We start from the raw sequence: 55,571 nt of genomic DNA, 5'->3' as shown, positions 1-55,571 counted from the left end.
TACTGCGCCACGGAGTCCGCGTGCAGCCGGGCACCGAGCCCCGGCTCCCGCGGGGCCAGGTAGCGGCCGCGCTCGATCCGCACCGGGTCGACGAAGTGCTCGTGCAGGTGGTCGACGTACTCGATGACCCGGTCGGTCTGCGTGCCGCTCACCGCGACGAAGTCGAACATCGCCAGGTGCTGCACCATCTCGCACAGCCCGACCCCGCCGGCGTGCGGGCACACCGGGACGCCGAACTTCGCGGCCAGCAACAGGATCGCGATGTTCTCGGTGACGCCGGCCACCCGGCTCGCGTCGAGCTGGAGGACGTCGATCGCTTCGGCCTGCAGCAGCTGCTTGAACATCACGGCGTTGTGCGTGTGCTCGCCGGTGGCCACCTTGATGGGGGCGACCGCCCGGCGGATCGCCGCGTGGCCGAGCACGTCGTCGGGCGAGGTCGGCTCTTCGATCCAGTACGGGTCGAACTCGGCGAGGGGGCGCAGCCACTCGATGGCCTGGCCGACGCCCCAGGCCTGGTTGGCGTCGATGGCGATCCGGACGTCCGGCCCGACGACCTCGCGCGCGAGCCGCAGCCGGCGGATGTCTTCCTCGAGGTCGGCGCCCACCTTGAGCTTGATCTGGGTGAAGCCGTCGGCGACCGCCGCCGCCGAGAGCGCCGCCAGCTTCTCCGGCGAGTACCCGAGCCAGCCGGGAGTCGTGGTGTAGGCGGGAAAACCGGTCTCCAGCAGTTCGGCCTGGCGGGCCGCGCGGCCCGGTTCGGCGCCGCGGAGGATGTCGAGGGCTTCGTCCCGGGTCAGGGCGTCCTGCAGGTACCGGAAGTCGACGAGGTCGACCAGCTCCTCCGGCGCCAGCTCGGCCAGCAGCTGCCAGACGGGCTTGCCTTCGCGGCGGGCCCGCAGGTCCCACGCGGCGTTGACGATCGCGGCCGCGGCCATGTGGATCGCGCCCTTGTCCGGGCCCAGCCAGCGCAGCTGGCTGTCGCCGGTCAGCCGGCGGGAGAAGGCGCCGAGGTCGGCGAGCGCGTCGGCCACCGGCATGCCGACGACCAGGGGCACGAGCGCCCGGACGGCGGCGACCTCGACGTCGTTGCCGCGGCCCACGGTGAAGGCGAGGCCGTAGCCCTCCTCGCCGGCGCTCGTGCGGATGGTCACGTACGCCGCCGAGTAGTCGGGTTCCGGGTTCATCGCGTCCGACCCGTCCAGGCTCAGCGAAGTCGGGAAGCGGACGTCCACGGCGTCGACGGCGCTGATCACTTCGGCCAACGGGGCCACCTCTCCTTCGGGGCAGACAACATATGTATGGCTACGCGTAGGCTCGACGATTGTCCAGACTCGATGCGTAACGCGGCAATAACTTGGACGTATAGTCACTATCAACTACTCAAAGTGCTTTTACGTATGACGACTGCGTCGACCTTTGAGGGAGACATCATATGTCTGCTACGGTCCCGCCATGCGCTTCCAACGCCTCGGCGACCGCGGCCTCGAGATCCCCGTCGTCCTGGACGAAACCGGTGCGGCGCGTGACCTGCGGGCGCTGACCCCGGACGTCGACGGTGCGTTCTTCGCCGCCGACGGCGTCGCCCGGGCCCGGACGGCGCTGCGCGAAGGAACCCTGCCCGTGCTGGACACCGCGGGCCTGCGCGTCGGGGCGCCGGTGGCCCGGCCCGGTCTCCTGGTCTGCATCGGGCTGAACTACTCCGACCACGCCGCGGAAACCGGCGCCGAACCACCGGGGGAACCGGTGGTGTTCCTCAAGGCCACCAACACGATCGTCGGCCCGCACGACACCGTGCTCATCCCGCGCACCAGTACCAGGACCGACTACGAGGTCGAACTCGCCGTGGTGCTCGGCGGGCGCGCGCGGTACCTGGCGACGCCGGCGGACGCGGACGCGGTCATCGCCGGGTACGCCGTCTCGAACGACGTCAGCGAGCGCGAGTTCCAGCACGAGCGCGGCGGCCAGTGGACCAAGGGCAAGTCCTGCGAGACGTTCAACCCGCTGGGCCCGTGGCTGGTCACGCCGGACGAACTCGGCGACCCGCAGGCCCTCGGCCTGCGGGTGGCGGTCAACGGGCAGCCGCGCCAGGACGGCACCACGGAGAACATGCTCTTCGGCGTCCGGCACCTCGTCTGGTACCTCAGCCAGTTCATGGTGCTCGAGCCCGGCGACGTCGTGAACACCGGCACGCCGGCCGGGGTGGCGTTCGGTGCCAACGACTTCCCCTACCTGTCCGAAGGGGACGAAGTGACCGTGGAGATCGACGGCCTCGGCCGCCAGCGCCACCGGATCGGCCGGGCGTGACCGGCCGGCGCGTCGACGCGCACCACCACCTCTGGCAGACCTCCGTCCGCCGGCACGCGTGGCTGGACGGCGACGAGACCGCGGCCATCCGCCGCGACTTCACCCCGGCGGACCTGCGCGCGGCCGCCGAGGGGATCGACGCGACGGTGCTCGTCCAGGTCCTGCCCGACTTCGACGAATCGGCCGAGTTCCTCGCGATCGCCGCCGCCGAGCCGCTCATCGCCGGCGTCGTCGGCTGGATCGACCTGACCGGCTCACCCTCCCGGGACCTCGAACGGCTGCGGTCGGCGCCCGGCGGCGAGCTGCTGACCGGGATCCGGCACCTCGTCCAGGCCGAGCCCGACCCGCGCTGGCTGGCACGCGAAGACGTCCTGGCCGGGCTCGCGGCGGTGCGCGACGCCGGGCTGGTGTACGACCTGCTCGTGCTGCCGCACCAGCTCCCGGCGGCCACCGCGGCGGTCCGGGCGCTGCCGGAGCTCACCTTCGTCCTCGACCACCTCGCGAAACCGCCGGTCGCCACCGGGGAGCTCGAGCCGTGGGCGTCCGGGATCGCGACCCTGGCGCGGGAACCCAACGTCGTCGCGAAGCTGTCCGGGCTGGTGACCGAAGCAGGCCGGCCTTGGCGAGTGCAGGATCTACGGCCATACGTGGAAACCGCGCTCGCCGCCTTCGGCCCGGACCGGCTGATGCTCGGCTCCGACTGGCCGGTGTGCCTGCTCGCCGGGACGTACGCGGAAGTCATGGACGCGGCCGACAGCCTGCTGGCCGACTTGACGCCGGCCGAACGGGACGCCGTCCGCGGCGGGACCGCCTCCCGCGTCTACGGGCTGGCGTCATGACCGCCAACGTCCGGCTCGCGTATGGCGAGACCGGCCTGGATCTCACCATCGACCCGGAGGTCACCACCGTGGTGACGCCGGTCCACCACCCGGTCACCGGACCCGCGGACGTGCTGCTGCGCCGGGCGTTGCGCGAACCGGTCGCCGGGCCGCCGCTGCGCGAGCGGGTGCGGCCGGGGAAGACGGTCGCCATCTCGGCGTGCGACGGAACCCGGCCCCAGCCACGGGAACTGATGATCCCCGTGATCCTCGAGGAACTCGACGGCATCGTCCGCCTCGAGGACGTCGTCATCCTGGTGGCCACCGGCACCCACCGCGGCAACACCGACGCGGAACTGCGGGCCATGTTCGGCGACGAGGTTTTCGACGCCGTCCGGATCGTCAACCACGACGCCCGCGACCGCGCGAGCCTGACCTGGCTGGGCCGCCACGGCGACGACGTCCCCGTGTGGCTGAACAGCGAATGGGTGGCGGCCGACGTCCGGATCACCACGGGGTTCGTCGAACCGCACTTCTTCGCGGGCTTTTCGGGCGGCCCCAAGCTCGTCGCGCCCGGGCTGGCGGCCCTGGAGACCGTGCTCGTCCTGCACGACGCCCGCCGGATCGGGCACCCCAACGCGACCTGGGGGATCACCGAAGGCAATCCCGTGCACGACGACGTCCGCGCGATCGCCGCGGCCACCGGCGTCACCTTCGCCCTCGACGTCATCCTCAACCGCGACAAGGAAGTCATCGGTGCCTTCGGCGGCGACCTCCCGGACATGCACGCGGCCGCGACCCGCGCGGCCCGCGCCGTCGCCATGCGGCCGGTGCCGTCGCCCTTCGACGTCGTGGTGACGACCAACTCCGGGTATCCCCTCGACCAGAACCTTTACCAAGCTGTCAAAGGGATGTCGGCGGCGCACCGGATCACCCGGCCGGGCGGGACGATCGTCTGCGCCGCGGAGTGCCGGGACGGGTTCCCCGACCACGGCTCCTACCGCGCGGTCCTCGCGTCGGCGAGTTCCCCGGCGGCGCTGCTCGCGGAGATCGCCGCGCGCCCGGTGACCGTGCCCGACCAGTGGCAGGTCCAGATCCAGGCGAAGATCCAGGACGAGTGCCGGGTCGTCGTGCACACCGGATTCCTGAGCGAGGCCGATCTCGCGACGGCGCACCTGACCGGGACCACCGACATCGCGGCCACCGTGGCCGAGGCCCTCGACCGGGCCGGACCGGGCGCACGCGCCTGCGTGCTCCCGGAAGGCCCGCTGACGATCCCGTACGTGCCGGCATGAGCACCGCCGACCTCGGGTTCGCGCGCGTCGACCTGGACCGCGAAGACCGGCAAGGACTGCCGGAAGTCGTCTACGGGCCGGGGAAAACGGCGTCGCAGATCGCGGCCATCGTCCGGACGCTGCTCGCGCACAACACCGGCCCGGTGCTGGTCACCCGGGTCGAGGCCGAGCCGGCCCGGTCCGTGCTGGCGGAGGTGCCCGGCGGCCGCTACGCCCCCGGCGCGCGGCTGCTGGTCTGGCGCCCGGCCCCGCCGACGGCCTTCACGGTCGCGGTGGCCGCGGCCGGTACGTCCGACGGCCCGGTCGCCGAGGAGGCCGCGGAAGTCGCCGCGGCCACCGGTCTGACCGTGCGGACGGTCACGGACGTGGGCGTCGCCGGGATCCACCGCCTGCTGGCCGAGCGGGACAGCCTGCGCGAGGCTGACGCGGTGATCGTGGTCGCGGGCATGGAAGGCGCGCTGGCTTCGGCGGTCGGCGGTCTGGTCGCGGGCCCGGTGATCGCCGTCCCGACGTCGACCGGGTACGGCGCGGGCCTCGAAGGCGTGACGGCGCTGCTGGCGATGCACGCGTCCTGCGCGGCGGGCATCACGGTGGTCAACATCGACTCGGGCTTCGGCGCGGCGATGGCGGCGTTCCGGCTGGCCCAGGTCACCCGGCGGCCGCGATGACCCTCTGCGTCATCTCCCCCTTCACCGGCCTCGCCGGGGACATGCTGCTGGCCGCCCTCGTCGACGCCGGCGCGCCGCTCGACCGGGTCCGGGCCGCCGTCGCCGCCAGTGGGCTGACCGGGTGGGACCTGCACGTGGAGTCCCTGCTCACCCACGGCTTGACCGCGGCTCGCGCGCGGGTGGCCGTCACCGACCACGCCACCAGCCGGCCCGCGGCCGAGCTGATCGCGATGGCCGGGCGGGTCGAGCCCGCGCCGGTCGCCGCGCGGGCGGTCGCCGCGCTGCGGGCGATCGCCGAGGCGGAAGGCAAGCTGCACGGGGAAGCTCCCGGCCGCGTCCACCTGCACGAGCTCGGCGGGCACGACACGCTCGTCGACGTCATCGGCGTCTGCGCCGCGCTCGACGCCCTCGAAGTGTCCACTGTGTACTGTGGCGCGCTGCCCCTCGGCACCGGCACCGTCCGCACCGCGCACGGCCTGCTCCCCTGCCCCGCCCCCGCGACCGCGGAACTGCTCAAGGGCGCGCGGACGGCCGGGAGCGACCTGACCGGCGAGACCGTGACCCCCACCGCGGCCGCGCTGCTGAAGGCCGTCGGCGCCCGCTTCGAACCGCCGCCCGGGTTCCGCCTGCGGGCCACCGGCTACGGCGCGGGCACCCGGTCGCTGCCGGACCGGCCGAACGTCGCGGTCGTGCACCTCGGCGAGCCGGCCGACGCCGGGCCCCGCACCCTGGTGGTCCTGGAGACGAACCTCGACGACGTCACCGGCGAAGTGCTCGGGCACGTCGTCGCCGAACTGCTCTCGGCCGGCGCGCTCGACGCGTGGATCAGCCCGGTGACGATGAAGAAGGGCCGCCCGGCGCACGTCCTGCACGTTCTCGCGGCCCCCGAGCACGCCTCCCGGCTGGGCGAGCTGGTCCTCGCCGAAACCGGCAGCCTCGGGCTGCGCGAGTACGCGGTGCGCCGGACCGCGCTCGCGCGGGAGACCGAAACGGTCGACGTCCTGGGTTTCCCGGTGCGGCGCAAGCGCGGGCCGCACGGCGCGAAACCGGAGCACGACGACGTCGTCGCCGCGGCCCGCGGACTCGGGCTGCCGGCGCGGGTCGTCGCGGCGATCGCGGCGGGGCGCTGATGGACGGCACCCGGCTCGTCACGCACCTGGCCGGGTTCGGCAGGCTCGCGGTGGCGTTCTCCGGCGGCGCCGACTCGGCGCTGGTGCTCGCGGCCGCCGTGCGCGCCCTCGGCCCGGCGGACGTGCTCGCGGTGACGGCGGACTCCGCGAGCCTGGCCGCGGTCGAACTGGCCGACGCCCGGCGGATCGCGGCCGGGCTGGGGGTCCGTCACCTCACCCCGCCGACCGGTGAACTGGCCGAGCCCGGCTACGCCGCCAACGGCCGTCGGCGGTGCTACTTCTGCAAGTCCACCGTGCTGACCACGATCGCCGAAGTCGCCGCCGCCCATGGTTTCGCGGCGGTGGCTACCGGTACGAACGCCGATGACGCCGTCGATCCGTTCCGGCCGGGCATCAGCGCGGGCGACGAGCGCGGCGTGCACACTCCACTGCGGACACTCGGTCTGTCCAAAGCGGACGTGCGTGCCATCGCCCGTGGGTGGGGGTTCGACTGGGCGGACAAGCCGGCGGCGCCGTGCCTGGCGAGCCGGGTCCGGTACGGCATTCCGATCACCACGGCTACGCTTGCGCGGGTCGAAGGGGCCGAAGGGGTGGTGCGGGCGTTTCTGGCGGGGTGCGGGGTGCGCAGCCGGGACGTTCGGGTTCGTGATCTCGGAGGGACCGCACGGGTTGAGTTGGACGCCGCTGTGGCCGCTGCCGTTCATGACGACTCGGGGCTGCTCGGGGCCGTGCGGGCGGTGGGGTTTTCCGAGGTCACCGTTGCGGCGTTCCGGTCCGGTGTTCTCAACGACTGACCTTCGCGCCCGGCTGGGCGACCCGGCGGCCGAGCCTCTCTGCCGCGGCGGCTCGGTGGGTAGCCTGCCGCCGGCGGGAGCGGCCGGTTCTGGTGGGTCTGCTGTCTCCACCCCGAAGCCCGATTGTGACTACGGACGGTGGTGCCGCGTCAAGGCGGGAAAACGTGCCTTGACCCGGCACCACCGTCCGTGTTTTTGGCTTCGTATCGGGGTGGCGGGGGAGGTCTGGGTGGGGGCGCCGGTTGTGCTTTGGCGCTCCGGTCACGCTGTTTGGTGCGCCTCGCGTGTTGCTCCTGCCGCGGGTGCGAAGAGCACCGTTGCCGGCGCGCTGAGCGCAGCCGCCGGTGCGTGCGCACCCTCCGCGGTCATCGCGGATGGTCGGCGTTTCCCGACGCCTTTGTTGCGCGGGCGGCCAGCTCGGCGAATGCCCTTCGCAGTTCCGGTGGCTCCACCACCTCGATCTCGCACTCGAACCGCAGCAGCCCCGCGGCCAGCGCCGGCCACGACCACGATCCGCTCCGCAGGCGCGTCCTCTCGGGAGTCACTTCCTCCGCCACGGCGTCGCCGGCGAACGGGGCCACTTCGGCGATCGGGCGGTCGAGGAGCACCTCGCCGCGGCACGGCCAGCGGTCGGTGTCGGACCCCTTGAAGCGGGCGGAAAGGAACGTTGTCACGTCGTCACCGGGGACCTCGCGCGGGGTGAACCGCGGGCCGTTCGGCACGCGCAGCCGCATGCGGTCGACGCGGTAGGTTCGCCAGTCCGCTCGTTCGGCGGACCAGCCGACCAGGTACCACCGTCCACTTCGGACGACGAGGTGGTGCGGCTGCACCCGGCGCGGCCGGCCGGCCGCCGGTTGTGATGGTGACTCGTAGTCGAACCGGACCTCCTCTGTCGCGCGGATCGCCGAGCTCAGTGCGAGCAGGGTGTCCGGGTCGACCTGGACGGCCGCGCCGCCCGCGGCGGCGATCTCGAGCACGTCGACGCGCTGGCGCAGGCGCGCGGGCAGCACCTGGCGCACCGTCGCCAGCGCGCGGGCGGCCGCTTCCTCGATGCCCGCGCCGGTGCCGACCGCGATCCGCAGCGCCACCGCGAGGGCGACCGCCTGCTCTTCGTCGAACAGCAACGGTGGCATCCGCGCCCCGGCTTCGAGCCGGTAGCCGCCGTCGGGGCCCTTGACCGCCTGGACCGGGTAGCCGAGCTCGCGCAGCCGGTCGACGTCGCGGCGCACGGTCCGCTCACTGACGCCGAGGCGGCCGGCGAGCAGCGCGCCCGGCCAGTCCCGGCGGGCCTGCAGCAGGGACAGCAGCGAGAGCAGGCGACCCGAAGTCGCCGTCGAGGAAGCTACCGGCACGCCGTCCATGGTGCCACGAGAAGCGGACGTTCCCTGGCCGCTACCGCTGCCAGTGTGGCTCTCGTCGGAACAACCACGGAAGAACTGGAACCACCATGTCGCTCAGCGCTGCCACCCACCTCAACTTCACCGGCCAGGCCCGGGAGGCCCTGGAGTTCTACCGGTCGGTCTTCGGCGGCCAGGCCACGATCGTCACCTACGGCGACTTCGGCATGCCCGCCGAGCTGCCCAAGGCCGGGAAGGTGGTGTTCGGGCAGGTCACCGCGGAGAACGGCTTCACCGTCATGGCCTACGACGTCCCGGGTACCACCGGCCCGGTCATCCCGGCCGCACCCACCACCCGCCGCGAGAACGGCACCACCATCACGGAGGAGCGGTTCTTCCTGTCCGTCCGCGGGACGACGGTCGACGAGGTGGCGCCGGTGTGGAAGGGCCTCGCCGAGGGCGCGACCGTCATCGAGGAGTTCGGCCCGGCGCAGTGGGCGCCGGCGTTCGGGATGCTGACGGACCGCTTCGGCGTCACCTGGATCGTCGACGTCGCCGCCGAGTACCGGGGCTGAGCTCGCGCGGGGTGCGGCCGGCTCGCGGCCGCACCCCGCCGCTTCACCGCGGCCGGAAGGTCTTCCGGTACGCGCTCGGGCTGACCCGCACGGTCTGCGCGAACTGGACCCGGAAGTTGCTCGGCGACGGAAACCCGACCTGGCCGGCGATGCGGTCGATCGTGTGGTCGGTGAGCTCCAGCAGCTCCTGGGCGTGCCGGATGCGCACGCCGGTCAGCCACTGGATCGGGCTCTGCCCGGTCTCGGCGTGGAAGTGCCGGGTCAGCGTGCGGGTGCTCATGCCCGCCGCGTCGGCGATGTCGGCGAGGGTGAGCGGGCGGTGGGCGTTCTCCTCGATCCACACCAGGGCCTTTTCCAGCGTCGCGGTCTGGTACGTCGGGCGGTTGCGCAGGATGTACTGGCCCTGCCCGCCGGTGCGCTGCAGGGGCGCGACGGCGAGCCGCGCGGCGTCGGCGGCGACCGCGGCGCCGTAGTCGCGCTCGACGATGTGCAGGCACATGTCCAGCCCGGCCGAAGCGCCCGCGGACGTCAGGATCTGGCCGTTGTCGACGTAGAGCGCATCCGGGTCGACGTCGACGGCCGGATACCGGCGGGCCAGCTCGTCGGTGGCGAGCCAGTGCGTGGTCGCCCGCTGCCCGTCGAGCAGGCCGGCCTCGGCCAGGGTGAAGGCCCCGACGCAGATCGAGGCGACCCGCGTGCCGCGCGCCACCGCGGCCCGCAGGAACTCCGCCACGCCGTCGGGGGTCGGCCGGTCCGGGTCGTTCCGGCCGGGGACGACGACCAGGTCGGCCCGCTCGACCTCGTCGAGGCCGACGTCGACGGCCAGCCGCACCGGACCGGCGGCGACCACCGGCTCGGGCCCGGCGACGACGATCCGGTAGCCCCCGCGGCCGTCCGGCAGCCGCGCTCGCCCGAGCGTCTCGATCGGCGTGGCCAGATCGAACGCGATGACGTCGTCGAGGGCCAGCACCGCGACCGTATACATGCTGTGAAGGTACTCCGCGTGGCGCGATCCAGGCGCTCGGCTACCCGTTGGCCAACCGGCGGCGGACCGTGCGGTCCAGGATTCCGAGCGTCGCCTTGAGGGCCGATTCCGGGACCACCGGGAAGGTGAGGCGCCGCTTCCACTCCGCGGGGATCTCCGACCAGTCGTAGTAGGACGTCACCCGCGTGCCTCCCTCGGCCGCCTCCAGCCGGTAGCCGTAGACGTGGCGGACGTGCGAGCCGGTCCGGCCCTCGACGGTCCAGGCGATCTCCTCGCCCGGGACCAGCTTGGTGATGATGACCTCGACGTCGTACCGGCCGAGCGGGACGTCGCCGAGCGCTTCCCGGTCCATGTGCACCACGAACCGGTCCCCGGCCCGCTCGACCGTTTTCCCTTCGGCGTCCATGAGCATGCCCGACGCGTCGATGTCGACGTGCCCCTTCGGGTCGGTCAAGACCGCGAAGACGGCGTCCGCGGGCGCCGCGACGACGCGGGAAACCTCCAGGCGTTCGGTCCCCTCGCCCGGGGTTTCCGCGGTCGCCGTCAGTACCGCCCGGCCCAGGACGTGCCCGGCCATGGTGAAACCGAGGACGGCGGGCGTCGCGTCGGCGGGGACGCCGATCGACGCGACGTCGAGGGCGTGCACCACGAAGAAGTAGCGGTGCGGGCCGTGCCCGGCCGGCGGGGCCGCGCCGAGGAAGCGTGCTTCGCGGGTGTCGCCCGGCAGCTGGAAAGCGCCTTCGGGGAGGCCGGAGCCGGTGGGGTCGCCCGCGCCCTCGGGCAGTTCGGTGACGGTGGCGGGGATGTCGGCGACCGCCCAGTGCCAGAAGCCGGAGCCGGTCGGGGCGTCCGGGTCGTAGACGGTGACGGCGTAGCTCTTCGTGCCCGCCGGCGCACCGCGCCAGGACAGCTGCGGCGAGCGGTCCTTCCCGGACCGGTGCTCGGCGGGCAGGGCGGCGCCCTCGGTGATCGTGGTGCTGGTGACGGTGAAGGAGGGCACCTCGGGCAGGCGGGCGAAGGGGTCGTTCATCGGATCACTTTCTGCCGGATCTGACGGTCTCCATCGACCATAGCACCAATAATCGATTATCTTTCCGATCGTCTATGCTGAGGAGGTGACTGAGCTGGCTTCCCCGGGGCGGCAGATGCTGTCCGAGCAGGTCTACGCCCACCTGCGGGACGCGATCCTGCGTGGCCACCACTCCCCCGGCGAGGCCCTCAAGCCGCAGGACCTGGCCACCGCACAGGGCGTGAGCCTGGCCGTCGTGCGCGAAGCCCTCGTCCGGCTGGTGGGTGACGGCCTCGCCGACCGGCTGCCCAACCGCGGCTTCGCGGTCCCGGCCGTCACCGACCGCCGCTGGCAGGAAGTCGCCGAGGCGCGCCGGACGGTCGAGCCGCTGGTGCTGCGCCTGTCACTGGAACGCGGCGATCTCGCCTGGGAGACCCGGGTGCGGGCCGCGCACCACCGGCTGGCCCGCACCCCGGCGTTCGCGGCCGAGGAGGACCGCCACTACAGCGCCGAATGGGCCGAGGCCCACCGGATCTTCCACCGCACCCTGCTGGAGGGCTGCGGCAACCCGGTGCTGCTGGACACGTTCGACCGCATGTGGACGGCGAGTGAGCTGGCCCGCCGGTGGGCGGCCCACCGCAGCCCCGGCCGCGACCACCTCGCCGAGCACGCCCTGCTGGAGCAGACGGCCTTGGCGCGCGACGCCGACGCCGCGGCCGAGGCGCTGACCCGCCACCTCACGCTCACCACGACGGCCCTCACCGGCGGCGTGCCACCGGACTGACCGTGCTGCCCGGGCAGGGCTGCCCCGGACGAGGCCCGCGCCCCTAACCCAGGCTGACCTCCATCGGACGGCTCGGGACCGCGTCGAGCGCGGCCAGTGCCTCGTCGTCCAACGCGAGGCCCGCCACGGCCAGGTTCGCTTCCAGGTGCGCCGCGCTCGCGGTGCCCGGGATGAGGTGGACGTTCGGGGCGTGGTGCAGCAGCCACGCCAGGCCGACCTGCTCCGGCGTGCGGCCGAGCGCCTGCGCCACCGCCTGGACCGCGGGTTCGTCGGTCACCTTCGGCACGCCGGGGAAAGCGCCGCCCAGCGGGAAGAACGGGACCCACGCGATGTCCTCGGCGGCGCACAGCTCGAGCAGTTCCTCGTCCTCGCGCGAAACGAGGCTGTAGGCGTTCTGCACGCAGGCGATCCCCGCCGGGAGCGCCTGGCGCAGCCGGTCGAGGGTCACCGCGCTCAGCCCGATCGCGCCGATCTTGCCCTCGTCGCGCAGGGCTGTCAGCACCGCGAGCTGGTCGTCGAGCGGAACGAGCTGGTCGCCTTCGGCGACCAGGCCGGGCAGCCGGTCACACCGGCGCAGGTTGACCAGCGGGATCCGGTCGAGACCGAGCGAGCGGAGGTTGTCCTCGACGCTCGCCCGCAGTTGTTCGGGCCGCTGCGCGAGGCGGAGCGGGAGCGGGGCACCGGGGTCGGAGTCGGGGTCGGCGCCGACCTTGGTGGCGAGCACGACGTCGTCGCCGGGGCGGAGGGCGTCGCGGATGACGCCGTTGACGAAGCCGTCGCCGTAGAACTGGGCCGTGTCGACGTGGCCGACGCCGAGCTCGACCGCTCGGCGCAGGAGTGCGACGGCCGCGGCGCGGTCGTCGTGCAGGCGCTCGAGCTGCATCGCCCCGTACCCGACGCGGGAAACGGAACGGCCGGCGAGCGTGCCGCGTTCGGTGGAAGGCATGGGTGGTCCCCGTCCTCGTGCGATGATGACTAAGCGGAGGAGCCTCCGCTCAAGCCCGACCGTAGCACAACCGGAGGTGCCTCCGCTTTGTCCTCACCCGATCCGTCCCGTCCGGTGCGCTCCGACGCGCGCCGCAACCGGGACAAGCTCCTCGCCGTCGCGCGCGCCGCGTTCGCCGCCGCCGACGGCACCGTCGCGCTCGAAGCCGTCGCCCGCGAAGCCGGCGTCGGGATCGGCACCCTCTACCGGCACTTCCCGACCCGCGAAGCGCTCGTCGAAGCCGTCTACGCGGCGGAACTCGACGACGTCACGGCCGGCGCACCCGCCCTGCTCGAACAACTCGCCCCCGAGAAGGCCCTTCGCGCGTGGATGGACCGCTACGCCGCGTTCGTGGCGACCAAGCGCGGGATGGCGGACGTCCTGCGGGCGAGCGTGGCGTCCGGCCGCATCGCGACCCCGGCGACCCGGCAGCGCATCTCGGCGGCGATCGGCGCGATCCTCGACGCGGGGGCAGCGGCGGGCACGCTGCGCCCCGGCGCCGACCCGGAGGACGTCACCCTGCTCTTGCTCGGCGTGTTCCTGTCGACGGCGGGCGAGCACGACCCGGAGCGGACCGGCCGGATGCTCGACCTGATCGTCGACGCCCTGCGGGTGCGGGACTGACCGGGACCGCGACCCGGCATCATGGCCGGGGACGACCCGAGACAGCGAGGAGCGTTCGATGCGGATCCTGGCCCGGCTGTGCGTGACCGCCGACGGCTACGTGACCACCCCGGACAGCGATCCCGGCCGGCTGCTGGAGCGGCTGCGGGCCGCCGGTTCCGGGGGCGACGTCCACCTCGTCGGCGGGCCGAGCACGCTCGAGACCTTCCGCGCGCTCGGCGTCGTCGACAAGCTGGAACTGGTCGTGCTGCCGTTCATGGTCGGCTCGCCGGATGCGGCTGACCGATTCACTGGACGCGTCGACGGCGCTTTCCTTCGAAAGCTCCCGTGAACTGCCCGGCGGCTCAGTGGAAATCGTCTACTCGCTGCGCGCCCGCGACGACGGTCAGGACGCGGAAACGGAATAGCTGTTCGACGTGAAGTTCAGGCCACCGGACGAGGACGTGATCTCGAAGCCGAACTGCACTTCGCCGAGGGTCACGTCACCGAACCACCCGCGGGCCTTGATCCAGTTCAGGACCGCGAGCACGTCGATCGTGCCGGCGTTCGTGTTCGACGTGCGCACGAAGGAGAACACCGCGTTCGAGCCGTTCGATCCCTTGTAGACGTCCCAGGTGTGCCCGCCGACGGTCACCGTCGTCTGCTTGCTGCCGATCGGGCCGACCGCACCCTGCTTGTCGACCCACAGCATGACCTCGTAGGCGTTGTTGTTCGCCCAGATGTCGTAGGCGGTCTCGTACGCGCCGCTGCCCGGCCGCGACACGTTGAAGCTGCTCGAAACCTGCCGCAGCGAACTCAGCGTCCGGCCGACGTTCTTCGCCGAGTGCGGGTAGGACTTGACGCCGCCGGTGTTGGGGTGGTCGGCCCACACTCCCCAGTTGCTGGAGGAGTTCGCCCAGATGGTCTGCGGGCCGGCCCCGCTGCCCCAGACGTCGTTGCGGACGGTGTAGCCGCCGTTGGACCAGGTCGCCCACTTGTCGGACGACGACCAGGTGGCCGCTTCCGCCACCCCGGCGGTGGTCGCCACGACGGCGGCCGCGGTCAGCGAGACGAGCGTGGAACGCACCACGTTGTGCATGGGAATCGTCCTTTCCCGGAAATCGAACGGGAGACGGTGACGACTATTGCAGGCCGGTTGTGCACGGTCAAGATTCGGTGCGTGATTTGCCGACACGCGCGCCGGGAATAACAATGAAATCGACGATTTCAATGGCGGCGGGCGTCGATTTGGTCGAACAACGGCACACGCATTATCCGTCGTGCGTCCGCCGTTGTTCGGCGTCGCCGGCGAGCAGGAGGTACGCGGCGGCCGTCCAGGTGTAGGCCCGGTCGCGCAGGCCGTCGCCGGTCAGCGCGTCGAAGTTCTCGGCGAACCCGGACTTCTCGCACACCGCGCGGAACCGCGCGCTGACGCGGTCGGCGAGCTCGGCGGCCCCGGCGCGGCGGAGGCCGTCCTCGACCAGCACGGTGACGGGCGCCCACACCGGACCCCGCCAGTAGCCGTCCGCTTCGTAGAACGCCGACGACGGCCGCTCGGTCGCCAGCCCGATGCCGGTGAGGTGCGCCTCGAGCCCGGCCACGACCCGGTCGCGGACGCCGGGCGGGAGGTGCTCGCCGAGCACGATCGGCATCAGCTCCAGCAGGCTCGCCCCGGAGTGCACCGCCCCGGTCGCGGCCGAGCGGCTGACGAACTTCGTGCCGTCCCACAGCTCCTCCAGCAGGGCCGCCAGCATGCGCTCCGCTTCGGCGTCCCACCGCGCCGCCGCGTCGGGATCGCCTTCCCCGGCGGCCAGCCCCGCCAGTTCCTTCAGCTGCAGCACCAGGAACGCGGCCAGGTCGGGCGTCTGCACCAGCCGCTGCCCGGCGAACGGCGTCGCGTTGTCCCAGCCGCTGTCGTTGCCGTGTTCGTAGTGGGCGAGCGGCCGGCCGGGCACGCGGCGGTGCGTCAGCCAGAACGTCGTCCACGCCGCCAGCTGCCGGTAGGCGCGCCCGGTCTCCGGCAGGCCGACGGGAAGGCGGTGGCGCAGGCGGCTCAGCGCCCAGCCGTGGACGGGCGGTTTGACGAAGTTGCGCAGCACCTCGGCGTGGGTGACCGAGTCGGGCAGCGCGCCCTGGTCGTCCTGGTGGTCGAAGACGACCTGGAACTGGTGCCAGGCCAGCTCGGGCCGGCCACCGGCCAGTGCGAGGGCGTTGAAGCAGTGGTCCCAGCTCCACACCTTGTCCATCCAGTGCTTCGACATCAGCACGGCCGGACGGCCGACGAACCCGGCGGGCGCCACGATGGCCGACCACAGCACGTAGCAGGCGAGCTCCGCCGCCGGCGTGCGTTCGCCGCGCCAGGGCGCCACTGAATCGGCGAAAGCGGCGAAGCCGGCCCCGGCCGCGGCGACCACGTCGTCGAACGCCGCCGACGGCACGTACGGTGCCCGGGCGCCGGGGAGCTCCTCGACGACCACCTCCCATTCGGCACCGCTCACGACGACGGCCCGTTCGGCCGTCCCCAGCGCTTCGGCGCCGACGTGCCGCAGGTGTCCGGATAGGACGGTGACGCGGTAGCGGTGGCCGGTTTCGTAGGAGGTGAAGACGGCGGCCCCGCCGACCGGGTCGGCGAAGGAGTACGTCCCGGTGAACGGGGTCAGCGTGGGCTCCGCCGCGCGGATCCGGAGTTCGAGCCCGTGCCCGGCGATCCGGAGCGCGTCCGGGCTCGCGTACGCCGCCGTGATCCGTTGTCCGCCGCCGCCCCAGGTGAGCGCGGACGGCGTGGCGGTGACCGGGACCGGCGCCCGCTGCCCGTCGCGTTCGGGCACCAGGGCCAGCACGGCGTGCATGCCGTGGCGGTGGGACACCAGGTGCAGGTCGTCGGCGTAGGTGGCCTGGGCCACCACCGGGGAGACGTCGAACCAGGAACCCGGGTGGCTGAAGGGGATCTCGCGCAGCGAAAACTCGCCCGTGGGCACAGAAGCCGTCCTTTCCGAAGGGGGTTCAGTCCTTGACGGCGCCCGCGGTGACGCCGGCGGCGACGAACCGCTGCGCCAGCACGAGCAGCACCGCGGCCGGCACGGAGGCCACCACCGCCGTCGCCATGATGGAGTTCCACTCCTGGTTGTTGTTGCCGATGTAGCGGTAGATGCCCAGCGTCAGCGGCCGCATCGAGCCACCGCCGTCGAGCGTCGCCGCGAACACGAAGTCCGACCAGGCCCACAGGAACGAGAACAGGCCCGCGGTGACGACTCCGTTGCGGCTCGCGGGCAGCACCACCGACCAGAACGCGCGCACCGCGCCCGCGCCGTCGATCGTGGCCGCCTGGACGAGCTCGTCCGGCACCGAGGCCATGAAGGAGGTCAGGATCAGCACGGCGAACGGCACCGCGATCGTCGAATCGGCGAGGACCAAGCCCCACGCCGTGTTCGTGACCCCCAGCGAGACGTAAATGCCGTAGAAGCCGAGCGCCATGATGATCCCGGGGATCATCTGGGCGACGAGCAGCACGAACCCCAGCGCCCGGTGCCCGCGGGGGCGGAGCTTGGCCAGCGCGTACGCCGAAGGCGCGGCCAGTGCCAGCGTCAGCACCACCGTGCCCAGCGCGACGAACAGGCTGGTGGCGAAGTACGGGAGCTGCTCGTGCAGCACCCGCTCGTAGCCTTCGAACGTCGGCGCGGCGGGGAACCAGTCGGGCGGCGACTTGCGCATCCGCCCGGCCGGCGTCAGCGACACGTTCGCCATCCAGTAGACGGGGAAGAGCATCACGGCGGTGAGCAGGAGCCCCACCGCGGTGCGCCAGTGGCGGCTCACGCTGCCTCCTGCCTGCGCTGCGCGCGGATGTAGAGCAGGCCGGCCACCAGTGCCAGCAGGATGAGCACGTTGCCCACGGCCGCGCTGGGCCCGAACCGCGGGAGCAGGCTGCCGAACCCGAGCTGGTAGGACCAGGTGGCCAGGGTGGTCGACGCCCCGTCGGGCCCACCCCGGGTCATGATCCAGATGACGTCGAACACCTTCAGCGTGTAAACCAGCCCGAGCAGCAGGGTGATCGCGGAAACCGGGCGCAGCAGCGGGAAGGTGACGTGCCGGAACCGCTGCCACGCCCCGGCGCCGTCGAGCGACGCGGCCTCGTACACCTCGGCCGGGATGTTCTGCAGGCCGCTGTGCAGCACGACGAGGTTGAACGGCACGCCGATCCAGATGTTGGCGATGGTCACCGACACCAGCGCCCACGACGGCGACGTCAGCCAGTCGATCCGGCCGGCGCCGAACCAGCCCAGCACGGCGTTGACCACCCCGGATTCGCTGTTGAGCAGCCACGCGCAGGTCGAGCCCGACACGATCAGCGGCAGCAGCCACGGCACCAGGAACAGCGCGCGCAGCGTCGGGCCCAGCCGGAAGTTGCGAGCGAAGAACACCGCCGTGGCCAGGCCGATGCCGTACTGGAAGAGCAGCGACGCGGCGGTGAAGACGAGCGTGTCGAGCAGCGCCGTGCGGAAGGTCGGATCGGTGAACACCGAGGCGTAGTTGTCGAACCAGACGAGCGGCGCACCACCGTGCACGAAGGTGCGAACGGTGTAGCTGCGCAGGCTGAGATCGACGTTCGTCACCAGCGGATAGCCGTAACAGAGCAGGAGGTAGGCGACGAGCGGCGCGAGGAAGGCCCAGCCGAGCAGCTGCTGGCGGCGCTGCCGCCCGGCCCGCCCGGGCGCTCGCGCGGCCGGACGGGCGGTGACCGGCTGACGGGTGTCCAGCACGAGCCGGCCTACTTCGCCGACGCGGCGGTGGCCTGCGCGGCCGCCAGGGCGGCGTCCGGGGCCTTCGCGCCGGTGAGCGCGGCCTGCACGGCACCCCAGAGCGGTTCGGAGATCCGCGGGTACCGGGTGCCGAGGTTGTCACCCGTGCGGCCCTTGGCGACCTTGACCGCGTCGACCCACACCTTGAGCTCCGGCTGGGCGGCGACCTGCTTGGCCTGCACGGAAGGCACGGCGGAAACGTAGGTGAGCGCCGTGTCGGAGTCGAGCACGTTGGCCGGGCTGGTCAGGCAGGACGCGATCCGGCCCGCGGTCTTCTCGGCGTCGGGGCTGCTCTGGACGGGCACGGTGACGAACTCGCCGCCGGTCGGCGCCGGGGCCGCGCCCCCGGTGCGCGCCGGGATCGGGAGGACGCCGTAGCCGAAGCCGGCCTTCTTCACGTTCTGCAGCTGCCAGGTGCCGTTCTCGGCGAAGGCGTACTCACCCGTCGCGAACTCCTGCCAGCTGGTCGTCTGCGTGTTGCCGACCACCGAGTTCGGCGCGTACCCCTTGTCCAGCCACGACTTCCACTGCGCGAGCGCCGAGACGGCGTTCGCGGAGGCCAAGTCGGTCAGGTTCGCGCCCGAGCCCCAGAACCACGGCAGGAACTGGAAACTGCCCTCTTCGGTGCCGATGGCGGAGAAGGTGATGCCCTTCTTGCCGGCGGCGTGCACCTTGGCCAGCGCCGCGTCGAGGCTCGCCCAATCCTGGACCGACGCCGGGTCGACGCCGGCCGCGGTCAGCACGGCCTTGTTGTAGTAGAGGGCCAGCGTGTTCGCGCCGATCGGGACGCCGTAGACCTGGCCCTTGACGTCGGCGGCGGCGAGCAGGTTGGGCGCGACCCGGGTCGCGTCGAGCCCGGTGTCCGCATTGGACTTCAGCACGCCGCCCTCGGCCAGGGTGGAGACCACGGGGTTGTCCACGACGAGGACGTTCGGCGCGGTGTTCTGCTGGGCGGCGAGCAGCACCTTGTTGGTCAGGTCGGTCGTGTCGAACGCCTGCCGCGCGATCTTGACCCCGGCGTCGGCGCCGCACTTGTCGACGACCTTCGCCCACGCGGAACTCGCGTCGAACTGCGGGTAGGGGTCCCACACGGTGAAGGCACCGGCGGCCGGGGCGGTCCCGGAGGAGCACGCGGCCAGTGCCGTCGCGGCGACGGCCGCGGACAGCAGCCGGAGGAGCGGGTGACGCGGCATGAGGGGTCCTTCCTGTCGGCACCAATGCCGACTGGCGACGGGCGATCTATCATCGAACCGGTTCGATGACGAAGGCCGCGTCACCGTAAACCCCGAGAACCCTCCTGCGCAATACTGCGTGTACTACGATCGAACCGGTTTCGAGCACCAGGGTCAGGAGTGGCATGAACATCGGGGAGATCGCGCGGCGCGCGGGGGTCTCGCGCAGCACCGTGTCGTACGCGCTGAGCGGCAAGCGCCCGGTGTCGGCGGCCACCGTGCAGCGCATCAACGACGTCATCGCCGAACTCGGCTACCGGCCCAACGCCAGCGCCCGCGCCCTGGCCGAAGGCCGCACCCGCACGCTGGGCCTGGTCGTCCCGCCGGCCAGCCGCCGGCTGACCGACGTCCAGCTGGGGTTCGTCGGCAGCGTCGTCGACGCGGCCGCCGCCCACGACCTCGACGTCCTGCTCTCCCCCAGCGGCGGCGACCACGACCGCTCGTTCGAGCGCATCGTGACCGGGCGGCGGGTCGACGGCGTGATCCTGATGGAGATCCTCCTCGAAGACCCGCGGGTCGAGCGGCTGAGCCAGGCGAGCCTGCCGTACGTGACCATCGGGCACGTGGAGCACCCGGGGGCGTCCTGGTGGGTCGACGTCGACTACGGCGCCCTGATCACCCGCTGCGTGCACCACCTCGCCGACCTCGGCCACGAGGAGGTGGTGCTGATCAACCGCTCGGCCGAGCTCGTCGCGGCCGGGTACGGGCCGGCGCTGCGTTCGGCGACGGGGTTCCTGGCCGCGACCGAGGCGCGGGGCTTGACGGCCCGCACGGTCTGCTGCGCGGACGAAGCGGCGGCGGGACTGGCCTGCTTCGAACAGATCCGGGCGCAGTGGCCCGCGGTGACGGCGGCGGTGACGATCAACGAAGCGGCCCTGCCGGGTGTCCAGCGCGCGTTGCACCGGGCCGGGCTCGAAGTGCCCCGCGACTTCTCGCTGACCGGGGTGATCGCCGAGCGCCTGGCGGAGGACTTCCACCCCCCGCTGACGGCGGCGGACGTCCCGGCGGCGGAGCTGGGCCGGCTGGCGGTGGACCTGCTGCTGGCCCAGATCGCGGACGCGGACGCCCAACCGCGGCACGCACTCCTCGAGCCGCCGATCTCCCTGCGCTCGAGCACCGGCGCCCGGCGCCACCGCGGTTGACACGCCGAACGGTCGAACCGGTTCGACCGATCATCCGAGCGTTCGCGGTGTGAGCACGGGCACCGTTTTCCGCTTGCGCGGCACGGGAAACTGGACAAAGGGGGGACACCACGAGTCGTGGAGGGGCCTCGATGTCGCCCATGGACCACCTGATCGTCGCGGTGATCGGCCGCCGCCGGGCCCAGGCCCGGGCGCAGCAGCCCGTCCCGGCGCCCGGCCGTCGGCCACCGGAGACCCCGCCGGGCCGCCGGTCCTCGACGCCCGGCACCCCCTAGTAGCGGGGGCCCGGCTACGGGGTGCCGCACGCCTTGCCGGGGCGCCGGGCCTCAACGTCCGGCGCCGCGTAGCCCGTGCTGCCCCGCAGCCACCACACTCGCCGCCGGGGCGCCGGTCCTCGACGCCCGGAACCCCGTAACCCGGCCAATCCGGCGCCCGCCCGCAACCACCACACTTCTCGTCAAGGCGCCGGTCCTCGGACCTCCGGCACCCCGTAGCCGGGGCCATCGCGGTGCCCGGACGGCGACTACCGCACGCACTGCTGGGGCGCCGGTCCACGTCCGGCACCCCGCAACCCCACCGCTCAGCGGGCGAACACCCCCAGGTCGATCGAATCCCCCAGCAGCCGGTCCCCGGCCGCGTTCGGGTGGTAGCAGTCGGTCCGCAGGTCGGCGCGGATCACCGTCGGGTCCGCCGGGTCGCGCAGCACGGCGTCGAAGTCGAGCACCGCGTCGAACGTCCCCGACGTGCGGATCCACTGGTCGACCGCGAGCCGGGCCTGTTCCTTCGGGCCGCCGGACGCGTTGCACATCGGCAGGATCGTCGCGCCGACGATCCGGCGGCCGGCCGCGTGCACCCGCCCGGCGATGGTCTTCATCGCGTCGATGACCTGCGCCGCTGGCGCCGGGGGCGCGTTGTCGCCGCCGCCGAGGTCGTTCGTCCCCTCCAGCAGCAGCACGTACCGCACGCCGGGCAGGGAAAGCACGTCCCGGTCGAGGCGGGACGGCGCGGGCGGCCCGCAGCACTGGCCGGTGGGGTCGTACGGATTCGGCTGGACGCTGACGGTGTTGCCGCTGATGCCCGCGTTGGCCACCGACAGCCGCCGCGACGGCGGGAGGGTGCCCAGGCGCTCGGCGAGCACGTCGGTCCAGCGCGGGCCGCCGCCGAAGGCGTTGTAGCCGTCGGTGATCGAGTCGCCGAGGGCGACGATCGTGCCGCGGGCGGGCGAGACGGCGCTGATCGCGTCCGCCCACCACAGGACGCCGGGCGCGAAGGGCCCGTACGCGCTCCCCGACTCGTCGGCCCCCGCGTCGCCCGGGCCGGCCGAGGTGAACGACCCCGGCGTGTACGTCTCCGGCGGCGGGAAGGTGTGGTCGTCGACCGGCGCCCCCGGCGCGTACACGCTCACCGCGACGTGGTCGCCGCGGCGGACCACCAGCGGCAGCGGGTCGGTCCAGGCGCTCGCGCCCGGCGGGATCGTCACCGCGTGCCGGAAACCGAAGGTGGCGCGGTGGTTCGAGCCCGGCACCAGCGCGGGCGAGTTCGTCGACGGCTGCTTGCCGACCCACACCGACCGCACGGTCATCGCGGTGGCGCCGAACGGGTTGCTCAGCCGCACCCGCAGCGCCACCCCGGTCGCGGTCACCGTCAGCACGTTGCGGATCGTGACGTCGGGGCTGGTGCCGTGCACGCCTTCCAGCGCGGACTCGGTCAGGGTCACCGTGCCCGGTGGCGCCCCGCCCGCGGGCGACGCCCCCGCCGGTGCCGGGCTCAGCAGCGACGCGGAAACGGCCAGGACCACAGCGGTTCGGCGGATGCGCATTCCCCAAGCGTCCTTTCTGGTGCTCAAACGACGACCGGCCAGCCGGCCGCGTCGTAGGTCAGCCGGTTGATGCCGAGGCGCGGAGTGCCGTTGTCGGCGTAGTAGTGGTAGACGAGCAGGTCGCCGTCGTTGTCGGCGAGCACGGCCTCGTGCCCCGGGCCGTGGACGCTGCCGTGCCCGGCGAGGATTTCGGTGCCACCACCGGAGGTCATCGGCACGCCGGCCCGGTCGGCGTAGGGTCCGGTGATGCTCGTCGACCGGCCGACCACCACGCGGTAGGTGCTCGCCGCACCGCGGCAGCAGAAGTCGAACGACACGTACTGGTAGTAGTACTGCCCGCGTTCGACGATGAAGGGCGCCTCGATGGCACCGCCGCCGCGCCCGGCGATGCCGGTCAGCCCGCTGCCCTGCCGCAGTCCCGTCGCGGGGTTCAGCTGGATCAGCTTGGTGCCCGACCAGAACGAGCCGAAGTCCAGCCACCACCGGCCCTGCTCGTCGACGACGAGGTTCGGGTCGATGGCGTTGAAGTCGTCACCCGCGCGGGATTCGACGACCAGCCCGCGGTTCGTCCAGGTGCCGGAGCCGCCGGACGGGCTGGTGGCCAGGAAGATCGCCGAATGGTTGGAGCCGAACGTCGAAGCCGAGTAGTACAGGTAGTACTGGCCGTTGTGGTAGGAGACGTCCGGTGCCCACAGGTTGCGATCGCCTCCGGTGTAGGACGTCGTCCACGGAGCGCCGCCCGGGAACGCCGAGCCGGCGCCGCGGAAGGCGATGCGGTCGGTGGAGGTCTTCAGGGTGATGCCGTCTCCGGTGTGCGCCACCAGGTAGCTGCCGTCCGGGCGCTTGACCACGCTCGGGTCGTGCACGCTGGTGTCGCCGGTGACGCGGCCGGGATCGGGGTAGGCGGCCGCGGCGGGAACCGCCGTGGCCAGCAACACCGCGACAGCGGACAGGATCACGGAAAATGAGCCTCGAGCGGACGGCATGCTGCCTCCAACCTCGTCAGGACGACGGTTTCCGCTGGAGCGCTCTCGAGCGAGAGTAACGCAGTGGCAACAGTTCCGGCAACACATTCGAGAAAGCGCTGTCACGCGCCCGGGCGGGCCGGGCGCGTGACAGCTGCCGGACTCAGGACGCCCAGGGCGGGCTGACGAGCCAGCTCACGTCGTCGTTGTAGGAGTTCGCGTTGTCGAAGGTGTTCGAACCGCCGTTGGTGGCGATGTAGACGTTGTAGCTGTAGTGGCGGACGTACCGGTCCGGGAAGTTCACCGACCGGAGGGAAGTGCCCTGCCCGCTGCGGCCGGCCTCGGGGCAGAAGGTCGCGTCCTGGGCGAAGAGCGAGCTCCCGTCGTTGGCCTGCAGGGAAACCTGGTAGTTCTGGTGCCGCAGGTACTGCCCGGCGGTGTTGCGGGATTCGAAGGACACGCACGAGCTGTCGGCCAGCCCGGCCCGGACGGTCCAGGAGGCGTTGCCCTTTTCGGTGGCCGAACTGCCGCTGTTGACGACGCCGATGTCCACAGCGGACCCGTTGTGGTGGATGTAACGGTCGGTGCAGCAGCCGGTGGTCGCCTGCAGCGAAACCGTCGAGCCGGGCGTCAGGCCGCCGCCCGACGAACCGGTGGCGTAGCCGGCTGCGGTGATGTTGGCCTGCACCGCGTTTTCCGTGGCGTCGGAAGGATAACCGGACGTCATCACGCCTTCGTAGAAGGTGCCGCGGGCGCCGACGCTGTTGTCACCGCCGATGCCGAGGATGATGGCCCCTTCCTTCTTCATCGGGTTGTAGCCCGAAACGTTCGGGCGCACGCCGTCGTAGAACGTCGACACACCACCGGACTGCGCGTTGCCGCCCCGGATCGCCCACCGGTTCTGGCCGCCCTTGACGATCGCGGTCAGGAAGCGGTGGCTGATGCTCGGGTCGTTGGCGTTGTAGTGCTGGTTGACCCCGGAGAACAGGCCGTTCTCCAGGTCCGCCATGATCCACGGGCCGTTCCCGGCGCCGTAGCCCCAGATCTTGATGTTGCCGAAGTAGATGGCTTCCATCGTGCCGTTGCCGTTGTCCCGGCTGTTGCGCTCGGCGTTGCCGTAGTCGAAGCAGCAGCCGCCGTTGTAGTGCGTGCCGTCGAAGATCGCGTACATGCCTTCCGGCTGGTCACCGGTGGCGATCCCGTTGGTGTTGTTGTTGCGGTAGCCGGTTCCGGGCGCGATGTAGACGCCGTAGGCCTTGTGGCCGCCGACGGTGATCGGCGCCGAAGTGGCGTTGGCGAGGTTGTCGTACCCGCCCGCGGCCGGGCCGTTGAACCCGCCGGGCGGTGCCTGCGTGAGCCGGTTGTTCCGGCCGGACTGGTCGTAGATGACCGTGATCAGGCAGGTGGTTCCGGCGCAGAACGAGTCCTGCGCCGCGGCGTTGGCCACCCCGCCCGCGGCCAGCGGCGCGATGTCGCGGGTGGCGCTGTCGGACGCGCGGCGCACCTGGTACAGCGGCCCGGTGTAGGCGCCGTACAGGGCGCGGGTCGTGGAATGCGCGGCCACGCAAGGCGTGCCGCCTGCCGCGTAGATGTCGCACGGCCCCTGGGTGGCCGCCTGGGACGTGCCGCCACCGGCGAGCAGACCGGTGACGAACGTGCCGGCGGTGACGAGGGCCGCCGCGAGGGCGCGTGGACGGGCGTATCTCGACTGTCGTGCCATGGGTGATCTCCCGCTGGGGTACGGAGAAACGTCGAATCGACAGGTGCGCGGGCCGGCGACGTTGCCAACCTCCTCCTCGATCACCGACACGCAGGAACGGCACAGGCGGAGCGATTGTGAGCGCTAACATAACTCCCGGCCCCAGGCGGTGCAAGAGCCGGTTTTCCCCGCTTCGAAATTTCGACGCTTTCGAGGTGCGGCGCAAACCCCTTGCCGCACAAGGGGTCGAGCCTCGGCCACCGGGGACCTCACCTGGCCGCACGCGAAACCCGGCCGCTGCCGGGAGTGGGCCGCAAGCCCATTGCGCCACCCTGGTGGACCGCGATGAGCCGGGCCGGGCGGACGAGCCGGGAGCGGCGGCGAGACCACCTGCGCTCACCCGGCCGTCCGATGGCCTGCCCCGTGGGGCGGCCGCCCGCCGCGTGGGCCCGCAGGCCCGCATCAGCGACCCGGCGTCACCGGGACCCAGGCCGCCGGCGCCGTGGCCGGGAGAGCCGAGGCGGGCTCCCGGCCGGCGTCACACCGGCCGGCCGGGCTTGCGCTGGGAAACGCTGTTCTCCCGCAGCGGCGGCTGCCACACCCGGGGCGCCGGTGACTCGCCGTCATCACCCGGCTGGTCGAGCGGGTCCGTCCCGTTCTGCCAGCGAGCCCAGTGAGCCGCGCACATCCTCCGCCAGAGGGCCGGCTCGTCGCACTGGTACCGCCGGCAGGACGGCACCCGCTCCTGGTGATCGCTCACGTAATCGCTCCACTCGCCATCCGACGTTCCACGTTCAACTATCACAGCCACGCAGCGTTGTCGATCCTCCGGCATCGTCGCGGGCGGCGGTGGTCGCCGGGCACTTCGCGGGGCGAGGCGGGCGCACGAACCGGGACCATCCACCCGAATCGGCGTGATTAACCTTCCGCTAACCGGGAAAGCCCTCGGGACCGCCGCCCCCGGCGGCACACCCCGGACGACGGAGGGAATTCTCGTGTTCCGTCACACGAAGCTGCTGCAGTTCGAAGCCAAGCCCGAAAAGCCCGACCCCGTCTACGCCCACAAGCTCCAGGAACTCATCGGCGGTGCGTTCGGTGAGATGACCGTGACCATGCAGTACCTGTTCCAGGGCTGGAACTGCCGCATCGAAGGCAAGTACAAAGACCTGATCATGGACACCGCGACCGAAGAGATCGGGCACGTCGAGATGCTCGCGACCATGGTCGCCCGCCTGCTCGAAGGTGCGCCCTCGACCGTCACGGCCGAAGCCGTCAAGGACCCCGTCATGGCCGCCATGATCGGCGGCATGGACGTCCAGCAGGCCATCGTCGCCGGCGGCGGCGCCCTGCCCGCCGACAGCAACGGCACCCCGTGGAACGGCAAGTACATCATCGCCTCCGGCAACCTCCTGGCCGACTTCCGCGCCAACGCCGCAGCTGAGGCCCAGGGCCGCCTGCAAACCGCCCGGCTGTACAACATGACCGACGACCCCGGCGTCAAGGCGATGCTGAAGTTCAACCTCGCCCGCGACACCGTCCACCAGAAGCAGTGGCTGGCCGCCATCGAAGAGCTCAAGGCCGACGGCCTCGAAGACGAGATCGCCCCCAACGCCCTGCTCGACGAAGAAGACCAGACCCACAACCACACCATCTGGCACCTCTCCGACGGCCCCGACGGCGCCAAGGGCACCAGCTGGACCACCGGCGCCGGCATCGAATACCTCATGGACCCCGAGCCGCTCGGCGGCCCGGGCACGGCGCCGAAGCCGGACCCGGCCCTGTTCAGCACCTACGCGCCCCTCCAGGACGCCAAGGGCACGGCCAAGGGCAAGGCCAAGGAGATCAAGAACAAGCTCACCTGACGCCTGAAGGCGCATCGGCGCGGGACCGCCGGACCCCGGCGGTCCCGCGCCGGGTGGTGCGTCCGGGTGAGGAGGCCGACGTCACGGTGTCCGGAAGCCCCCGGCTGGGTATCACGTCCGGAGATCACTCGCACCTCTGGAGGCCCAGTGCAGCCTTGGCCCGGTTCCCCCTACCCGCTCGGGGCCGATTACGACGGCGTCGGTACCAATTTCGCGATCTTTTCCGAGGTCGCCGACCGCGTCGACCTGTGCTTGTTCGCTCCGGACGGAACCGAAACCCGGGTCCGGCTGCCGGAGGTCGACGGCTTCGTCCACCACGGCTACCTGACCGGCGTCGGCCCCGGCCAGGAGTACGGCTTCCGGGTCCACGGGCCGTACGACCCCGCCCGCGGCCTGCGCTGCAACCCCGCGAAGCTCCTGCTCGACCCGTACGCCAAGGCGGTCACCGGCAAGGTCGACTGGGACGAGTCGGTGTTCAGCTACCGGTTCGGCAACCCCGACGAGCGCAACGACGACGACTCGGCGGCGCACACCGTCCGGGCGGTCGTGGTCAACCCGTACTTCGACTGGGCCAACGACCGGCCGCCGAACGTGCCGTACAACGAGACCGTCGTCTACGAAGCCCACGTCCGCGGCCTGACCAAGCTGCACCCGGACATCCCGGAGGAGCTGCGGGGCACGTACTCGGGGCTGGCGCACCCGGTGATGATCGACTACCTCAAGACCCTCGGCGTCACGGCCGTCGAGCTGATGCCGGTCCACCAGTTCCTGCACGACCACGCCCTCACCGAGCGCGGCCTGGCCAACTACTGGGGCTACAACACCATCGCCTTCTTCGCGCCGCACAACGAGTACGCCGCCTCGATCATGTCCGCGACCCCGGGCAGCGAGGTGCACGAGTTCAAGGCGATGGTGCGGACGCTGCACGAGGCCGGCATCGAGGTCATCCTCGACGTCGTCTACAACCACACGGCCGAGGGCAACCACCTCGGGCCGACGCTGTCCATGCGCGGCATCGACAACCAGGCCTACTACCGGCTGGTCGAGAACGACCCGCAGTACTACATGGACTACACCGGCACCGGCAACTCCCTGAACGTGCGCCAGCCGCACACGCTGCAGCTCATCATGGATTCGCTGCGCTACTGGGTGACGGAGATGCACGTCGACGGCTTCCGGTTCGACCTCGCCGCGACGCTCGCGCGCGAGTTCTACGACGTCGACCGGCTGGCCACGTTCTTCGACCTGGTCCAGCAGGACCCGGTGGTGAGCCAGGTGAAGCTGATCGCCGAGCCGTGGGACGTCGGGCCGGGTGGCTACCAGGTCGGCAACTTCCCGCCGCTGTGGACGGAGTGGAACGGCGCCTACCGGGACACCGTCCGCGACTTCTGGCGGGGTGAGCCGGCCACGCTGGGCGAGTTCGCCTCCCGGATCACCGGCTCGTCGGACCTCTACCAGAACGACGGCCGCCGCCCGTTCGCGTCGATCAACTTCGTCACCGCGCACGATGGCTTCACGCTGAACGACCTCGTCTCCTACAACGAGAAGCACAACGAGGCCAACGGCGAGGACGGCCGCGACGGCGCCGACGACAACCGGTCGTGGAACTGCGGTGCGGAGGGCCCGACCGAGGACGAAAAGGTCCTCGACCTGCGGGGCCGCCAGCGCCGGAACCTGATCGCCACGCTGCTGCTGTCCCAGGGCGTGCCGATGATCCTGCACGGCGACGAGCTGGGCCGGACCCAGCAGGGCAACAACAACGCCTACTGCCAGGACAACGAGCTGTCCTGGGTGGACTGGTCGCAGCTGGAGCGCAACCGCGAGCTGTTCGAGTTCACCTCGGCCGTGGTCGACCTGCGCCACCAGCACCCGGTGTTCCGCCGCCGCCGGTTCTTCGCCGGCCGCCCGATCCGCCGCGGCGACGAACTGCGCGACATCGCCTGGTTCACCCCGTCGGGCGAGGAGATGACCGACCAGGACTGGGAGGCCGGTTTCGGCCGCACCATCATGGTCTTCCTCAACGGCACGGCGATCCCCGACCTCGACGCGCGCGGCGAGCGCGTGGTGGACGACTCTTTCCTGCTCTGCTTCAACGCCCACGACGACGACATCACGATGACGATTCCCGACGGCGAGTACGGCGAGGAGTGGGCGATCGTGCTGGACACCGCCAGCGGCGAGGTGTACCACCGGTCCGTGGGCGGCGTCCTGGTCGGCGGGGTCGCGGGCGACCAGCTGGCCACGCCCCGCACGATCGAAGGTCACGGCGAACTGGTCGTCGCGGGCCGCTCGCTGACCGTGCTGCTGCGCACCAAGGAGCAGGAGGCGTAAGACCGTTCACGCCGGGTAGCCGGGGCGCAGCGGCACAGCGCCCCGGCTACCGCCGCGTTGAACGGGAGGCACCCATGGACAAGGCGACGTACCGCATCGAGGTCGACGCCCCGGCCCAGGCCTGCTACGACTGGTGGCGGCCGCTGACCCGGCTGCCGGAGATCTTCTCCGACGTCGAATCGGTCGAGGCGATCACCGGCGACGGAACGCGGACGCGCTGGAAGGTGGCGGGCCCGGCCGGGACCACCGTCGAGTGGGAAGCGCGGATCACCGAGGACTCCGCGCCGCACCGGCTCGCCTGGACCACGGTGGCGGAGGCCGATCCGGACGTCACCAACGCCGGCGTCGTCCGCTTCGAGGACCTGGGCGACAGCCGGACCGGGCTGGCGGTCGAGCTGGAGTACAGCCTTCCCGGCGGGAAGCTCGGCGAAGCGGTCGCCGCCCTGCTGGCGAACCCGCAGCACAAGGTCGAGCGGGCCTGCACCGAGTTCAAGCGGATCATCGAAACCCGCTAGCCCGGGCGCCGGCCGGTGTGCCCGGCCGGCGTCAAGCCCCGATCGGGGTGGTCCTCCGGTCACGAACGCCGAGGCGCCGGGTCAGCTCGTCGAGCAGCTCCGGGCCGGCCGAGCCCAGGTCCACCTCGGCCGGGAGCCCGTGGCCGAGCGGCAGCAGGCCGTCCAGCAGCACGCCCGCCGCGCCCAGCACCAACCCGGTGTCCCCCGCGTCTCCGGCGAGTTCGCGCAGCCACGGCGTCAGCACCACGTCGAAGGCGCCGGCGGGCCCGCCGCGGCAGCAGAACTCCACCCGGTACCGGAGGCCACCGGCCGGGCGGACCTGCCAGACCGTGCTCGACGCGCTCAGGGTCATCCCTCCCGGTACCCGCTCCCCCGTCCGGCAAACCGACGGCGAACCCGGGTGTGTCCGCGCGGCAGCCCGGCCGGAACAACCCGTTCGGCGCGTGTAACCCCGCCGGGCTCGGGTACGCGCGGCCCACAGTCCATTCCCCGGCCGCAGCAGGTGGGAGTCCCATGACCGACACGGTGACACGCCCAGCTCCGATCCCGCACCGGCCGGTGTGGCGGGGACAGCGGGGCGCGACGATCCTGAAGACGATCCGCACCACCGACCACAAGACGATCGGCGTGCTGTACCTGACGACGTCGTTCGGGTTCTTCCTGATCGGGGGCCTGACGGCGCTGCTCATGCGGGGTGAGCTGGCCCGGCCCGGGCTGCAGTTCCTCTCGCCGGAGCAGTACAACCAGCTGTTCACCATGCACGGCACGATCATGCTGCTGCTCTACGCCACGCCCAACTTGTTCGGGTTCGCGAACTTCGTCCTGCCGTTGCAGATCGGCTCGCCGGACGTGGCCTTCCCCCGGCTCAACGCGTTCTCCTACTGGCTGTACCTCTTCGGCGGCACGGTCGTGCTCTCCGCCTACGCCACCCCGGGCGGCCCGCCCGACTTCGGCTGGACCGCCTACACGCCGCTGTCCAACGCCATCCACTCCCCCGGCGTCGGCGGGGACCTGTGGATCGCGGGGCTGATCGTCACCGGCCTCGGCACCATCCTCGGCGCGGTCAACATGATCACCACGATCGTGTGCCTGCGCTGTCCGGGGATGCTGATGTGGCGGATGCCGATCTTCACCTGGAACATCCTGTTCACGTCGATCCTGATCCTGCTCGCGTTCCCGATCCTCACCGCCGCGCTGTTCGGGCTGCTGGCCGACCGGCACCTCGGTGCGCACGTGTTCGACCCGGAGAACGGCGGCGCGATCCTCTGGCAGCACCTCTTCTGGTTCTTCGGCCACCCCGAGGTCTACGTGGTCGCCCTGCCCTACTTCGGGATCGTCACCGAGATCATCCCGGTGTTCAGCCGGAAACCGCTGTTCGGCTACAAGCTGATGGTGTTCGCGACGATCGGCATCACGGCGCTGTCGGCGGCGGTGTGGGCCCACCACATGTTCGCCACCGGCGCCGTGCTGCTGCCGTTCTTCTCGATCATGACGTTCTTCATCGCGGTGCCGACCGGGATCAAGTTCTTCAACTGGATCGGCACGATGTGGAAGGGCTCGATCACCTTCGAGTCACCGATGCTGTGGTCGGTCGGCTTCCTCGTCACCTTCCTGCTCGGCGGCCTGACCGGCGTCATCCTGGCCGCCCCGCCGCTGGACTTCCACATCCACGACACGTACTTCGTCGTCGCCCACTTCCACTACGTCCTCTTCGGCACGATCGTGTTCGCCACCTTCGCCGGCATCTACTTCTGGTTCCCGAAGATCACCGGCCGGATGCTCGACGAACGCCTGGCGAAGTGGCACTTCTGGACGACGTTCATCGGCTTCCACACGACGTTCCTCATCCAGCACTGGCTCGGGGACGCGGGCATGCCGCGCCGGTACGCCGACTACCTGTCGAGCGACGGCTTCACCTGGATGCACATGGTGTCCACCATCGGCGCGTTCATCCTCGGCCTGTCGGTGCTGCCGTTCATCTGGAACGTCTTCAAGAGCTACCGCTACGGCGAGCCGATCGGGGTCGACGACCCCTGGGGCTACGGCAATTCCCTCGAGTGGGCGACGACCAGCCCGCCGCCGCGGCACAACTTCCTCGAGCTGCCGCGCATCCGCTCCGAGCGCCCCGCGTTCGAGCTGCACTACCCGCACATGGTCGAGCGGATGCGCGCCGAAGGCCACGTCACCCGCGGTCACCCGAAGGGCAAGGCGTCCCCGGCCGAGGTCGTGGCCGGCGCCATCCAGCCCAGCGAGCAGGGCGAGAGTGAAGACCCCCGCGGCCGCTGACCCCGGGCCGCCGCTGCAGGCGTGGGAACGGCGGCGGCTGCGCGGGATCGAGCGGGGGCTGCAGCCGGACGCGCGGGGGCGGCGGTTGCTGTGCGTGGCGCTGGACGCCGTCGCGCTCGCGCTGCTGGCCGCCGGGATCTTCCTGGCGCTGCCGTGGCTGTTCGCGGCCTGCGTGGCCGGCAACCTCGCCGTCTGCGCGCACCTGGCGCCGGGGAGCCGGCGGAGCCGAGGAGGAGGAACCGCATGGCCGAAGTGACCGTCGACGACCTGAACGGGCTGCTCGAGTCCGGCGTGCCGGACCCGGTGCTGGTCCTGACCGGCGGCCGGCTGGTGGTCGAGCCGTCCGGCGACCGCACCGCGGGCGCGAGCGAGGTGATCACCCGCGGCGCCCTGCGCGAGCAGCTCGACGAGCGCCCGCTGGAGCTGATCGCGGCGACGCTCTCCACGGCGATCGTCCAGCGCGGCGGCTGAGCGCGGGAAAGCCGCCGGGCATCCCGGCGGCTTTCCCGTGGCGGGTCAGAGGATCGGCGCGCCGCCCGTCACCGCAACGCGCGCTCCGGAGACGTAGCTGCCGTCGTCGGAAGCCAGCAGGACGTACACCGGCGCGAGTTCGGCCGGCTGCCCGGCGCGGCCGAGCGGCACCTGCTCACCGAAGGACTTCACCTGCTCCTCCGGCATGGTGGCCGGGATCAGCGGCGTCCAGATCGGCCCGGGCGCGACGCTGTTGGCCCGGATCCCCTTCGGCCCCAGCAGCTGCGCCAGCGCCGCGCACATGTTCGCGATGCCGGCCTTCGTCACGTCGTAGGGCAGCAGCTGCGGGGTCGGGTTGTCGGAGTTGACCGAGGAGCTGCCGATGATCGACGCCCCCGGCTTCATGTGCGGCACCGCCGCCTTGGTGAGGTGGAAGAACGCGCTCAGGTTGATGGCCAGGGTGCGGTCCCACTCCTCGTCCTCGATCTCTTCCAGGGTTTCGTGGGTCATCTGGAAGGCGGCGTTGTTCACCAGGACGTCGATCCGGCCGAACTCTTCGACCGCCCGGGCGACCAGGGCCCGGCAGTGCGCCGGATCGGCGACGTCCCCGGGCACGACGACGGCCTTGCGCCCGGCCTCTTCCACCCAGCGCCGCGTCTCTTCGGCGTCCTCGTGCTCGTCGAGGTAGGAAATCAGGACGTCGGCGCCTTCGCGCGCGTACGCGATCGCCACCGCGCGGCCGATGCCGCTGTCCGCCCCGGTGATCAGCGCGGCCTTGCCGGTGAGCTTGCCGGAGCCGCGGTAGCTGTGCTCGCCGTGGTCGGGCCGCGGGGTCATCGCGGCGATGGTCCCGGGTGGGGTCTGCTGCTGGGCGGGCTGCTCGGACACGGGTGGCTCCTCGGGTGCGGGAATGGATCTCGCTGTCGGTGTTCCCGCCGTCCCGGCAAACATTCTGTCATCTTGATGATGACTTGGCTCTTGTCATCGTTTGGATGACATGCTAAAAACGAAGTGCGTGTTGACACCCACCGTGCGAAGCGAGGAGGAGGACACCGATGTTGATGCGCACCGACCCGTTCCGTGAGCTGGACCGCCTCACCCAGCAGGTCCTGGGTACCGCCGGAACCTGGTCGAAGCCGTCGGCGATGCCGATGGACGCCTACCGCGCCGGCGACGAGTTCGTGGTCTGCTTCGACCTGCCGGGCGTCGCCCCGGACGCCATCGAGCTGGACATCGAGCGCAACGTGCTGACGGTCAAGGCCGAGCGCCGCCCGCTCCCCGGCGGCAACGACGTGGAGATGCAGGTTTCCGAGCGGCCGCTGGGCGTCTTCTCCCGCCAGCTGTTCCTGGGCGAGAGCCTCGACACCGACCACATCGCGGCCGACTACGAGGCCGGCGTGCTGACGCTGCGCATCCCGGTGGCCGAGAAGGCCAAGCCGCGGCGCATCGAGATCACCGGCGCGCAGTCCGACCGCAGGGAGATCCAGGCCTGATGCGCCCGGAGGCCCGAGCCGCGGCGGAGCGCATCTTCGCCGCGGCGGCCGACCTCGGCACCACCCGCCAGGAGGCGATCCTGGTGACCCGGGCGGTCCACGCGGTGAAGAAGGGCCGCCCGACCGAGGTCGCCTTGACGGACACACCCCAGCACCGGCGGCGCAGGCTGGCCCACGTCGTCGGCTGCGAGCTGTGGGACCCGGGATTGGAAGCGGACGAGGTCCTGGCGGCGGTCATCGAGGTGGGCCGAACGGCCGTGCACGAGCGGCAACGTTCGATGGCCGCCTGACCGGGCGGCGGATTGGGGTACCGGCGGCCCGGCTCGTCACGCGAGCGAGCCGCCTACCCCGCCGCCCGTTCCGTCCGCCGCACCGTCACGGACGGCTCCTGCCCCGTCCCCGACAGCGGCGTCGACCCGAACCAGTCCAGGCACACCACCATCGCGTCGTCCTCGACCTGGCTGCCGTGCCGGCGGGTCGACAGCTCCCGCAGCACCGCGCCCGGCACGTGCGCGGCCGGGAGTTCCGCCGTCGCCGTCACCGCTTCGGCCAGCTCGCGGTCGCCGTAGCGCTCCCCGTGCGGGCCGACCGCGTCGTACACGCCGTCGCTCACGAACACGAACCGGTCGCCTTCGGCGGCCTGGAAACCCTCGACCACGTAGATCGTGCCGTCGAACGTGCCCAGCGGGAGCTGCTCGTCGAACAGGATCCGCTCCGCCTTGCCGTCCCGCAGCCGCCACAGGCGCGGCGAACCCGCGTCGACCACCGCCACCGCGCCCGTACCGAGGTCGAACTCCAGCAACAGCGCGGCCACGTGCTCCTCGCCGCGGTAGTGGGCGTAGAGCGCCTGGTCGGCGAGCTCGGCCTGCGCGTCGAGCGGGATCCCGGCGCGCCGGGCGTTGCGCAGCGCGTTCACCGCGAGGTTCGTCAGCAACGCCGCTTCGCTGCCCTCCCCCATGCCGTTGATCAGCGTCACCGCCAGCTTCCGCGCGGACGCCGACCAGTCGAAGCAGTCGCCGTAGATCGCGTACGCCGGCTCGAGCTGACCGCCGAGCGCGAACTCGGCGCGCGTGCACGCCCGCCCGGGCAGCAGCTGCCACTGCATCTCCGCGGCCAGCGTCAGCCGCGAAGACCGCCGCGCCTGGATGTAGAGGTCGGTGTCCCGATCGGCGACGAACAGCTCGTGCGCCACCGCTTCGGCGAACCGCTGGAGCTCCGCCCACACCGGCGGCTCCGGTTCGCAGGGCAGCGTGACGGCCAGCACACCCAGGCGGTCGCCGCGGACGCTGACCGGCAGATAACCGGTGACGCGGTCGCCGTCGCGGGAAAAAGCCGCCGTCTGGGTGAGGAACGCCGCTCCCGGGGTCGTGCCCTCGACCGGGATCGGCTCCGCCGTGTACGGCTGCTCACCGACCTGGCACAGCTCCGTGAGGGCGTAGTCGGCCATCAGCAGCTCGACCGCCTCGGCGCCGAAGTGCTCGCCGAGCCCCGCACGCAGGGCGCCGGGCAGGTCGTGCGGCGGTACGTCGCGGAGCAGCCGCTCCACCGCCAGGGATCTGTCCAACGCCCGCCTCCTGCTCACGCGCCCGTGCCGGGCCGGTTCCGTAGAGTCTGCGCCGCTCCGGCGCGCCGGTCCACGGCGAGTCGCGCGAGCTGTGCTGCCGGTTCAGCATAGGGATGCCAGAGTGGACGCCGTGGATCGATCCCGCGACCAGCCCGCCCCGGACGGGACGGCTGCCGTGTCGGACCTCGCCCGCCTCTTCGAGTCGGTGGTCGAGGGCGAGCGGGACGTGTCGCCGCGTCCGCTGTCCATTTCGCAACTGCGGGCAGTCGTCGCACTCGATCGCCACGACGGGGTCAACCTCCGGCAGCTGGCCGAGCAGCTGGGCTCGACGCCGCCGCTGGTCAGCAGGCTCTGCGACCGGCTGGAGGCCGTCGGGTTCCTGGAACGCCTGCCCAGCGCGCGCAGCCGGCGGGAGCTGACCCTGCGGCTGTCCGACCGCGGCCGCGCCTACCTGCAGGACCTGCGGAACCGGCGCCGGGACCGCGTCCAGGCGCTGCTGGCGAAGATGAGCCCCGCGGGGCGGCTCGCGCTGGCCGCCGGGCTGGAGGAGTACCGGGCACTGGCGGAGACGGCCGGTGATGCCCCGGATTTGCGCCCCTGATATTACTGTTGTTGTATAGCAATGGTCAGGCCGGCGTACAGCAGAGCGCGCCCCGAACGGAGGAGGCGTCGGTGCTGGGCACGGACGACAGCCAGGTCCGCACGGTCCTGGCGCGCATGCTGGCGGAAGACCGCACGGCGCTGGCCCGCGACTGGGCCGGCCAGGAGCCGCGCGAAGGCGACCGCACCGGGCAGGAACTCCGGCGCGAAGCCGTCGAGCTGCTCGAGGCTCTCCGCGAAGCGCTGAGCGGCACCCTGCCGGTGTCCCGGATCGTGGACCAGAACCCCGCGGTGCGGGACGCGCTGACGTCGCTTTCGGAGCGCCGGGCCCGCGCGGGCGCCCAACCGTCGGCCACCGCGATGGCGATCCTCGCGCTCAAGCGCACCATGCTGAGCGCGATCGAGCGCCACACCGACGACTCCGCCCTGCGCTACCGGGCCGCGCTGCTGGTCAACGAGCTGCTCGACAGCGCGGGCGTGCTGACCTTCGAGGTCTACTCCGCCGGCCGCGAGTCGATCATCCGCGAGCAGCACAGCCAGATGCTCGAGCTGTCCACGCCGGTCGTCCGGCTGTGGCGCCACGTCCTCGCGGTTCCCCTGATCGGCACGCTGGACAGCGCCCGCACGCAGGTCGTGATGAACAGCCTCCTCGAGTCGATCCAGGCGAACGAGGCCCGGGTGGCGATCATCGACATCACCGGCGTCCCGACCGTCGACACCGCGGTCGCGCACCACCTGCTGCAGACCGTCAGCGCCGTCCGGCTGATGGGCGCGGAGTGCGTGATCAGCGGGATCCGCCCGTCGATCGCGCAGACGATCACCCAGCTGGGCATCGACCTCTCGCACATCGTCACCCGCGGCTCGCTGGCCGACGCGCTGGCGACGGCGATGCAGCTGCTCGGCGACAGCGCCCGCCCGGGCGCGGTGACCGGGTGAACGCCGGCCTGCCGATCCTGCGGCTCGGGGACATCCTGCTCGGCGGCCTGCTGAGCGACCTCGACGACAAGACGGCCCTGGCGTTCACCGACGAGCTGACCGAGCGGATCGCGAACGAGGGCATCCGCGGGGTCATCATCGACATCTCCCGGCTGGAGATCATCGACTCGTTCGTCGCCCGCGTCCTGATGCAGCTGGCCAGCACCGGGCGGTTGCTCGGCACGCGGATGGTCGTGGCCGGCATGCGCCCGGCCGTCGCGCTGACCCTGACCGAGCTCGGGCTCCAGCTCACCGGCGTCCGGACCGCGCTCAACGCGGAGCAGGCGATGGAGCTGCTGGGCTGGCGCCGTCCCGCCGAGGCCGCCGAAGAGGCGCCTCATGCTTCCTGACGAACGGACCGTCCCGCCCGGCGAGCACCCGGTCCGGGTGGAGGAGGACCTCCTAGCGGCCCGCCACGCCGTGCGGGCCGCCGCGGTCGCCGCCGGCTTCTCGATCGTCGACCAGACGAAGATCGTCACCGCGGCCAGCGAGCTCGTCCGCAACGCCTACATCCACGGCGGGGGCGGCACGATGACCGTCGAACAGGTCCGGGCCCCGGGCGGGCGGCTCGGGCTCCGGCTGCGCGTGCGCGACGAAGGACCCGGGATCGCCGACGTCGAGCAGGCCATGACCGACGGGTTCAGCACCGGAGCGGGCCTCGGGCACGGCCTCGGCGGCACCCGGCGGCTGGTCGACGAATTCGACCTCGACACCGCACCCGGCCGCGGCACCACCGTCACGGTGGTGCGCTGGAAGCCATGACCGCGACCGTCGCCGGCCTGACGCGCCGGATCCGCGTCGACCACCCCAGCGCCGCGTACGCCGCCGCGCGCGTCGCCCGCGAAGCCGCGCACGAGGCCGGGCTCGCGGGCGTGCTCGCCGACCGCGCCGCGGTGGTGGCGGCCGAGCTCGCCGGCAACATCGACAAGCACACCGGCGGCGGCTCGGTGCTCGTGCAGCGGTCGCTGACCGGGCGCGGCGTCGAAGTGCTGGCGGCCGACGACGGCCCGGGCATGGCCGACCTCGACCACTGGCTGCTCGACGGCAACACGACCACCGCCACCCTGGGCACCGGCCTCGGCGCCGTGAAGCGGATGGCGGCGGAGTTCCGGATCACGTCCTCGCCCGCGGCCGGCACGCTCGCCGCCGCCCGCCTGCTCGACCCCGCCGCACCCCCGCTCCGGCGGGCGGCCGGGCACTTCCGCCTGCCCCGCGACGGCGAGGAGCACTGCGGTGACGCCGTCGCGCTGGCCGACGTCACCGGCAGCCGGACCGCCGTCGTCGCCGACGGGCTCGGCCACGGGCCCGACGCGGCCGAAGCCGCGGAAGCCGCGCTGCGCGTGTTCACCGAGAACCCGGACCGCCCGCTGCCCCACCAGCTCACGAACATGCACCGCGCGCTGCGCGCGACCCGCGGGGCGGCGGTCGCGCTCGTGCGGATCGCGCCGCGCCGGCTCGAGTTCTGCGGCGTCGGCAACGTCAGCGGCGCCAGCATCGGCGACGGGCCGTCCCGGCTGCTGCTCAGCACCCCCGGCATCGTCGGGTTCACGCTGCCGTCGGCGCCGGTCCGGCACCTGGCCCTGGCCGAGGACGACGTCGTCGTCCTGCACACCGACGGCGTCGGCACCGGCTGGCGCGTGCCCGGCCGGGCCCCGGACCTGCTGCTGCTCGCGGCGGACCTCGCCCACCGGCACCGCAACGCCCGCGACGACGCGGCGATGCTCGCACTGAGCGCGGACGGGGCCGCCTGATGCGCCCCGACCTGGCCCGGATCCGGCGCCGGCTGCGCACGGCCTGCACCGAGGCCGGCGTGCCCGCCGACGAGCGCGGGCGGCTGGTCCTGGCCGTCACCCTGCTCGCCGAACCCGCCCTCACCGCGGGCGAAACGGTGGACGTGGCGACGGCAGCTTCGGACCGGCGCCTGGCGGTCACCGTGCAGCTGGGCCACCCCGTCGCCCAGGGCACCCGCGACGCCCTGCCGCTGCTGCCCGAGCGCGGCGACGGCCGGACGCTGACCTGGCACCTCACCGGCGGCCGCCCGGCGGACCCGGCCGACCCCGACGACGAGCGGGCGACGCGCGAGGAGATGCTGGCCCTGGTGGCCCGCACCGACACGCTCACCCACGAGCAACGGAACCTCAAGCACGAGCTCGCGGAGACCAACAGCGGCGTGCTGGCGATGTACGTCGAGCTCGAACAGCGGGACGAACAGCTCCGCCGCGCCCACGCGGCCATCTTCCGCGAGCTGGAGGACGCGCTGCGCCCGCGGCCGCCGGTGGTGCCGGGCCTGGAGCTGGCGGTCCACTACTCGCCCACCGACCAGGACTCCCCGACCGGCGGCGACCTCTACGACTGGTTCGTCCTGCCCGACGGCCAGGTCCACGTGACCCTGGTCGACGCGGTCGGCCACGGCGTCACCTCGACCCGGCACGCACTGACGATCACGCACGCGATCCGCACGCTCGCCTTGGAGGGGCACCCGTTCCGCGACCTGATCGCGCACACCTCCCACACGCTGGCGGCGATCGAGCCGGGCTTGATGGCCACGGTGCTGCTGGCCCGCATCGACCCGGCAACGGGCCGCACCCGCTTCGCGAACGGCGGCCACCCGGAACCGGTGCTGGTCACGGCGGCCGGCCCGGCCCGGCTGCTGCCGGCCCCGGCGCCGGGCCGCGGGGTCGGCTTCCCCGACCCGGGCACCCGCGAGCTCGTCGAGGTGGTCCTGGCCGAGGGCGACACGGTGCTGCTGTACACGGACGGCCTGGTGGAGAGCCGCAAGGACATCGACGAGGGCCAGACGCGGCTGTTGAAGCTGGCGGAGGCCCACCGCACCGGCCCGGCGGCGGCCCTCCCGCGGGAGCTGGTCACCCGGATGCACGACGTGGTGCTGCACGCCGACGACACGGTGGTCCTGGCCCTCCGCCGGACCCCGCCCCGGTGACCAAGGCGGGCACTTTCACGTGAAAGTGCCCGCCTTGGGGCGTGGCTTCCCCGTGAGAGCTGCGGGTCGCGGTCGTGTGGGGACGCCGTTGCGGGGTATCCCGTCTTCGATGCCTGCCTCCACCACCGCCGCCCGGGTGCGCGCCCTGTCCGCCGGCACCGAACGCCCGGGCCGTCCCCCGGTCGTCCTGCTGCCGGGCCTCGGCGCGCCCGGCTACCTCGCCGACACCCTGCACGGGTGCGCCGCCGCCACCCGCGCCCACCTCCTCGACGTCCCCGGCTTCAGCGCCCCCGGCCCGCCGGTCTGCGAGCCGGAGCTCGACGCGATCGCCGGCACCGTCACCGCCTGGCTGGACCGCCCGTCCGTCCTCTTCGGACACTCGACCGCCGCGCAGGTCGCCGTCGCCGTCGCGGTGCGGCGCCCCGACCTGGTCCGGGCGCTCGTGCTCGCCGGGCCGACGTTCCCACCGCAGCTGCGCCGCCTCGGCCCGCTCACCGCGGCGTTCCTGGCCGACGTGGTCCACGAATCGCCGTCCGCCCTGCCCGGCACCGTCCCGCACTACCTGCGCGCCGGCCCCCGGCGCCTGCTGCGGATGATCCGCTCGGCCCAGCGGGACGCCCCGGAACGGGCGATGCCGCTGCTGCGCTGCCCCGTGCTGGTCGTGCGCGGCCGCCGGGACACGCTGAGCCCCGAGCCCTGGGCGCGCTCGCTGGCCACCGCCGCGCACGGCGAGTTCGTCACCGTCCCGGGCCCGCACGCCTTCCCCGCCCGCTCCGGCGGCGCGACCTCGGCGTTGATCACGCGGTTCGCCGGCGGTTAGCCCCGGCGCCCCCGGGTATGCCGACGACCCGTCGGAAGGAGGCGCTGTGCGTGCGATGGTGTACCGAGGGCCGTACAAAGTCCGTGTCGAAGAGAAGGACGTCCCCGCGATCGAGCACCCCGGCGACGCGATCGTCCGGGTGAAAATGGCCGCGATCTGCGGTTCGGACCTGCACCTGTACCACGGGATGATGCCGGACACGCGCGTCGGCATGACGTTCGGGCACGAATTCATCGGCGTCGTCGAGGAAGTCGGCTCCGGGGTGCAGAACCTCAAGCGCGGCGACCGCGTCATGGTGCCGTTCAACGTCTTCTGCGGCACGTGCTGGTTCTGCGCGCGGGGGCTGTACTCCAACTGCCACAACGTCAACCCGAACGCCACCGCCGTCGGCGGCATCTACGGCTACTCCCACACCTGCGGCGGCTACGACGGCGGGCAGGCCGAGTTCGTCCGGGTGCCGTTCGCCGACGTCGGCCCGTCGATCATCCCGGACTGGCTGGACGACGAAGACGCCGTCCTGCTCACCGACGCGCTCGCCACCGGCTACTTCGGCGCCCAGCTCGGCGAGATCGTCGAAGGCGACGTGGTCGTGGTGTTCGGCGCCGGACCGGTGGGCCTGTTCGCGGCGAAGTCGGCGTGGCTGATGGGCGCGGGCCGCGTCATCGTGGTCGACCACCTCGAAGACCGCCTGGAGAAGGCGCGCACCTTCGCCCACGCCGAGACGTACAACTTCACCGAGTACGACGACATCGTCGTGCACCTGAAGAAGCTGACCGGCCACCTCGGCGCCGACGTCGCGATCGACGCGGTCGGCGCCGAGGCCGACGGCAACCTCACCCAGCACCTCACCGCGGCCAAGCTGAAGCTGCAGGGCGGCTCGCCGGTGGCGCTCAACTGGGCCATCGACGGCGTCCGCAAGGGCGGCACGATCTCGGTGATGGGCGCCTACGGCCCGATGTTCAGCGCCGTCAAGTTCGGCGACGCGATGAACAAGGGTCTCACGCTGCGGATGAACCAGTGCCCGGTGAAGCGGCAGTGGCCGCGGCTGTTCGAACACATCCGCAACGGCTACCTCAAGCCGAGCGACATCGTCACCCACCGCATCCCGCTCGAGCACATCGCCGAGGGCTACCACATGTTCTCCGCCAAGCTGGACGGCTGCATCAAGCCGCTCATCGTGCCGGACGCCGGCTGAGGAAGGAACGACCATGACTTACACGTCCGAGCGGCCGCCGATCGCCGAATCGAGTGACAGCCTGCTGCGCGGATCCCCGGCTGGGGCGCGGACCTGGACCCGAAGGACCGGCCGTCGGTGCCGAAGCTGCAGTGGCAGGAGGACCGCAGCGGCGCCCACTGGGAATTCCCCGAGCGGCAGCCGGAGAAGTGGCCGCGGGAACGCTCGATCGAGCACAAGTTCCTGACTCCCGTCTTCGGCACGTCGTGCCCGCCCAAAGGCCTGTCCGGGGTGCTGCGCAAGCTGTCCTACCGCAAGTACAGCGAAGGCCGGGCCGCCCACTGGCTGCTCCTGCTGGCCGCCGACCGGGTGGACGCGTGGGAGAGCCACCTGCGCTCGTTCACCACCCTCCGCCCGGACAACCCGATCACCGAAACCGGCGTGCTGAGCGAGTTCTCCCGCCACGGCTTCTCGTCACGGGTGGGCCGCAACCGCACCGACGTCAAGCACCACCCGCTGGACCCGATCATCGTCGCGGGCCCGTGGGTGCTGGCGGCGGGGCTGGCCTTTTCGGCGGCCCGGAAGGTGCTGCGGTGGCGCCGCCGATGATCGCGCGGCTCGCGGCGGCGGGGCTCCTCGCGCTCGTGTGCACGGCCTGCGCCCCGGCGTCCGAGCGGACGGCGCCGCCGCCGGCGAAGGCCCACGGCGTCGCCGTGGACGGGAAGCTGACCACGAAGGCGGGAGTCCGGGAAGAACGGGGGTTGTCGCGGGCAGGCACGGGTACGCACGGCTGACGGTCACCGACTTCCGGGAGAGGCCATGAGCCCCAGCCACGTTCCCGCCCCCACCCGCGGTCCGGGCCGCGCGACCCGTGCGGCGGGCTCGGCGGCCGCCGCCGCCGACGAGCGGCTGCACGCGGCCGCGGGCCTGCGTCACCAGTTCAACAAGGTCTTCCCCACCCACTGGTCGTTCCTGCTCGGCGAAGTGGCGCTCTACAGCTTCCTGGTGCTGCTGCTGAGCGGTGTGTACCTGACGCTGTTCTTCGACCCCTCGATGCAGGAGGTCACCTACCACGGCGTGTACGCGGACCTGCAGGGCGTGCCGATGTCGAGGGCGTTCGCGACCACCCTCGACCTGTCGTTCGAGGTCCGCGGCGGGCTGTTCGTGCGGCAGCTGCACCACTGGGCGGCGCTGATCTTCGTCGCCGCCATGATGGTGCACATGCTCCGGATCTTCTTCACCGGAGCCTTCCGCCGTCCCCGCGAAGCCAACTGGATCATCGGGGCACTGCTGCTGATCCTCGGCATGTTCGAGGGGTTCTTCGGCTACTCCCTGCCCGACGACCTGCTCTCCGGCACCGGCATCCGCGCCACGCTGTCCGGGATCGTGCTGTCCCTGCCGGTGGTCGGGACGTGGCTGCACTGGGCGATCTTCGGCGGCGAATTCCCCGGCGACGTCATCATCCCGCGGCTGTACACGGTCCACATCCTGCTGATCCCGGGGATCATGCTCGCGCTCGTCGGCGTGCACCTCGCCCTGGTCTGGTACCAGAAGCACACGCAGTTCCCGGGCGTGCGGCGGAAGGAGAGCAACGTCGTCGGCGTCCGGATCCTGCCGGTGTTCGCGCTGAAGGGCGGCGCGTTCTTCGCGCTCGTCACCGGGCTGCTGGCGCTGATGTCCGGGCTGTTCCAGATCAACCCGGTGTGGAAGTTCGGCCCGTACGACCCGTCGAAGGTCTCCGCCGGCTCCCAGCCCGACTGGTACATGGGGTTCGCCGACGGCCTGCTGCGCGTCTACCCGCCGTGGGAGCTGTTCCTCGGCAAGTACACGATCCCGCAGCCGTTCTTCGCCGGCGTCATCGGCATGACGGTGCTCTTCGGCGCCCTGCTCGGCTACCCGTGGCTCGAACGGAAGCTGTCCCGGGACACCGCCCACCACAACCTCGTCCAGCGGCCGCGCGACGCCCCGGTCCGCACCAGCATCGGCATGATGGCGCTCGCGCTCTACGGCGTCCTGACGCTGTCGTCGTTCAACGACATCATCGCGCTGCAGTTCGACATTTCGCTCAACGCCACCACGTGGGCCGGCCGGATCGGGCTGGTGCTCGCCCCGCCCGTGGCGTACCTGCTGACCTACCGCAGCTGCCTCGCCCTCCAGCGATCGGACCGCGAAGTCCTCGAGCACGGCCTCGAAACCGGCATCATCACCCGGTCTCCGGGCGGCACCTACGTCGAGGTCCACCAGCCGCTCGACGGCAAGGCACTGGCCTACCAAGGAGCGCCCGTGCCGAAGAAACCGAACAAGCTCGGCGCCGCCGGGCACGCGCTCCCGGGCAGCCTGCTGCGGCCCGACCCGCCGGAGGAGACCGCGGCCCTGGAGGCGGCGGCCCGCCGCGGAGACGTCCGCCACGGCCTCGGCGGCGAACCGCAGGACGGGCGGGCCGGGTCGTGACCGGCGCGGCGATCCCGTCCCGGTGGCAGGTCGACATCCTCGTCTACGAAGACGAGTACTCCTACCCGGTGCTGCTCCTGCAGCCGGGCCGCGCGGACGACCACCGGCAGCTGCGCCGGCTCCTGGGCCGGGCGGGACTGGCGGCCCCGTCGACGTGGGAGTGGGAGCGCGGGTTCTGGCCGCTGGCGGCGGGCTGCGAAGTCACCGTGACCGAGTGCCCGGCGGGTGTGACCGTGCACGTCGGCGAGCACACCCTGAGGGTCGGCTTCCGGTTCGAGGCGCCGCCCCAGCCCTGGCTCGCGGCCGCGCGCCGGCAGCAACAGGTGCTGTTCGTGCTGCTGCCACCCCGCCCCCACCCGGCCGGAGACGCCCTGATCATCGACGACGTGAGCAGGCTGGTCCGCCCCGCCGAGCGGACCGGCTGCCTGGCGGGCACCATTCCGCTGGGCGATCACTGACCCCGCCGGTCAGGGTCCGTTGGTCAGCGAGAGGTTGAACGTGTACCGGGACGCCCGGTACACGTGCCACCCGTACTCGACGACCCGGCCGGAGTCGTCGTACGTCGTGCGCTGCATCGTCAGCAGCGCGGCGCCCGGCTCCTCCCGCAGCAGTTCCGCGTCCTCTTCGGTCGCGAGCCGCGCGCCGATGTTCTGCTCGGCCGCGTGCAGCCGCACGCCCGCCGACCGCAGCAGCTGGTAGAGCCCGCGTTCGCGCAGCTCGTCGTCGGCCGGGTCGAGGACGCCCTCGGGCAGGTAGTTGTTCATCAGGGCGAGCGGCTCGCCGTCGGCCGAGCGGAGCCGCTTCAGCCGCCGCACCTGCGTCAGCCCGGGCGCTTCCAGCAGCTCGGCCACGTCGGGGCCGGCGTCTTCGACGCGGTTGAGCAGCACCGCTGTCCCGGGGTGGCCGCCGAGCCCGGCGAGGTCGTCGAACAGGCTGCTCAGCCGCAGCGGCCGGGCCACCTTCGTGCGGACCACCTGCGTGCCGACCCCGCGCCGCCGCACGAGCAGGCCCTGGTTGACCAGCGTCTGGATGGCCTGGCGGATCGTCGGGCGCGAGAGGCGCAGGCTCGCGGCGAGGTCGACTTCGTTGCCCAGCCGCGAGCCCGCCGGCAGCCTGCCGTCCTCGATGGCGGCGTGCAGCTGCCGGGACACCTGGAAGTACAGCGGCTCGGGGCTGCCCGGGTCCACGACGATCTCGCGGCCCGCGTCCCAGGCCGGGAAGTTGACGTCCGCCTTGCTCATCCCCGGAGGCTACCGTCACCCTTCGGGCTGACCTATTGTCCATATGTCTTGACAAAGTATCGGACCACTGGAATCGTCGTCACCAGGGACACGAAGGGCGTGCCTCGACGACCGGAAGCGGGGAGCGGGACTGTGACCGACGTGCTGCGGCGCCTCGTCCACCGGCGGGTGCACGACCCGGGAGCGATCGCCGAGGCGGCCGCGAACCGCGTCCGGGCCGAGTCGCCGTTCAACACCAAGGGCCGCGCGATGATCATCGCGGCGGACCACCCCGCCCGCGGCGCGAACGCGGTGGGCGGCGATCCGTCGGCGATGGCCCACCGCGGTGAGCTGCTGGAGCGGCTGTGCCTGGCCCTGGAACGCCCGGGGGTCACCGGTGTCCTGGCGACCGCGGACGTCATCGACGATCTGCTGCTGCTCGGCGTGCTGGACGGCAAGACGGTGCTCGGGTCGATGAACCGCACCGGGCTCGCCGGGTCCAGTTTCGAGATCGACGACCGTTTCGCCTGCTACGACGCGGAAACGATCGAGCGGATGCGCTTCGACGGCGGCAAGGCGCTGACCCGGATCTGCCTCGACGACCCGGCCACGCCGAGCGTCCTCGAGAACACCGCGAAGGCGATCAACGAGCTGGCGGACCGCAAGCTGATCGCGCTGGTCGAGCCGTTCCTGTCGACCTGGGTCGACGGGCGGCTGCAGAACGACCTGTCCCCGGACGCCGTGATCAAGGCGATCACCATCGCCGCCGGCCTCGGCCACTCCTCGGCGTACACGTGGCTCAAGCTGCCGGTGGTCGAGGAGATGGAGCGCGTGCTGGCGTCCTCGACGCTGCCGGCCGTCCTGCTCGGCGGAGAGGTCAAGGACCCGGACGCCGCGTTCGCCGCCTGGCAGCGGGCGCTGACCCAGCCGACGGTGCAGGGCCTGGTGGTCGGCCGGTCGCTGCTCTACCCCCGCGACGGCGACGTCGCCCAGGCCGTCGACACCGCCGTCGGGCTGCTGTGAACCCGCACCGGCGCCACTACCCGGAGGACACTGTGGACACCATCGAGCACTGGATCAACGGCACCGCCACCCCGGCGGGCTCGACCCGCACGGCCCCGGTCTTCGACCCGGCCACCGGGCGGCGGCAGGCGCAGGTCCTGCTGGCCGAGGCGTCCGATGTGGACAGCGCGGTTTCGGCCGCGGGCAAGGCCTTCGAGTCGTGGGGCGACTCTTCGCTGTCCCAGCGCACCAAGGTGATGTTCGCCTTCCGCGAGCTGCTCGTGCGGCACGAAGACGAGCTCGCCCGGATCATCTCCGCCGAGCACGGCAAGGTGGTCGAGGACGCCCGCGGCGAGGTCGTCCGCGGCCGCGAGGTCGTCGAGTACGCGTGCGGCATCGCCGACGCGCTCAAGGGCGGTTTCTCCGACCAGGTTTCGCGTGACGTCGACGTGCACGACTTCCGCCAGCCCCTGGGCGTGGTCGCCGGCATCACGCCGTTCAACTTCCCGATCATGGTCCCGCTGTGGATGCACCCGATCGCCATCGCCAGCGGCAACACGTTCGTCCTCAAGCCGAGCGAACGCGACCCCTCAGCGTCGAACTTCGTCGCCCAGCTGTACGCGGACGCGGGGCTGCCCGAGGGTGTGTTCAACGTCGTGCACGGCGACAAGACGGCGGTCGACGCGATCCTCGACCACCCCGGCATCGCGGCGGTGTCGTTCGTCGGGTCAACCCCGATCGCCAAGTACGTCCACGAGCGCGCCACCGCGACGGGCAAGCGCGTCCAGGCCCTGGGCGGCGCGAAGAACCACGCGGTCGTCCTCCCCGACGCCGACCTCGAGTACGCGGCCGGCCACCTCACAGCGGCGGCATTCGGCTCGGCCGGCCAGCGCTGCATGGCGATCTCCGTAGCGATCGCGGTCGGCTCGGCCGGCGACAAGCTGGTGAAGATCCTCGAACGCAAGGCCGCGGAGGTGAAGGTGGGCCCCGGCACCGACCCGGCCAGCGACATGGGCCCGCTGGTGACGCAGGCCGCCCGCGAGCGCGTCCTCAACTCGATCACCCGCGGCGCGGAACAGGGCGCAAAGGTGGTGGTCGACGGCCGAGGCCTGACGGTCGAAGGTTACGAGGAGGGCTTCTTCGTCGGCCCGTCCCTGCTGGACGAGGTAACCCGGGAGATGGACGCCTACCGCGAGGAGATCTTCGGCCCGGTCCTGGCCATCATCCGCACCGAGACGCTCGACGAAGCAATAGCAACGATCAACGCCAACCCGTACGGCAACGGCACAGCACTCTTCACCGCCGGCGGCGAAGCAGCCCGCAGGTTCCAACGCGAGGTGAAGGTGGGCATGATCGGCATCAACGTCCCGATCCCGGTCCCCATGTCGTACTACTCATTCGGCGGCTGGAAGGACTCCCTGATCGGCGACAGCCCCATCCACGGCCCGGCAGGAGTCCGCTTCTACACACGCGCCAAGGTGGTCACCACCCGCTGGCCCCACACGGACGCGGCTTTCACCTTCCCAACCTCCACCTAGAGCCCCGGTCCCGCGGGAGCGCCCGCCTGCCCTGGCGGGGCCCACTCCCGAGCCCAGCCCCCGGAATCCAGCCACCCCCGGGCCCGGCCACCTCCGGGCCCGGCCCACCCCGAGCCCGGTCCACCCCGGACCCGGCGCACCCACGAGCCTTGCCCACCTCCGGGCACAGCCACCCCCGGGCTCGGCAACCCCCGGGCCTGGGGCGGTTAGACCCCGGGTCGGTGAGCGTCATCCAGCCACTCCCCGCAGCCAGCGCATACGGCCAGCGGCCGAATCGGCCGAGTCACCGCCACGCCAGGTGCGCCGTCATCCGTCCACCCCGCCCGCGCCCCGCCACCACCGCACCCGGCGGGCGATCGCCCGCCGGGCCGCCGGGCCGGGCCGGGCCGGGCGGGCCGGGGAAAGGTCATCCGGCCATTCCCCGGGCCAGCGCACCGAGCTACCGCCCGAGGCCGGGCCCCTAGGGCGCAACGCCAGGGCCCACCACCGGAAACCCCAACCCACTCCGACCAAGCTCATCCCACAAACGGCCCAGCCACCGCCGCACCGGGCGAACGGCACCCGCCCACCTCGCCCATGACCAGCGACCACCTCCGCACCTCGCGAGCGATCGCTCGCGAGGCCCAGCCCCGCCCGGCCCGGCCCGGCCCGGCCCGGCCCGGCCCGGAGGGAACGTCATCCGGCCACTCCCCTGCAACCGGTGCACCCGGCGAGCAGCCGAGCCGCCTCAGCCACGGCCGCATGGGCGAAGCGCCATCCGGCGACCGGCGACCGGCGACCGGCGACCGGCGACCGGCGACCATAGCCGCCCTCAGGCGCCCTCCGGCTCGCGATCGAGCCGCGCGACCGCGCCAGGCCGAACGTCATCCGGCATCGCCCCCACAACCCGCGCACCCAAGCGCACCCAGCCAGCAGCCCAGCCGTCCCCAGCCACTGCCACCCCGGCAAGCCGCCATCCGGCCGCCCCCACACAACCGGAACACTTCTCTCCGTTTTCCGGTACCGTGGCGGCAGCCCGCTGAAGGAGGCTGCCGTGGGATACCGAGGCCCGCTCCCCAAAACCGCCATCGCCCGCTACAACCGTTGCGTCGGGTCGCTCCGCACGTCACCCCGCTGGGGGCCGATGGTGCGCCGTCGGCTCACCGAGATCACCTACACCGGCCGGCGGTCGGGGCGGACCTTCAGCACGCCCGTCGGCTATCGGCGGGCCGGTGATCTTGTGACCATCGGCGTCATGATGCCGGATGCGAAGTCGTGGTGGCGCAACTTCACCGGCGACGGTGGGCCGATCACCCTCGACCTCGATGACACCGGCCGCACCGGGCACGCGGTTGCGCGCCGGGATGCCAAGGGGCGGGTCACCGTCACCGTGCGCCTCGATGGTGATGCCTAGCCGGGGTCGGCGGCCATTCCGTGCCAGAGCAGGTCGGCGAGTTCCGCCGCGTCGCGCTTCCAGTCGCCGTTCGGGTCGAGCCAGAGCAGGCCGCCCATGCCGCGCATCACCAGTACCGGGGTCAGGCCCGGGCGGACCGTTCCGGCCGCCCGGTTGGCTTCGAGCATCGCCGCCACCGCGCCGAGCATTTCCTCGAAGGCGTCGACCGGGAGCTCGCCCCGGGCGGCCGTCGCCGTCCGGAGGGCGTCGGCCAGGCCCTTCTTGGTCATCATGTAGTGGGCGACGTGGTCGGTCACCCACACCCGCATCGCCTTGTCCGGGGCGTGCTTCTCCAGCAGCACCGGCACGACCTCCACGATGTGCCGGACCTCCCGCCGGTAGACCGCCAGGATCAGCGCCTCCGGGGTCGGGAAGTGGCGGTAGACCGTGCCGACGCCGACGCCGGCCTGCTTGGCGATCGCGTTGAACGAGACCTCGCCCGTGTCGGCCAGCGAGGCCGCCGCCGCGATCAGGATGCGCTCGTGGTTGCGCCGCGTGTCCGCGCGGCGGGGGCTGACCGAACCGGTCGTCATCGTTCCTCCCGGTGGTCGTGCCGTCCTGCTGAATCTAGCCGAGTGCTGGAGCAACTCCAGGGTGATCTTTTCGTTGCCAAGCGGATTGTAATCCGCTAGCCTCGCGGCGAGTGAAGCGGATGAGTATCCGCTCCCGCCCTTCACCGCCCCACCACACCGTCGGGCACCACCCGGCTCCGCGGAAAGAGACCAGTGGACATCTCACTCGAAGTCAACGGCAGAACCGAACACCTGGACGTCGAACCCGGCGTCACGCTCCTCGACGCGCTGCGCGAGCGCCTCGATGTCACCGGCCCGAAGAAGGGCTGCGACCGCGGGCAGTGCGGCGCCTGCACCGTGCACGTCGGCGGCCGGCCCGTGCTCTCGTGCCTCACCCTGGCCGCCACCGTCAAGCAGCCCGTGACGACCGTCGAAGGACTGTCCACTGAGGACCGTCTGCACCCGGTGCAGCAGGCGTTCGTCGACCAGGACGCCCTGCAGTGCGGGTTCTGCACCGCCGGGCAGATCATGTCGGCGGTCGCCGCCGTCGAACAGGACGTCGAGGACGTGCGGGAGTTCATGTCCGGCAACCTCTGCCGGTGCGCGGCCTACCCGAACATCGTCAAGGCCGTCGAGCAGGCGAGGCGGGCCGATGCGTCCCTTTGAACTGAGCGCACCGACCACCGTCGAAGCCGCCCTCGCGACGCCGGGCACGTTCCTGGCCGGCGGCACGACCCTCGTCGACCTCATGAAGCTCGACGTCCTCACGCCGGAACACGTCCTGGACATCAACCAGGTCCCGCTGCGCGGCATCGACACGAGCGACGGCCTGCGCTTCGGCGCGCTGGAGCGGATGAGCGCCATCGCCGCGCACCCGCAGGTGTACCCGGCGATCTCGCGCGCCCTGCTGCTGAGCGCGTCGCAGCAGCTCCGGAACATGGCGAGCATCGGCGGGAACCTGCTGCAGCGCACCCGCTGCTCGTACTTCCGCGACGTCGCGATGCCGTGCAACAAGCGCGAGCCCGGCAGCGGCTGCTCCGCGATCGACGGCGCGAACCGGATGCACGCGATCCTCGGCACCAGCGATTCGTGCGTGGCGACGCATGCCAGTGACGTCGCCGTCGCCTTCGTCGCGCTCGACGCCCGCGTGAAGCTGGCCGGCGCCGAAGGCACCCGCGAAGTCGCGCTGCGCGACTTCTACCAGCTGCCCGGCGACACGCCCGCGCTGGAGAACGACCTGCGCCCCGGCGAACTGATCACCGAGGTCGTCGTGCCCCGGCTGGACTGGGCCGCGAACTCGACCTACGTCAAGGTGCGCGACCGGCAGTCCTACGAGTTCGCGCTGTGCTCCGCCGCCGTCGCGCTGGACGTGCAGGACGGGATCGTCGCGGACGCCCGGGTCGCGGCCGGTGGCGTCGGGACGGTGCCCTGGCGGCTGCCGGGCGTCGAAGAGGCGCTGCGGGGCGCGCCGGCGACCCAGGCCACCTTCGAGGCGGCCGCGGCCGTGGCCGCCGACGGCGCGCGGCCGTTGTCCGCCAACGCGTTCAAGGTGCCACTGCTGCAGCGGACCATCGTCCGGGCGCTGCTCGAACTGACCGAGGGGAGTTCCCGATGATCACCCGGCTCGACGCGCCGCTGAAGGTCACCGGCCAGGCCAAGTACGGCGCCGACCACACCTTCCCCGGCCTGGTCTACGGCTACATCGTGCTCAGCACCATCGCCCACGGCGAGGTCGAGGCGATGGACGTCGCCGCGGCGAAGGACGCGCCCGGCGTGCTCGGGGTGTACACGCCGTTCGACTCACTGCCGCTGCGCACGCCCAGCCTGCCGATCTTCGGCGACACCTGGGTTCCGCTGCAGGACAAGGAAGTCACCTACTACGGCCAGCCGATCGGCTTCGTGGTCGCGGAGACCTTCGAGCAGGCCCGCGACGCCGCGGGGCTGGTCGAAGTCGCCTACCGCACGCGGCCGGCCCGGACCTCGCTCGCCGAAGGCCTCGACACCGCGGAACCCGCGTCACCGGGCTTCGACGAGTCTCCGCCGGAGATCGAGGTGCTCGAAGACGGCGTCGAATCGATCGAAGCCGCCCTCGCCGCGAGCCCGGTGGTCGTCGAGGCGACCTACACGACCGCGACGCAGAACCACGCCGCGATGGAACCGCACTCCGCGGTCGCGGTGTGGGACGACGGCGAGCTGACCATGTACAGCGGGAACCAGGCCACCCACATGCAGGCGGCCGAACTGGCCATGGCGTTCGAGCTGGCGCCGGACGCCGTCCACGCCGTCAACCCGTTCGTCGGCGGCGCGTTCGGCGGCAAGGGGCGGACGTCCACGCCGGCGTTCCTCGCCGCCGCGGCGGCCCGGGCGCTGGGCCGGCCGGTGAAGGCCGCGCTGACCCGCGAACAGGTCTTCACCGCCACCGCCGGCCGGGCCGCGACGGTCCAGAAGCTCGCGATCGGCGCCGAACCGGACGGCACGCTGACCGCTCTGCGGCACGACTCGTGGTGCCACACCGACACCGCGCGCTCGTTCGTCGAGCCGACGTCGCACGGCACCTCGCGCGAGTGGTACGCCACGAAGAACCTGTCCATCACGCAGAAGATCGTGCCGCTGAACGTCCCGCCGACGACGTTCATGCGCGCCCCCGGCGAGGCGCCCGGGTCGTTCGCGCTGGAGAGCGCGATCGACGAGCTCGCCGTCAAGCTGGGCATGGACCCGATCGAGCTGCGCGCCCGCAACAACTCGACCGCCCCGCCCGGGCACGACCTGCAGTGGTCGAGCAAGCACCTCGACGAGTGCTTCCGGATCGGCGCGGACCGCTTCGGCTGGGCGCACCGCCCGGCGGGCAGCCGCACCGACGGCGACTGGCTCGTCGGTATGGGCGTGGCCACCGCGGTGTTCCCCGCCCTGCGGTTCCCGGCGACCGTCGGCGTCACCCTGCGGGCGGACGACACCGCCGTCGTCGCGACGAGCGGCGCCGACCCCGGCACCGGCCTGCTGACCGTGCTCTCCCTGGTGGGCGCGGAATCGCTGGACATCCCGGCGGACCGGATCGTGCCGCGCCTCGGCGATTCGGCCCTCCCGCCGGGCGGCATGTCCGGCGGCTCGACCGCGACGGCGAGCGCGGGCACGGCGATCATGCTCGCGGCGACCAAGGCGATCGACGAACTGACCGCACTCGCCGCCGATCCGGGCGCGCCGTTCGAAGGACGCCAGGTCACCTACGCCGACGGCCGCGTCTTCGCCGACGGCGATTCCATGACCTTCGGCGAGCTGCTGCGGGCCGTGGGCCGCGAATCGCTCGCGGTGACCGGCACGTCGGCACCCGGAGAGGAGATGACCAAGCACTCGTTCGCCTCGTGGGGCGCCCAGTTCTGCGAGGTCCGGGTGCACAAGTGGACCCGGGAGGCGCGGGTGTCCCGGCTGCTCGGGGTGTTCGACGCGGGCCGGATCATCAACGACAAGGCCGCGCGCAGCCAGATCATGGGCGGCATGATCTGGGGTGTTTCGGCGGCGCTGCACGAAGGTCTCGAAATCGAGGCGAACGGCCGGCTCGCCAACGGCGACTTCGCGAGCTACCTGCTGCCGGTCAACGCCGACATCCCGGAGGTCGACGTCCACTTCGTCGAGTACCCGGACACCCTGCACAACGCGGTGGGCGCCCGGGGCCTCGGCGAGATCGGCACGGTCGGCATGGCCGCGGCGATCGCCAACGCCGTGTACAACGCCACCGGCATCCGGGTCCGGCACATCCCGATCACCATCGAGGACCTCCTCGAAGGCTGACGGCGTGGGGAAGGGCGTCTCCGGGCGTCCTTCCCCATCCCGCACCGGAAATTCACGGCGTCTTCGTCCGCTTGGCCGATCCGGGCCGGACGCCGTTATCCATCCGCGACAACGCGGGAGACGGAACGCCCATGACGGCGGCCCGTCCGCGGTCCTAGGCTGACGGGCGCTTCCCCCGACAGTCCACGAAGGGACCTCCCGCATGACCGACCCCGTCGTCCCCACCACGTCCGGCGCGGTCCGCGGTCAGATCACCCCCGCCGGCGTGGCGCTCTTCCGCGCTATCCCCTACGCCGCCGCGCCCGAAGGCGAACTGCGCTTCGCCGAGCCCGTCCCCGCGCAGCCGTGGGAGGGCGTCCGCGACACGCGGAGACCCGGGCCGACGGCGCCGCAACGCCGTCACGACGTGCCGGGCCTCGACCTGACCCCCTTCACCGGCACCGGCTGGCGACCGGGGCCGGAGTACCTGACGGTGGACGTGTGGACGCCGCAGCCGGGTGGCGCGGCGCTACCGGTGCTGGTGTTCGTGCACGGCGGCGCGTTCCTCGGCGGCGCCGCGTCCGCCGCGGTCCACGACGGCACGGCGTTCGCCCGCGCCGGCGCGGTGCTGGTGACCGTGCAGTACCGGCTCGGCATCGACGGGTTCCTGCCGCTGGACGGCGGGGCGAGCAACCTCGGCCTGCGCGACCAGCTCGCGGCCCTGCACTGGGTGCAGGAGAACATCGCCGCGTTCGGCGGCGACCCGGCCAACGTCACCCTCTTCGGCTCGGCGTCCGGCGCCGTCAGCGTCGCCTGCCTGCTGGGCTCGCCGCTCTCGGCCGGGCTCTTCCGCCGCGCGATCGTCCAAAGCGGACACCCGGACATGGTCCGCGACGGCGTCCAGGCCCGGCGGCTGGCCAAGGTGGTCGCCGACGAGCTGAAGGCGGAACCGACCGCGGAGGCGTTCCGCAAGGTGTCGACCGAGCAGCTGCTCGACGCGCAGGACGCGGTCCTGCGCCCGGGCGGCGCGCCCGACCTGCGGGACGCGCTGGGCTACGACCGCGGGTACGGGTTGAGCCCCTTCCTCCCGGTGGTGGGCGACGACGTCCTGCCGCACCACCCGAGCACGGCGATCAAGGCGGGCGCGGGCCGCGACGTCGACCTGATCGCGGGCAGCTGCAGCGAAGAGATGCGGCTCTACCTGGTGCCGACGGGCGCGCTGGAAGCGGTCACCGACGACCAGGCGGTGGCTTCCCTGGCGGTGTCGCACCCGGACCCGGCGGGCGTGCTGTACGCGTACGGCCTCGGCTCCGGCCGGACGGCGGGCGAGGTCCTGGTCGAGGCCCTGACGGACCTGGTCTTCCGCGACGGCGTGCGCGACCTGGCCGAGAACCACAAGGGCCGGACGTTCCGGTACGAGTTCGAGTGGGACTCGCCCCTGCTCGAAGGCCGGTTGGGCGCGTGCCACGGGCTGGAGCTGCCGTTCGTGTTCGGCGCGCTGGACGCGGTCTCGGGCCCCCGGGGCCTGCTCGGCGAGAACCCGCCGAAGGAGCTGGCCGCCGACTTGAACGGCGCCTGGCTCAGCTTCGCGACCACGGGTGCCCCGGGCTGGGCGGAGTACACCGGCGAGGACACGATGTTCCACGCGTACTGACTGCGGGCGACACGGGCCGGCTGAG

57 protein-coding genes and 1 pseudogene (1 of these 58 cut by a window edge) are annotated in these 55,571 nt (G+C 72.3%); 39 read left to right on the top strand and 19 right to left on the bottom strand.

Features of this window, described 5'->3' with window-relative positions; all coding sequences use genetic code 11:
- Positions 1 to 1,271: the 5' portion of an enolase C-terminal domain-like protein gene (locus ACLJPY_RS26120; protein WP_410592291.1), read on the bottom strand. The gene continues 52 nt to the left of window position 1, outside the view; the window shows 1,271 of its 1,323 coding nt (coding positions 1–1,271); its start codon is at positions 1,269 to 1,271; its stop codon lies off the left edge, out of view.
- 181 nt (positions 1,272 to 1,452) lie between these two features.
- Here ACLJPY_RS26120 and ACLJPY_RS26115 point away from each other — a divergent pair, with 181 nt between their 5' ends.
- From ACLJPY_RS26115 to larE, 6 genes are read left to right on the top strand one after another with little or no spacing between them, the layout of a single operon-like run.
- On the top strand, positions 1,453 to 2,304 hold the full coding sequence (locus ACLJPY_RS26115) for a fumarylacetoacetate hydrolase family protein (RefSeq protein ID WP_410592290.1): 852 nt from the start codon (positions 1,453 to 1,455) through the stop codon (positions 2,302 to 2,304).
- Entirely contained in the window at positions 2,301 to 3,143 is an 843-nt protein-coding gene (locus ACLJPY_RS26110) for an amidohydrolase family protein (RefSeq protein ID WP_410592288.1), read from the top strand. The genes ACLJPY_RS26115 and ACLJPY_RS26110 overlap by 4 nt, the downstream gene beginning before the upstream one ends.
- Complete coding sequence (larA, locus tag ACLJPY_RS26105; protein ID WP_410592286.1) at positions 3,140 to 4,417, top strand: nickel-dependent lactate racemase; 1,278 nt, start codon at positions 3,140 to 3,142, stop codon at positions 4,415 to 4,417. The genes ACLJPY_RS26110 and larA overlap by 4 nt, the downstream gene beginning before the upstream one ends.
- Entirely contained in the window at positions 4,414 to 5,085 is a 672-nt protein-coding gene (gene larB, locus ACLJPY_RS26100; protein ID WP_410592284.1) for a nickel pincer cofactor biosynthesis protein LarB, read from the top strand. Before larA ends, larB begins: the two co-directional genes overlap by 4 nt.
- Positions 5,082 to 6,215: a nickel pincer cofactor biosynthesis protein LarC gene (gene larC, locus ACLJPY_RS26095; protein ID WP_410592282.1), complete on the top strand. Its 1,134-nt coding sequence runs from the start codon at positions 5,082 to 5,084 to the stop codon at positions 6,213 to 6,215. The genes larB and larC overlap by 4 nt, the downstream gene beginning before the upstream one ends.
- Complete coding sequence (larE, locus tag ACLJPY_RS26090; protein ID WP_410592280.1) at positions 6,215 to 7,009, top strand: ATP-dependent sacrificial sulfur transferase LarE; 795 nt, start codon at positions 6,215 to 6,217, stop codon at positions 7,007 to 7,009. Before larC ends, larE begins: the two co-directional genes overlap by 1 nt.
- 365 nt (positions 7,010 to 7,374) lie before the next feature.
- Here larE and ACLJPY_RS26085 read toward each other — a convergent pair whose 3' ends face one another.
- Entirely contained in the window at positions 7,375 to 8,361 is a 987-nt protein-coding gene (locus tag ACLJPY_RS26085) for a helix-turn-helix transcriptional regulator (protein WP_410592278.1), read from the bottom strand.
- Positions 8,362 to 8,456: 95 nt separating this feature from the next.
- Here ACLJPY_RS26085 and ACLJPY_RS26080 point away from each other — a divergent pair, with 95 nt between their 5' ends.
- Entirely contained in the window at positions 8,457 to 8,921 is a 465-nt protein-coding gene (locus ACLJPY_RS26080) for a VOC family protein (RefSeq protein ID WP_410592276.1), read from the top strand.
- A gap of 43 nt (positions 8,922 to 8,964) precedes the next feature.
- Here the strand turns inward: ACLJPY_RS26080 and ACLJPY_RS26075 are convergent, their stop codons facing one another.
- A complete protein-coding gene (locus tag ACLJPY_RS26075) occupies positions 8,965 to 9,906 on the bottom strand; it encodes a GlxA family transcriptional regulator (RefSeq protein ID WP_410592274.1) in 942 nt (313 codons plus the stop codon).
- A gap of 40 nt (positions 9,907 to 9,946) precedes the next feature.
- The gene (locus ACLJPY_RS26070) at positions 9,947 to 10,936 is read right to left on the bottom strand and encodes a YbhB/YbcL family Raf kinase inhibitor-like protein (protein WP_410592272.1); all 990 of its coding nucleotides are present in this window, start codon (positions 10,934 to 10,936) and stop codon (positions 9,947 to 9,949) included.
- Between the two features lie 115 nt (positions 10,937 to 11,051).
- Between ACLJPY_RS26070 and ACLJPY_RS26065 the strand changes: the two genes are divergently transcribed.
- Positions 11,052 to 11,699, top strand: coding sequence for a GntR family transcriptional regulator (locus ACLJPY_RS26065; RefSeq protein ID WP_410592479.1), 648 nt, complete (start codon positions 11,052 to 11,054; stop codon positions 11,697 to 11,699).
- A gap of 43 nt (positions 11,700 to 11,742) precedes the next feature.
- On the opposite strand, the gene ACLJPY_RS26060 is transcribed toward ACLJPY_RS26065, so the two are convergent.
- On the bottom strand, positions 11,743 to 12,645 hold the full coding sequence (locus ACLJPY_RS26060; protein ID WP_410592270.1) for an aldo/keto reductase: 903 nt from the start codon (positions 12,643 to 12,645) through the stop codon (positions 11,743 to 11,745).
- An 87-nt stretch (positions 12,646 to 12,732) separates the two neighbouring features.
- On the opposite strand from ACLJPY_RS26060, the gene ACLJPY_RS26055 reads away from it, so the two are divergent.
- Entirely contained in the window at positions 12,733 to 13,308 is a 576-nt protein-coding gene (locus tag ACLJPY_RS26055) for a TetR/AcrR family transcriptional regulator (protein ID WP_410592268.1), read from the top strand.
- Positions 13,309 to 13,339: 31 nt separating this feature from the next.
- A pseudogene (locus tag ACLJPY_RS26050) lies at positions 13,340 to 13,639 on the top strand (dihydrofolate reductase family protein); the annotation flags it as partial.
- A gap of 54 nt (positions 13,640 to 13,693) precedes the next feature.
- Here ACLJPY_RS26050 and ACLJPY_RS26045 read toward each other — a convergent pair.
- The 5 genes from ACLJPY_RS26045 to ACLJPY_RS26025 all read right to left on the bottom strand — a co-directional run bounded on the left by ACLJPY_RS26045 (position 13,694) and on the right by ACLJPY_RS26025 (position 19,276).
- Positions 13,694 to 14,386: a glycoside hydrolase family 12 protein gene (locus ACLJPY_RS26045; RefSeq protein ID WP_410592266.1), complete on the bottom strand. Its 693-nt coding sequence runs from the start codon at positions 14,384 to 14,386 to the stop codon at positions 13,694 to 13,696.
- A gap of 172 nt (positions 14,387 to 14,558) precedes the next feature.
- A complete protein-coding gene (locus ACLJPY_RS26040) occupies positions 14,559 to 16,265 on the bottom strand; it encodes an amylo-alpha-1,6-glucosidase (RefSeq protein WP_410592264.1) in 1,707 nt (568 codons plus the stop codon).
- 25 nt (positions 16,266 to 16,290) lie between these two features.
- Entirely contained in the window at positions 16,291 to 17,100 is an 810-nt protein-coding gene (locus ACLJPY_RS26035) for a carbohydrate ABC transporter permease (RefSeq protein ID WP_410592263.1), read from the bottom strand.
- Positions 17,097 to 18,044 carry a carbohydrate ABC transporter permease gene (locus ACLJPY_RS26030; protein ID WP_410592261.1) on the bottom strand — a complete coding sequence of 316 codons (948 nt, stop codon included), beginning with the start codon at positions 18,042 to 18,044 and terminating at the stop codon, positions 17,097 to 17,099. The genes ACLJPY_RS26035 and ACLJPY_RS26030 overlap by 4 nt, the downstream gene beginning before the upstream one ends.
- An 8-nt stretch (positions 18,045 to 18,052) precedes the next feature.
- Positions 18,053 to 19,276 carry an extracellular solute-binding protein gene (locus tag ACLJPY_RS26025; protein WP_410592260.1) on the bottom strand — a complete coding sequence of 408 codons (1,224 nt, stop codon included), beginning with the start codon at positions 19,274 to 19,276 and terminating at the stop codon, positions 18,053 to 18,055.
- A 104-nt stretch (positions 19,277 to 19,380) separates the two neighbouring features.
- Between ACLJPY_RS26025 and ACLJPY_RS26020 the strand changes: the two genes are divergently transcribed.
- Both ACLJPY_RS26020 and ACLJPY_RS26015 read left to right on the top strand, forming a co-directional pair.
- Positions 19,381 to 20,457, top strand: coding sequence for a LacI family DNA-binding transcriptional regulator (locus ACLJPY_RS26020; protein WP_410592477.1), 1,077 nt, complete (start codon positions 19,381 to 19,383; stop codon positions 20,455 to 20,457).
- A gap of 131 nt (positions 20,458 to 20,588) precedes the next feature.
- Positions 20,589 to 20,732: a hypothetical protein gene (locus ACLJPY_RS26015; RefSeq protein WP_410592258.1), complete on the top strand. Its 144-nt coding sequence runs from the start codon at positions 20,589 to 20,591 to the stop codon at positions 20,730 to 20,732.
- 305 nt (positions 20,733 to 21,037) lie between these two features.
- Here the strand turns inward: ACLJPY_RS26015 and ACLJPY_RS26010 are convergent, their stop codons facing one another.
- The 4 genes from ACLJPY_RS26010 to ACLJPY_RS25995 form a co-directional block, all read right to left on the bottom strand.
- Positions 21,038 to 22,276: a GDSL-type esterase/lipase family protein gene (locus ACLJPY_RS26010; protein ID WP_410592256.1), complete on the bottom strand. Its 1,239-nt coding sequence runs from the start codon at positions 22,274 to 22,276 to the stop codon at positions 21,038 to 21,040.
- 23 nt (positions 22,277 to 22,299) lie between these two features.
- On the bottom strand, positions 22,300 to 23,262 hold the full coding sequence (locus ACLJPY_RS26005; RefSeq protein ID WP_410592254.1) for an arabinan endo-1,5-alpha-L-arabinosidase: 963 nt from the start codon (positions 23,260 to 23,262) through the stop codon (positions 22,300 to 22,302).
- A gap of 142 nt (positions 23,263 to 23,404) precedes the next feature.
- Positions 23,405 to 24,961 (bottom strand): alpha-L-arabinofuranosidase B, encoded by a 1,557-nt coding sequence (locus tag ACLJPY_RS26000; RefSeq protein WP_410592252.1) that lies wholly within the window; start codon positions 24,959 to 24,961, stop codon positions 23,405 to 23,407.
- 517 nt (positions 24,962 to 25,478) lie between these two features.
- Positions 25,479 to 25,700 (bottom strand): hypothetical protein, encoded by a 222-nt coding sequence (locus ACLJPY_RS25995; RefSeq protein WP_410592250.1) that lies wholly within the window; start codon positions 25,698 to 25,700, stop codon positions 25,479 to 25,481.
- A gap of 235 nt (positions 25,701 to 25,935) precedes the next feature.
- On the opposite strand from ACLJPY_RS25995, the gene ACLJPY_RS25990 reads away from it, so the two are divergent.
- From ACLJPY_RS25990 to ACLJPY_RS25980, 3 genes are all read left to right on the top strand, one after another.
- Entirely contained in the window at positions 25,936 to 26,802 is an 867-nt protein-coding gene (locus ACLJPY_RS25990) for a manganese catalase family protein (RefSeq protein WP_410592248.1), read from the top strand.
- 147 nt (positions 26,803 to 26,949) lie between these two features.
- Positions 26,950 to 29,133: a glycogen debranching protein GlgX gene (glgX, locus tag ACLJPY_RS25985; RefSeq protein ID WP_410592246.1), complete on the top strand. Its 2,184-nt coding sequence runs from the start codon at positions 26,950 to 26,952 to the stop codon at positions 29,131 to 29,133.
- Between the two features lie 74 nt (positions 29,134 to 29,207).
- Entirely contained in the window at positions 29,208 to 29,648 is a 441-nt protein-coding gene (locus tag ACLJPY_RS25980; RefSeq protein WP_410592244.1) for an SRPBCC family protein, read from the top strand.
- A gap of 31 nt (positions 29,649 to 29,679) precedes the next feature.
- Here ACLJPY_RS25980 and ACLJPY_RS25975 read toward each other — a convergent pair whose 3' ends face one another.
- Positions 29,680 to 30,000, bottom strand: a complete 321-nt coding sequence (locus ACLJPY_RS25975) for a hypothetical protein (protein WP_410592242.1) — start codon at positions 29,998 to 30,000, stop codon at positions 29,680 to 29,682.
- A 161-nt stretch (positions 30,001 to 30,161) separates the two neighbouring features.
- Here ACLJPY_RS25975 and ctaD point away from each other — a divergent pair, with 161 nt between their 5' ends.
- The 3 genes from ctaD to ACLJPY_RS25960 are packed head-to-tail and all read left to right on the top strand — an operon-like array spanning position 30,162 to position 32,405.
- Complete coding sequence (gene ctaD, locus ACLJPY_RS25970) at positions 30,162 to 31,934, top strand: cytochrome c oxidase subunit I (RefSeq protein WP_410592240.1); 1,773 nt, start codon at positions 30,162 to 30,164, stop codon at positions 31,932 to 31,934.
- On the top strand, positions 31,912 to 32,190 hold the full coding sequence (locus ACLJPY_RS25965) for a hypothetical protein (RefSeq protein WP_410592238.1): 279 nt from the start codon (positions 31,912 to 31,914) through the stop codon (positions 32,188 to 32,190). Before ctaD ends, ACLJPY_RS25965 begins: the two co-directional genes overlap by 23 nt.
- A complete protein-coding gene (locus tag ACLJPY_RS25960) occupies positions 32,178 to 32,405 on the top strand; it encodes a hypothetical protein (protein WP_410592236.1) in 228 nt (75 codons plus the stop codon). Before ACLJPY_RS25965 ends, ACLJPY_RS25960 begins: the two co-directional genes overlap by 13 nt.
- A gap of 45 nt (positions 32,406 to 32,450) precedes the next feature.
- Here the strand turns inward: ACLJPY_RS25960 and ACLJPY_RS25955 are convergent, their stop codons facing one another.
- A complete protein-coding gene (locus ACLJPY_RS25955; RefSeq protein ID WP_410592234.1) occupies positions 32,451 to 33,293 on the bottom strand; it encodes an SDR family oxidoreductase in 843 nt (280 codons plus the stop codon).
- A 167-nt stretch (positions 33,294 to 33,460) separates the two neighbouring features.
- Here ACLJPY_RS25955 and ACLJPY_RS25950 point away from each other — a divergent pair, with 167 nt between their 5' ends.
- Together ACLJPY_RS25950 and ACLJPY_RS25945 are read left to right on the top strand one after the other, a co-directional pair.
- Positions 33,461 to 33,898: an Hsp20/alpha crystallin family protein gene (locus ACLJPY_RS25950; protein ID WP_410592232.1), complete on the top strand. Its 438-nt coding sequence runs from the start codon at positions 33,461 to 33,463 to the stop codon at positions 33,896 to 33,898.
- Positions 33,898 to 34,188 carry a hypothetical protein gene (locus ACLJPY_RS25945; RefSeq protein WP_410592230.1) on the top strand — a complete coding sequence of 97 codons (291 nt, stop codon included), beginning with the start codon at positions 33,898 to 33,900 and terminating at the stop codon, positions 34,186 to 34,188. The genes ACLJPY_RS25950 and ACLJPY_RS25945 overlap by 1 nt, the downstream gene beginning before the upstream one ends.
- 53 nt (positions 34,189 to 34,241) lie before the next feature.
- On the opposite strand, the gene ACLJPY_RS25940 is transcribed toward ACLJPY_RS25945, so the two are convergent.
- Positions 34,242 to 35,462, bottom strand: coding sequence for a PP2C family protein-serine/threonine phosphatase (locus ACLJPY_RS25940; protein WP_410592228.1), 1,221 nt, complete (start codon positions 35,460 to 35,462; stop codon positions 34,242 to 34,244).
- Between the two features lie 175 nt (positions 35,463 to 35,637).
- On the opposite strand from ACLJPY_RS25940, the gene ACLJPY_RS25935 reads away from it, so the two are divergent.
- From ACLJPY_RS25935 to ACLJPY_RS25880, 12 genes are all read left to right on the top strand, one after another.
- The gene (locus tag ACLJPY_RS25935) at positions 35,638 to 36,063 is read left to right on the top strand and encodes a MarR family transcriptional regulator (protein WP_410592475.1); all 426 of its coding nucleotides are present in this window, start codon (positions 35,638 to 35,640) and stop codon (positions 36,061 to 36,063) included.
- Between the two features lie 71 nt (positions 36,064 to 36,134).
- On the top strand, positions 36,135 to 36,998 hold the full coding sequence (locus ACLJPY_RS25930; RefSeq protein ID WP_410592227.1) for an STAS domain-containing protein: 864 nt from the start codon (positions 36,135 to 36,137) through the stop codon (positions 36,996 to 36,998).
- Entirely contained in the window at positions 36,995 to 37,387 is a 393-nt protein-coding gene (locus ACLJPY_RS25925) for an STAS domain-containing protein (protein ID WP_410592226.1), read from the top strand. Before ACLJPY_RS25930 ends, ACLJPY_RS25925 begins: the two co-directional genes overlap by 4 nt.
- Positions 37,377 to 37,799, top strand: coding sequence for an anti-sigma regulatory factor (locus ACLJPY_RS25920; protein ID WP_410592224.1), 423 nt, complete (start codon positions 37,377 to 37,379; stop codon positions 37,797 to 37,799). The genes ACLJPY_RS25925 and ACLJPY_RS25920 overlap by 11 nt, the downstream gene beginning before the upstream one ends.
- The gene (locus tag ACLJPY_RS25915; RefSeq protein WP_410592222.1) at positions 37,796 to 38,788 is read left to right on the top strand and encodes an ATP-binding protein; all 993 of its coding nucleotides are present in this window, start codon (positions 37,796 to 37,798) and stop codon (positions 38,786 to 38,788) included. The genes ACLJPY_RS25920 and ACLJPY_RS25915 overlap by 4 nt, the downstream gene beginning before the upstream one ends.
- Positions 38,788 to 39,978 (top strand): PP2C family protein-serine/threonine phosphatase, encoded by a 1,191-nt coding sequence (locus ACLJPY_RS25910; RefSeq protein WP_410592221.1) that lies wholly within the window; start codon positions 38,788 to 38,790, stop codon positions 39,976 to 39,978. The genes ACLJPY_RS25915 and ACLJPY_RS25910 overlap by 1 nt, the downstream gene beginning before the upstream one ends.
- A 109-nt stretch (positions 39,979 to 40,087) precedes the next feature.
- A complete protein-coding gene (locus ACLJPY_RS25905) occupies positions 40,088 to 40,798 on the top strand; it encodes an alpha/beta fold hydrolase (RefSeq protein WP_410592219.1) in 711 nt (236 codons plus the stop codon).
- Positions 40,799 to 40,853: 55 nt separating this feature from the next.
- The gene (locus tag ACLJPY_RS25900; RefSeq protein ID WP_410592473.1) at positions 40,854 to 41,993 is read left to right on the top strand and encodes a zinc-dependent alcohol dehydrogenase; all 1,140 of its coding nucleotides are present in this window, start codon (positions 40,854 to 40,856) and stop codon (positions 41,991 to 41,993) included.
- A 117-nt stretch (positions 41,994 to 42,110) separates the two neighbouring features.
- Entirely contained in the window at positions 42,111 to 42,581 is a 471-nt protein-coding gene (locus ACLJPY_RS25895) for a hypothetical protein (RefSeq protein WP_410592217.1), read from the top strand.
- On the top strand, positions 42,566 to 42,766 hold the full coding sequence (locus tag ACLJPY_RS25890) for a hypothetical protein (RefSeq protein WP_410592215.1): 201 nt from the start codon (positions 42,566 to 42,568) through the stop codon (positions 42,764 to 42,766). The genes ACLJPY_RS25895 and ACLJPY_RS25890 overlap by 16 nt, the downstream gene beginning before the upstream one ends.
- 25 nt (positions 42,767 to 42,791) lie before the next feature.
- Positions 42,792 to 44,423, top strand: a complete 1,632-nt coding sequence (locus tag ACLJPY_RS25885; protein ID WP_410592213.1) for a cytochrome b — start codon at positions 42,792 to 42,794, stop codon at positions 44,421 to 44,423.
- Positions 44,420 to 44,881 carry a hypothetical protein gene (locus ACLJPY_RS25880; RefSeq protein ID WP_410592211.1) on the top strand — a complete coding sequence of 154 codons (462 nt, stop codon included), beginning with the start codon at positions 44,420 to 44,422 and terminating at the stop codon, positions 44,879 to 44,881. Before ACLJPY_RS25885 ends, ACLJPY_RS25880 begins: the two co-directional genes overlap by 4 nt.
- Positions 44,882 to 44,890: 9 nt before the next feature.
- Here the strand turns inward: ACLJPY_RS25880 and ACLJPY_RS25875 are convergent, their stop codons facing one another.
- Positions 44,891 to 45,664 carry a GntR family transcriptional regulator gene (locus ACLJPY_RS25875; RefSeq protein ID WP_410592209.1) on the bottom strand — a complete coding sequence of 258 codons (774 nt, stop codon included), beginning with the start codon at positions 45,662 to 45,664 and terminating at the stop codon, positions 44,891 to 44,893.
- A 132-nt stretch (positions 45,665 to 45,796) separates the two neighbouring features.
- Between ACLJPY_RS25875 and ACLJPY_RS25870 the strand changes: the two genes are divergently transcribed.
- From ACLJPY_RS25870 to ACLJPY_RS25860, 3 genes are all read left to right on the top strand, one after another.
- Positions 45,797 to 46,666, top strand: a complete 870-nt coding sequence (locus tag ACLJPY_RS25870) for an aldolase (protein WP_410592207.1) — start codon at positions 45,797 to 45,799, stop codon at positions 46,664 to 46,666.
- 32 nt (positions 46,667 to 46,698) lie between these two features.
- Positions 46,699 to 48,183: a CoA-acylating methylmalonate-semialdehyde dehydrogenase gene (locus ACLJPY_RS25865; protein ID WP_410592205.1), complete on the top strand. Its 1,485-nt coding sequence runs from the start codon at positions 46,699 to 46,701 to the stop codon at positions 48,181 to 48,183.
- A gap of 1,033 nt (positions 48,184 to 49,216) precedes the next feature.
- Positions 49,217 to 49,576 (top strand): hypothetical protein, encoded by a 360-nt coding sequence (locus tag ACLJPY_RS25860; RefSeq protein ID WP_410592204.1) that lies wholly within the window; start codon positions 49,217 to 49,219, stop codon positions 49,574 to 49,576.
- Here the strand turns inward: ACLJPY_RS25860 and ACLJPY_RS25855 are convergent.
- A complete protein-coding gene (locus ACLJPY_RS25855) occupies positions 49,573 to 50,148 on the bottom strand; it encodes a TetR/AcrR family transcriptional regulator (protein WP_410592202.1) in 576 nt (191 codons plus the stop codon). The genes ACLJPY_RS25860 and ACLJPY_RS25855 overlap by 4 nt on opposite strands.
- A gap of 192 nt (positions 50,149 to 50,340) precedes the next feature.
- Here ACLJPY_RS25855 and ACLJPY_RS25850 point away from each other — a divergent pair, with 192 nt between their 5' ends.
- The 4 genes from ACLJPY_RS25850 to ACLJPY_RS25835 all read left to right on the top strand — a co-directional run bounded on the left by ACLJPY_RS25850 (position 50,341) and on the right by ACLJPY_RS25835 (position 55,546).
- A complete protein-coding gene (locus ACLJPY_RS25850; protein WP_410592200.1) occupies positions 50,341 to 50,793 on the top strand; it encodes a (2Fe-2S)-binding protein in 453 nt (150 codons plus the stop codon).
- Positions 50,780 to 51,742 (top strand): FAD binding domain-containing protein, encoded by a 963-nt coding sequence (locus tag ACLJPY_RS25845; protein WP_410592198.1) that lies wholly within the window; start codon positions 50,780 to 50,782, stop codon positions 51,740 to 51,742. Before ACLJPY_RS25850 ends, ACLJPY_RS25845 begins: the two co-directional genes overlap by 14 nt.
- Positions 51,739 to 53,913, top strand: coding sequence for a xanthine dehydrogenase family protein molybdopterin-binding subunit (locus ACLJPY_RS25840; protein WP_410592196.1), 2,175 nt, complete (start codon positions 51,739 to 51,741; stop codon positions 53,911 to 53,913). Before ACLJPY_RS25845 ends, ACLJPY_RS25840 begins: the two co-directional genes overlap by 4 nt.
- Positions 53,914 to 54,115: 202 nt before the next feature.
- Positions 54,116 to 55,546, top strand: a complete 1,431-nt coding sequence (locus ACLJPY_RS25835) for a carboxylesterase/lipase family protein (RefSeq protein ID WP_410592194.1) — start codon at positions 54,116 to 54,118, stop codon at positions 55,544 to 55,546.
- The last annotated feature ends 25 nt before the right edge of the window (positions 55,547 to 55,571 follow it).

The organism is Amycolatopsis sp. lyj-23, from assembly GCF_046549135.1.
In the GTDB taxonomy this organism is placed as follows: Bacteria; Actinomycetota; Actinomycetes; order Mycobacteriales; family Pseudonocardiaceae; genus Amycolatopsis.
This window is presented reverse-complemented; position numbering and strand designations above follow the sequence as displayed.

Coding starts and splice junctions, on each gene's coding strand:
- ACLJPY_RS26115 (WP_410592290.1), top strand. CDS start 1,453: ATGCGCTTCCAACGCCTCGGCGACCGCGGCCTCGAGATCCCCGTCGTC.
- larA (WP_410592286.1), top strand. CDS start 3,140: ATGACCGCCAACGTCCGGCTCGCGTATGGCGAGACCGGCCTGGATCTC.
- larB (WP_410592284.1), top strand. CDS start 4,414: ATGAGCACCGCCGACCTCGGGTTCGCGCGCGTCGACCTGGACCGCGAA.
- larC (WP_410592282.1), top strand. CDS start 5,082: ATGACCCTCTGCGTCATCTCCCCCTTCACCGGCCTCGCCGGGGACATG.
- larE (WP_410592280.1), top strand. CDS start 6,215: ATGGACGGCACCCGGCTCGTCACGCACCTGGCCGGGTTCGGCAGGCTC.
- ACLJPY_RS26080 (WP_410592276.1), top strand. CDS start 8,457: ATGTCGCTCAGCGCTGCCACCCACCTCAACTTCACCGGCCAGGCCCGG.
- ACLJPY_RS26075 (WP_410592274.1), bottom strand. CDS start 9,906: ATGTATACGGTCGCGGTGCTGGCCCTCGACGACGTCATCGCGTTCGAT.
- ACLJPY_RS26070 (WP_410592272.1), bottom strand. CDS start 10,936: ATGAACGACCCCTTCGCCCGCCTGCCCGAGGTGCCCTCCTTCACCGTC.
- ACLJPY_RS26065 (WP_410592479.1), top strand. CDS start 11,052: ATGCTGTCCGAGCAGGTCTACGCCCACCTGCGGGACGCGATCCTGCGT.
- ACLJPY_RS26060 (WP_410592270.1), bottom strand. CDS start 12,645: ATGCCTTCCACCGAACGCGGCACGCTCGCCGGCCGTTCCGTTTCCCGC.
- ACLJPY_RS26045 (WP_410592266.1), bottom strand. CDS start 14,386: ATGCACAACGTGGTGCGTTCCACGCTCGTCTCGCTGACCGCGGCCGCC.
- ACLJPY_RS26025 (WP_410592260.1), bottom strand. CDS start 19,276: ATGCCGCGTCACCCGCTCCTCCGGCTGCTGTCCGCGGCCGTCGCCGCG.
- ACLJPY_RS26015 (WP_410592258.1), top strand. CDS start 20,589: ATGTCGCCCATGGACCACCTGATCGTCGCGGTGATCGGCCGCCGCCGG.
- ACLJPY_RS26010 (WP_410592256.1), bottom strand. CDS start 22,276: ATGCGCATCCGCCGAACCGCTGTGGTCCTGGCCGTTTCCGCGTCGCTG.
- ACLJPY_RS26005 (WP_410592254.1), bottom strand. CDS start 23,262: ATGCCGTCCGCTCGAGGCTCATTTTCCGTGATCCTGTCCGCTGTCGCG.
- ACLJPY_RS26000 (WP_410592252.1), bottom strand. CDS start 24,961: ATGGCACGACAGTCGAGATACGCCCGTCCACGCGCCCTCGCGGCGGCC.
- ACLJPY_RS25980 (WP_410592244.1), top strand. CDS start 29,208: ATGGACAAGGCGACGTACCGCATCGAGGTCGACGCCCCGGCCCAGGCC.
- ACLJPY_RS25975 (WP_410592242.1), bottom strand. CDS start 30,000: ATGACCCTGAGCGCGTCGAGCACGGTCTGGCAGGTCCGCCCGGCCGGT.
- ctaD (WP_410592240.1), top strand. CDS start 30,162: ATGACCGACACGGTGACACGCCCAGCTCCGATCCCGCACCGGCCGGTG.
- ACLJPY_RS25960 (WP_410592236.1), top strand. CDS start 32,178: ATGGCCGAAGTGACCGTCGACGACCTGAACGGGCTGCTCGAGTCCGGC.
- ACLJPY_RS25950 (WP_410592232.1), top strand. CDS start 33,461: ATGTTGATGCGCACCGACCCGTTCCGTGAGCTGGACCGCCTCACCCAG.
- ACLJPY_RS25945 (WP_410592230.1), top strand. CDS start 33,898: ATGCGCCCGGAGGCCCGAGCCGCGGCGGAGCGCATCTTCGCCGCGGCG.
- ACLJPY_RS25920 (WP_410592224.1), top strand. CDS start 37,377: ATGCTTCCTGACGAACGGACCGTCCCGCCCGGCGAGCACCCGGTCCGG.
- ACLJPY_RS25915 (WP_410592222.1), top strand. CDS start 37,796: ATGACCGCGACCGTCGCCGGCCTGACGCGCCGGATCCGCGTCGACCAC.
- ACLJPY_RS25910 (WP_410592221.1), top strand. CDS start 38,788: ATGCGCCCCGACCTGGCCCGGATCCGGCGCCGGCTGCGCACGGCCTGC.
- ACLJPY_RS25905 (WP_410592219.1), top strand. CDS start 40,088: ATGCCTGCCTCCACCACCGCCGCCCGGGTGCGCGCCCTGTCCGCCGGC.
- ACLJPY_RS25900 (WP_410592473.1), top strand. CDS start 40,854: ATGGTGTACCGAGGGCCGTACAAAGTCCGTGTCGAAGAGAAGGACGTC.
- ACLJPY_RS25885 (WP_410592213.1), top strand. CDS start 42,792: ATGAGCCCCAGCCACGTTCCCGCCCCCACCCGCGGTCCGGGCCGCGCG.
- ACLJPY_RS25875 (WP_410592209.1), bottom strand. CDS start 45,664: ATGAGCAAGGCGGACGTCAACTTCCCGGCCTGGGACGCGGGCCGCGAG.
- ACLJPY_RS25855 (WP_410592202.1), bottom strand. CDS start 50,148: ATGACGACCGGTTCGGTCAGCCCCCGCCGCGCGGACACGCGGCGCAAC.
- ACLJPY_RS25845 (WP_410592198.1), top strand. CDS start 50,780: ATGCGTCCCTTTGAACTGAGCGCACCGACCACCGTCGAAGCCGCCCTC.
- ACLJPY_RS25840 (WP_410592196.1), top strand. CDS start 51,739: ATGATCACCCGGCTCGACGCGCCGCTGAAGGTCACCGGCCAGGCCAAG.
- ACLJPY_RS25835 (WP_410592194.1), top strand. CDS start 54,116: ATGACCGACCCCGTCGTCCCCACCACGTCCGGCGCGGTCCGCGGTCAG.